The following is a 43,233-nucleotide window of genomic DNA, read 5'->3' as shown; positions in this document are numbered from 1 at the left end:
CTCGTAGCTGTCCATCGCCCAAGTATCGCGGGCAGGTGGGCAGCCAAGTATCAGTGGCACAGCAACTGAGACCACAAGATCGTGTTACGAGCTCTTAGCTATGCGACGGGGGATGTCGAGTCAAAACTTTCATTTAGTGAAAGTTTTTTGCTGTCCCCTGATCCGAAGGTAGCATATGGATATTCGCATTCAGACTTCAGGAAGTAGAGTCTCGTGGCCTCGTTGAAGGAATTCAGATGGATGGCCGTTGATTGACCCCTGAAGGTGCGCGGCATCTTCTCACAGCGGTACAGGAAACAATAAGGGAGCGCGCACCTGCGCACTCGGGGCCCCCGAGACGCCTCCCTTACACGGGCGGGGGCCTGTCACTCCCGAAAGAGCAGCCGGCCCCCTACTGGTGACGCGGTCTGCGCGCAACAGGCCGCGTCACCGGCCTCGTACGGCATCCACGACGGACGTCAGAGCGGCAAGCACCTACGCTTGCGAAAGGGCAGACGTAACAGAGGGGGAGATCACTCAGAGGTCTACCCTCTCCAATCGACCAGCCCCGTGGGGATAGGATTTCAGCCATGATACATATAACCGTAACTCAGGTAGATCCAGGCAAAGTCGAAAAACTTCGCGATTGGTTGCAGGTGGTGCAGGGCCCGCGACGGGATGAGGTCACGGCGACCTTGGTTGATGAAGGTGTGCGGCACGAACGCGCGGTCCTCGTTGAGTCCTCGGACGGACCGCTGCTGGTCTATGTTGTCGAGTGTGACAACTACGAAGCGGCGCGGGCCGCATTCGCGAAGTCCGAGCACCCGATAGATGCGGAACACAAACAGGTGATGGCCGAGGTAGGAGGCACTCCTGTGCCATTCGAAGAACTGCTGGACGTAAAACCCCCAGCGTAGTTCCCTTTGATCGTGAGGGTGCCGCTCTGGCGCCGCCACAGTCAAGCCTCACACAGGCCTGTCATCAGCGCCGACACACCCTCCAGGGGCGCGCGAGGCGGCTGCCCGGGGTCAGGTGGAGAAGCCCGCGCGGGAGACGGTCGCCGAAGTGCTCGCGGAGGTGACTCCGGAGGACCCGGCGGCTGTCGATGCACGGCTGCCGACTGCGGGCGAACGGGTGGCATCGGCGTATGCAGGGACCGAACGGCAGGTCATCGGGGTGTTGACGGTGCCGAACTGGTGGAACGCGGACGCGATCCACGTCGTCGGCCCCGGGCGGTGAGGCGCGGAAGTGGGGCGGGGGCGCGTATCAGTCGGGAAGTGTCAGTCGGAAGGCCGTGTGTTCGGGGCTGCTGGTGACGGTGATGGTTCCGCCGTGGGCGGTGATGACGGCGTGGACGATGGCGAGGCCGAGACCGGTGCTTCCTGCGCTGCGGGAGCGGGCGTGGTCGGCGCGAACGAAGCGGCCGAAGACCTCCTGCTGGAGCTCTTCGGGGATGCCTGGCCCGTTGTCGCTCACGCTCACGGAGACGCTGTTCTGATCGGTCGTGAGGGCGATGGTCACTTCGGTGCCGGGCGGGGTGTGGGTGCGGGCGTTGGCGAGGAGGTTGCCGATGGCCTGCTGGAGCCGGTGGGCGTCGCCGGTGAGGGTGACCGGGTTGTCGGGCAGGTCGAGGAGCCAGCGGTGGTCCGGGCCTGCGGCGCGGGCGTCGTCCGTTGCGTTGAGGATCAGCAGGGTCAGATCGACCGGCTCGTGTTCGAGGGGGCGTCCGGCGTCCAGACGGGCCAGAAGGAGCAGGTCGTCGACGAGGCGCGTCATGCGTTGCGACTCGCCGTCGATGCGTTCCAGGGCGTGGCGGACCTCGCCGGGAACGGGGCCGTGGTGGCGCAGGGCGAGTTCGGCGTGGCCCCGGATGTTGGCGACGGGGGTGCGCAGTTCGTGGCTGGCGTCAGCGGCGAACTGCCGGAGCCGTTCCTCGCCGGCCTGGCGCCGGATGAGAGCGTTTTCGATGTGGCCGAGCATGTGGTTGAGTGCGGTGCCGACCTGGCCGACCTCGGTGCGGGAGTCGGTGTCGGGAAGTGGCCCTGGCATGGCGACCTCGCCGCTGGCTAGCGGCAGCCCGGCTACCTCCGCTGCCCGGGCGGTGACCCGCTGGAGGGGGCGCAGGGAGATCCGCACCCATAGGGCCCCGGCGATGCCGGTGACCACGAGGGCGGCGCCGAACAGCACGGCTTCGACTGCTTCGAGGCGGTGAACGGTCTCTTCCACCGGGTGCAGGGGTAGTCCGGTGATCAGAGTGTCCTGGTCGTCGCCCCGGACAGCCGAGACGCGGTACGCCCCCAGAGCGGAGATGCGGATGCTGTGTCCTTGTCCGTCCACGGGGATCGCTACCAGGGCGCGACGATCCCCGGGGGTGAGTTGGAGGGGGCGGTCGGTCGTGTCGTCAACGACGGCTGCCTGGGTGACGGAGCCGTTCAGGAGGCGGGCGCCAAAGGTCGATTCGGCCTGGCCCCGGGTGTCGGGGCGGTTGTCGGCGTCCGGCTGGGCTTCGTGTTCCAGGCTGGCGGCGAACCTGCCGCCGGAGGCGGCCAGTTGCTCGTCCAGGCGCCCCATCAGGAATCCGCGCAGTGCCAGGGCGGTGGTGATGCCGACAGCGAGGCAGGCGAGAGCCAGCAGGGTGACGAGTCCGGCGGTGAGCTGGCCGCGCAGGGTGCGGGGCGGTAGCCGTGTCACGAGGATTCCTGTTTGAGGACATAGCCGACGCCGCGCACGGTGTGGATCATCGGGGTGCGTCCGGCGTCGATCTTTTTGCGCAGGTAGCTGATGTAGAGCTCAACGATGTGGGCGCGGCCGCCGAAGTCGTAGGCCCAGACCCGGTCGAGGATCTGGTCCTTGGAAAGTACCCGGCGCGGGTTTCGCATGAGGAAGCGCAGGAGTTCGAACTCCGTACGGGACAGGTCGACGGTGTCCCCGCCGCGCCTGACCTCCCTGGCCTCTTCGTCCATGGTGAGGTCCCCGACGGTGAGCCGGATTGCTCCCGACTCGGCCGTCATGCCGGCCCGGCGGAGCAGTCCGCGCAGGCGGGCCAGGACTTCTTCCAGGCTGTAGGGCTTGGTGACGTAGTCGTCGCCGCCTGCGGTGATGCCCGCGATGCGGTCCTCGACCGCGTCGCGGGCGGTCAGGAACAGCACGCACACGCCGGGTGCCTCGCTTCTGAGGGCGCGCAGGATCTGCAGGCCGTTCAGGTCGGGCAGCATCCAGTCCAGGACCACCGCGTCGGGCCGGAAATCACGGGCGGTCGCGAGCGCAGTCGCCCCGTCCGCGGCGGTGCGGACGTGCCAGCCCTCCCCGGTCATGACCCCGGCCAGGACGTCCGTGACGTCGGGTTCGTCGTCGACGACGAGGATCCGCACGGGTTCTCCGTCGGGACGGTGCAGGAGGGATGTCGTACGCGGTTTGTCCATGGTCCACTCAGCATCCCCCGGAGCCGGCCATGGCGGTGCGAGCGATGTCTCTGAGTTTCCTCTGAATCGGCGCTGAGGGCGGCCGACGGGGTGGTTTCAGAAGGTACGCAGAGGTTGGGCTGTGAGGCTGGCCGCCCATCGCCGGAGCGAGTCTCATCCGGAGGAGCCTCATGACCACCACATACACCACCACGGGTGCGAGCCGTGGGATGCGCCACCGGCGTCCGCGCCGCAGCGCCGTGCCCCACCTGGCGCGGCTGGTGATCTGGGCCGGCGCCGCCGGAGTGCTGGCCCTGTGGTGGAGCGACACGACCTCGGTGATCGGCCCGGCGGGCTGGCTCACCGGCGCGGGACGCATCACGGGACTGCTCGCCGGCTACGCCTGCGCGGTGCTGCTCGCCCTGATGGCCCGCGTGCCGCTCCTGGACCACACCATCGGCACCGACCGTCTCGCCCGCTGGCACGCGCTGGGCGGCCGCTGCACCGTCTCCCTCGCAATCGCCCACACCCTGCTGATCATCTGGGGCTACTCACTGACCTCCCACACGAACGTGGTCGGCCAAACCTCCACGCTTGTCCTGCGCTACCCAGACCTCCTCAAGGGCACGGCCGGCTTCGCGCTGTTCCTGGCTACCGGAATCGTCTCGGCCCGCGCGGCCCGCCGCAGGATGAGTTACGAGACCTGGCACTACCTGCACTTCGCCACTTACCTGGCGGTCTTCCTCACCTTCGGCCACCAACTGTCCAACGGAGCCGACTTCGTCGGAAACCGCCCCGCCCAGTTGGCCTGGTACACGCTGTTCCTCGGGGTCGCCGCGCTGGTCGCCTGGTACCGGTTCGCCGTGCCGCTGCGGCGCGGACTGCGCCACCGACTGCGTGTCACCGCGGTCCACCCCGAGGCACCGGGTGTGGTCTCCGTCCACCTCACCGGCGAGCACCTCGAAGAGCTGGGCGGTGAGCCGGGGCAGTTCCTGCGCTGGCGCTTCATGGCCCGCGGACTGTGGTGGACCGCCAATCCTTACTCCCTTTCCGCCCCCGCGCACCCCCGCCATCTGCGCATCACGGTCAAGACCGCCGGTGGCCACAGCGCCGCGCTCGCCCGCCTGGCACCAGGCACCCGGGTGTGGGCGGAGGGACCGTATGGCGGCTTCACGGCGCACCGCCGCACCGCCGCCAAGGTGCTGCTCCTGGCCGGCGGTGTCGGTATCACGCCCTTGCGCACGCTCTTCGAGACGCTGCCGGGACAGGTGACCCTGGTCTACCGGGCCCGCCGCGCCGAAGACCTCGCCCTGCGAGGTGAAATCGACGCCATAGCCGCCCGTCGACGGGCCACCGTGCACTACGTCGTCGACGAGCCGGCCGGATACTCCTCACCTCTCACTGCCCTGGGCCTTGCCGCTCTGGTGCCGGATCTTGCCGCGCACGACGTCTACCTGTGCGGTCCACCCGGCATGACACAAGCCGCGATCAAGGCCCTGCGCGGTGCCGGCGTCCCGGCACCGCTCATCCACCACGAGTCGTTCGCGTTCTGAGGAGAACCGCCGTGCGCCGAGCCGTCCTCGCCACCATCGGGATCAGCGCCCTGATCGTCGCGCTGCTCGCTCTCAAACCCCACCAGCTCCCCGCCCTCGCCGGAGTCGCCCCCCGTTCCCCCACGGCTCCCCCGTCCCCGCATGGCCCCGCAGGCACCTCGTCGGGTGTATCCGCCGGGACGGGCACGTTCACCGGGGACCCCATCGACACCCAGTACGGAACCGTGCAGGTCGCCGCCACCCTCACCAAGGGAAAGATCACCTCGGTCCAGGTGCTCCAGGCCCCGGACCAGAACGGCCGCGACCAGCAGATCGCCGCCTACGCCTTGCCTCGCCTCACTCAGGAGGCGATCGGCGCGCAGAGCGCGCACATCGACGCCGTCTCCGGGGCCAGCTACACCAGCCAGGGCTACATCCAGTCCCTGCAGAGCGCCCTGGACCAGGCCCATGACTGACACCGCACACGGACTGCGCCACGTCGAACACGTCATGGGCACCGTCTTCTCCTTCGATATCCGCGACAGGCCCACCCCCGCCATCCGTAGCGCCCTCACCGAGGCTGTAAGGCAACTCCACGCGGTCGATGCCGTGTTCTCCACCTACCGGCCCGACAGCGACATCAGCCGCCTCGGCCGCGGCGAGGTCCGCCCGGACGACTGCGCTCCCGAAGTCCACGAAGTACTGTCCCTCTGCGCACAGGCCGCCCACGACAGCGATGGCTGGTTCAGCGTCGTCCCGGCCGGTGTCCTCGACCCCTCGGGCCTCGTCAAGGGCTGGGCCGCCGAAGCCGCATCCCAGCTGCTTTACGAAGCCGGCGCACATCACACCTGCGTCAACGGCGGAGGCGACCTCCAACTGCGCGGCCAGGCAGCCCCCGGCACCCCGTGGCGCATCGGCATCACCCACCCGCTGCGCCCCGGCGAACTGGCCGCCGTCATCTCCGCCGGCCACGACCTCGCCGTCGCCACGTCGGGCACTGCCGAGCGCGGCGTCCACATCCTCGACCCGCACCGCGGCACACCCGCCACCGCCTTCGCCTCCCTCACCGTCATCGGGCCCCGGCTGGCCACGACCGACGCCTACGCGACCGCGGCGTTCGTCAGAGGCGAGAGCGCACGGGACTGGCTGGAAGCTCTGGACGGCTACGAGGCACTCGCCGTGCTGCCCGACGGCCGCGCGTGGCAGACATCAGGATTCAGCCGGTATGGATCATGAGGCAGGACACGGACTCGTGCCCGCGCGCAGTGAGCACCCAAAGGAGCCCCCGCTGGCCTGCCCTCCCGCGAGAGGGTCAATCGTTCCGAGCTGGCTGGCCAGGCCCCTCAGGCTACGGCGGTACTGCGCAGCAACTCCCGCTTCCTCTGTGGCTCGCGGCTCTTCCTGAGGACCACCATGCCTCGGCCAACACGACGGATTTCAAGAGGACTTCACCGGAACGAATAAGGATCGCCAACAGCGTCCTTTCTGGGACAGAGTCCATAAAGTGGAATAGAACCGTCGTTAATCGACACGGCCGCCCACTCCTCGACTACACGCGCAACCGCGCCGCGGACCGTAGCGCCATCTGCCTCACCCGGATGCCGCGAGCCGACTGGGCACCGGAGCGACCTTGTCGAGGCGTCGTCGGGTCTCTTCCGCGTCGAGGGGCCCGCCGTGGCCGGGGAGTAGGCGCTGCGGACGGCGGTCGAGTTCGGTCATGAGCGCCCTGCGCACTCCGGCGGCGTCCTCGGTGAAGAAGTGGCGCTTCGGGCTCTGGCGGCGCAGCACGCCACCGCGAACCAGGTCGCCGACGAGCGTGTCGTCGCCGACGCGGACGACGAGCGACCCGGGGGTGTGGCCGCCGAACCGCTCGGCGTGCGCGTCGACACCATAGGGACTCAGGTCGAACTTGTCCTCCACCAGGATGTCGGCTTCGACCGGCTGGGCCTTCGCGCGGAGGACCATGGGCTTCAATATCGCACCGGCTGGATGACTGATCGGGAGTACGCCGATGCGTCCGGTACGCAGGAGTTGTTCGTCACCCAGGCCGACCGCGATCGGAACGCCGGCATCCGCGAACGACGCCGCCGTGCCGCTGTGGTCGTTGTGGCCGTGGGTCAGGAGGACCAGGGCGATGTCGCGAGGCTGAAGGCCCTGCGCGGACAGCGCGTCGCGCAGGCGGTCACCGTCCTCCGGTCCGCCCGTGTCCACGAGGATCGCCTGCTCGCCACGCAGGAGATAGGCGTTGCTGTTGCCCATGGAAAGCGGGGTGACGGTCGTGGCGCTCATGCGGTGCACCGTGACCCTTCGGCGCCGGCACCGACGTTCATGCGGCTGTCGACGGTGAGTATGTGAACGAGAACGTCCATGACCATCTCCCTTCACGCTACCGATGTAACTTTACGGCCGTAAGTAGAGCATGAGAACTTACGGCTGTAAAGTCATCGTCATGGCTCCAGCGGCAGCACGCAGACGCAACCCCCGAGGTCAGGGAGGGCAACTCCGCGACGAGATCGTGACCGCAGCCCGTGAGTTGCTGGTCGAGACCGGATCGGACAGCGCGGTGACCTTGCGGGCGATCGCCCGCAAGGTCGGCATCGCGCCACCGTCGATCTACGCGCACTTCGACACGCCCGACCAGATCGTGGAGGCCGTGGTCACCGAAACCCGCTCACTGCTGGTGCGTCATCTTGAAACCGCCCGGGCGGGAGCGGACGGCGCGCGTGAACGGCTCCTGGCCGACTGTCACGCCTATCTCGCCTTCGGTGCCGAACAGCCCGAGCTCTACGCCCTTCTGTTCTCCCGCCCGCGGCCCAGGGGTAGCAGTACCACAGAAGAACGCATTGACCAGGCGGTACGCCAGCTCGCGCCCATTGTCGGCGAGCCCATCGCGAGTCAGCTCGCTCCCGCCGAAGCATTCTCGATACTTCTGCGCGACGTCGCCGATGCGATGCGCGACGGCACGTCCCGTGCGGAGGATGCGCTCGCCACGGCGACCGCTCTTTGGGCGGCTCTGCACGGCCTCATTCTGCTCCGCGCTCGCATTCCCCGATTCCCGTGGCCGCCACCCGGTCCGTTGGAGGACGAGATCATCAGTCGGCTCGCATACCTGCACGACCCTGCACCCAGATGACCGCTTGCTCGGCGCGACGCTGCCGGATCGTTAGGGTCGGATTCGAACTCTCTCCAAGAAGCTGTGGTCCTTACGATCGTGAGGGATGCGCGTCGAACGGGAGCCCCGATCGGGCGGTCGGGGGCGCTGGGCGCATACGAACAGGGGCTCTTGAACAGCTCGTTGGTGTCGAATCGCCGAGCAGCAGGAGGCCCTGGTGCACCAGCCTTGCGTGCCGATGGCGGGCAGTCCAGTGCGGTCACCTGGGAGTGCGACTGCCTGGCTCACCGGTTCGGCAACGCCGCCGACAACGGGACGCGGCAGCCTCGTCACCCGACGGACATGACGGACGGGGAGTGGGCCGTGGTCCGCCCGCTACTTCCGGTCCCGGGCTGGATGCGTGGCCGGGGCGGCCGGCCGGAAGGGTACTGCCACCGGGCCATGCTCGATGCAATCCGGTATCTCGTGGACAACGGGATCAAGTGGCGGGCAATGCCTGCCGACTTCCCACCATGGGACCGCATCTACGCATTCTTCCGCCGCTGGCGCGACAACTCCCTGGTCAAGGAGTTCCACGACCAGTTGCGCGGCCGGGTCCGCAAGGAGCTGGGGCGGGATGCGGAGCCGACGACCGGTGTGATCGACTCGCAGTCGGTCGAGGCGGACGCCGTCGTCGGAACGGCGATGACGGCTGCCGCCAGCAGGACGAGTGCCGTGTGCATGCTCAGGAAAGGCGCAGGATTGGAAGACATCGCCGAGGTTGGGGGTCTCGACGGCCGACCGGCCTCTTCAGCCGGGACACATCCTGCGCATGGACCACGCCCGCACCCTGCCCGCCCGACCTGGCCGTCGTGGCGTCATCACCGCTCGCCGACGCCGCGACGGACGGCCCCACGGTCGCTGGTGCTGCTGCCCGCGGCGGTGCCCACGGGTACAGCGGGCGGCCGCCCGGTATACGGGAGACGTCTGGGGCGGTGCGGCTCGTAGCTCGGAAACCACTCTGATTCCGGGATCGCTCAATCACGCTCGTAACTGGCCCAGCCCTCCTAGCATCGGTTTGAGCAGGTGAACAGGGGGGCTAATGGCGCTGGGGAAGCGGCTGCGGGAGTTGCGGCGCATCGCTGGGATGACGATGGAGGAGCTGGCCGAGGCGTCCGGGGTGAGCGCCCGTGCGATCAGTGACATGGAGCGGGGGCACAGTCGGGCGCCGCAGCCTCGTACGCTCACCGCGCTCGCCGCTGCGCTGAGGCTCGGTGAGGAGGAGCGCCGCCGGCTGGAGGAGGACGCCCGCGCCCTGCGCCGCCACACCGCCGCCCGGCCCGGCCTCTGCGAGCCCCCGCGTACGGTGCCCGACTTCACGGGCCGGGTGGACGAGCTGGCGCAGGTACGCCGTTTCGCGATGGGCAATGGTCCCGGCGGCCCCGCCCCGGTCGTCCTGGTGCATGGGCAGGCGGGAGTCGGCAAGACCACTTTCGTGCTGCGCGCGGCCGAGACGTTCCGCGGGGATTTTCCGGGTGGATGCCTCTACGTGGATCTGCGTGGCGTCGACCCGGCCCCTCCGTCCGCCGGTGACGTGGCGGTGCGGTTGCTGCGAGCGCTGGGAGTGCCGTCGTCCGGTGTCGCCGGCTCGGACGAGGAACGGTGCGGGCAGCTGCGTGCGCTGCTGCGGGACCGGCGCTGCCTTCTGCTGCTGGACAACGCCGCTGATGAGGCCCAGGTGCGTCCCCTGCTGCCGGGCGTGGGGGCCGGGCTGGTACTGGTGACCTGCCGGCGCATGCTCAGCGGGCTGGACGGCGTCCGGCGACTGGCCCTCGGCTCCTTGTCTCCCGAGGAGTCGGCGGCGCTGCTGCGGACGATCGCCGGTCAGGCGGCGGCGCCGTCGGCCGCGGACGACGTCGCGGAGGTATCCCGTCTCTGCGGGCACCTGCCGCTGGCGCTGCGTATCGCCGGCACCCGGCTCTCCACCCGGTCCGACTGGACGGTGCGCCACCTGGTCGACCGGCTGGCGGGCGAGGACCGGCGGCTGGCCGCGCTGCGCAGCGGCGACGTCAGCGTGGTGGCCACCTTCACGCTGTCCCATGCCCAGCTCTCCCCGGAGGCGCGCCGGGTGTTCCGGCGGCTCGCCCACCTGCCGGGGCCGGACTTCTCGGCCCCGCTCGTCACCCTGGTGACCGACGACCCTCTGCCCGACACCGAGGACGTACTCGACGAACTGGTGGAACTGGGCCTGCTCCTGCCATGCGCCGGCAACCGCTACCAACTCCACGACCTGCTCCGCCTGTTCGCCGGTGAACGGCTGCGCGGCGAGGAGCCGGACGGTGAACGGACAGCCGTCCGGCTCGATATGGCGCGGCGCTTGCTGGAGATCACCGTCACCGCGGGACGCTGGTTCGAACCCGGATACGGCGCGCCACCCGAGGAGTGGGACGGGCCGGTCCCCCTCGCCACCGCGGAGGAGGCGTCGTACTGGCTGCGAGCGGAGGCGGAGAACTGGCTGGGCGCCCTGCGGATCGCCGCCACGGCCGCCGATCACCGCCGGGTGGTGAACACCGCCGAGGCGCTGCACTGGTTCTCCGACACCGCCATCGCCTGGCGCGGTTGGTACGAGGTGTACGGACTCTCCCGCACGGCCGCCGCCGCACTGGGCGACCGCCGCCTCGAGGCGACACACCTCAACTACTTCTCCTGGGCCGCCAACGCCTGCGCCCAGCGCTATCGGGAGGCGCTGGCAGCTGCGCTGGCAGCGAGAGAGATCGCGGTGGCGGAGGACGACCGCAAGGAGGAGGCGTGGGCGCTGCAGTACGCGTCGGACGCCCTTCACTACGACGGACGTCTCGCGGAGTCGCTGGAGACCGCCTGTCTGGCGCTGCGCCCGGCCGACCTCGCCGGCGATCACGACGGATACGTCCATACGCTGGTGCGTGTGGGGTGGTTGCAGGACGCGCTCGGACGGTATGAGGAAGCCCTTGCCACCTTCCGTCGGACGCTGCGGGAACTGGCGGCGCGGCCCGTCACAGCCGGCCCCGGGGAGTCGGCGCACGCACGTGCCACGGTGTACGCCGCGCATGTACTGGCCCGCCTCGGGCGGTATCGCGAGGCGCTGGCCCAGGCGCGGGAAGCCGCACTGCTGACGGCGACGCAGGACACACGATCACTGACCTGTCGGCTCCACCTCGCCCGCGGGACAGCCCTGGCCGGACTGGGTGATCACCGGGCGGCACGCGCCGAACTGGATTGCTTCGTGCGACTGACTCAGGAAACCCCCCTGGTCAACGACGCGTTCGCCGACGAAGCACGAAGGCTCCTGGCCACGCTGAACGACTGACAGGCGGAAATCCTGCGTGTCGTTCTGCGTGGTCCGGGCGCGCGGGGCACTGCTTTCCTCGTCGTACGGCCGTACCAGGCCGTCTTCGAAGAAACCCCTGGAAGGGGCACGTCTCCTCATGTCTCCCCCCGTTGCCCGCAGAACCTTCCTGGCCGGAGCCGCCGCGGCCACCGCGGCCGCCACCGCCGTCGGCCCCGCTGCCGCGACCGGCCAACCGCCGCGGCCGAAGCCGACGATCGTGCTGGTGCACGGCGCCTTCGCCGACGCCGGCGGCTGGTCCCAGGTGATCTCCCACCTCACCCGCGAGGGCCACTTGGTCATCGCCCCGCCCAACCCCCTGCGCGGCGTCCACGCCGACTCCGCCTACCTCGCCGCCTTCCTCGACACCGTGCCCGGCCCCCTCGTACTGGTCGGGCACTCCTACGGCGGCGTGCTCATCACCAATGCCGCGCACGGCAACGAGCGGATACGGGCGCTGGTCTACGTGGCCGCCTTCGCCCCGGACGCCGGCGAGACCGTGCCCGAGCTCCAGACGAAGTTCACCGGCACCAAGCTCACCGAGGCGGCGCTGGACTTCCGCCCGTACCCGCAGGGCGTCGAAGGCTATGTGAAGCGGACGGCCTTCCGTGAGGTGTTCGCCGGTGACCTGTCCGTGCAGGAGGCCGACCTGCTGTGGGCGACGCAGCGCCCCGGCGACACCGCGACCCTGTCCGAGGCCTCCGGGGAGCCGGCCTGGAAGACGGTCCCGTCCTACTACCTCGTCGCCCGCGAGGACAACCTCATCCCGGCCGCCGCCCAGCGCTTCATGGCCCAGCGGGCCGGTGCGCACACCGTCGAGGTCCGGGCCTCGCACGTCGCCATGATCTCCGAACCCCGGACCACCGCCGCCCTCATAGGAAAGGCAGCACGATGACCTACGTGACCACGCCCGACGGCACCCGGATCTTCTACAAGGACTGGGGCACCGGACGGCCCGTCGTCCTCAGCCACGGCTGGCCGCTGAATTCCGACAGCTGGGAGGCGCAGCAGCTCTTCCTCGCCGAGCACGGCTACCGCGCCATCGCCCACGACCGCCGCGGGCACGGCAGGTCCACCCAGACCTGGCACGGCAACGAGATGGACACCTACGCCGACGACCTCGCCGCCCTCCTGGACCACCTGGACCTCCAGGAGGTCACCCTGGTCGGCTTCTCCACCGGCGGCGGCGAGATCACCCGCTACATCGGCCGCCACGGCACCGCCCGCGTCGCCCAGGCGGTCCTGGTGGCCGCGGTGCCGCCGCTGATGGTGCGCCGCGACGACAACCCCGGCGGCGTGCCGGCCGAGGTGTTCGACGGGCTGCGCTCCGGCTCGCTCGCCGACCGCTCCCAGCTCTACCAGGACCTCGCCGACGGCCCGTTCTTCAACCACCCCACCACGCCCGTCTCGCGGGGCGTCCGCGACGCCTTCTGGCTGCAGTCGATGGCCGCCGGACACCGCAACGCATACGAGTCGATCGCCGCCTTCTCCGCCACCGACTTCCGCGCCGACCTGGCCCGTTTCGACGTGCCCACCCTCGTCGTCCACGGCGACGCCGACCAGGTCGTCCCCTTCGACGTCGGCGGCAAGGCCTCGGCGGCGCTGGTCAAGGACGCCGAACTGCTCGTCTACCCGGACGCACCGCACGGCCTGACCGACACTCACAAGGAGCGGCTCGGTCAGGACCTGCTCGCCTTCCTGGAGGGGTACGGGATATGAGCACCGTCGTACTGGTCCACGGGCTGTGGGTGACGCCGCGCAGCTGGGAGCACTGGATCCCGTACCTGGAGGCCAAGGGGCACACGGTCCTCGCGCCGGCCTACCCCGGTTTCGAGGTCGAGGTGGAGGCGCTGCGGGCCGACCCCTCGCCGATCGCGTCGCTGACGGTGCCCGAGACCGTCGCCCACCTGGAGAAGGTCATCACCGGCCTGCCGGAGAAGCCGGTCCTCATCGGCCACTCCTTCGGCGGAGTGCTCACCCAGTTGCTGCTCGACCGGGGGCACGGGGCGGCCGGGGTGGTGATCGACTCGGCACCGCCGGAGGGCATCCGGGTCAACCCGCCCTCCCAGCTGCGATCCCTCTTCCCGATCTTCAACAACCCGGCCAAGCGGCACCGGGCGGCCGGCTTCACCGCCGAGCAGTTCCACTACGCCTTCACCAACACCCTCCCCGAGGAGGAGGCGAGGGCAGCGTACGACCGGTACGCCATCGCGGCGCCCGGCAGCTGGGTGTGGACCTACGGGCTGATCGCCAACCTCACCCCCGGCAAACGGGAGACCTGGGTCGACTTCCACAACCCGCGGCGAGCCCCGCTGCTCTTCATCGCCGGCGGACGGGACCACATCATGCCGCCGTCGGTCAACCGGTCCAACTTCCACCACTACAAGGCGCCGGGCACGGTCACCGACTACCACGAGTTCCCCGACCGGTCCCACTGGACGTGTGCGGAGCCGGGCTGGGAGGAGGTCGCCGACTACGCGCTGGACTGGGCGCTGCGTCACGCAGAAGCCTGAACCGGGCGGCCCACCCCACCACACGGCCGGCGCCGGGCCTTCCCACAGGCCCGGCGCCGCCCTTCCGGCACAGCTGCGCTCCTTCCCCGCTTACGAATATCCGTTTTGAGCCCTGCCGCGCAGGACGTGCTCAGCCTCGTCATCCACGGCGGAGAGGACCGGTCCAGCCCCGTGCAAAGCGAGGCACGTCAGCCGCCCGGTGAAAACGCCCGCCGCCGACCAGCACGCTGCGCACGGCAACTTCCGCGCCTGGACCCAGCTGACCGCCGACACCCGCAAGCGAGGAGGCTTGGGCCGTGGGGTGAGTGTTCCAGCGTGCTGTCGATCGCGGTGCGGTCACGGGCCGATGGTCGAAGCACTCGCGACTCGAGGACATCGCCGGGACCGCACCCAAACCGGTCGAGGAGAACTACCTTCCGCCCGCCACCGTCCGGGCCTCCTTGGGTTGGTCGCCCTGGTCAGCGCGCGTAGGACGCGGTGATCTGCGTGGTGGTCGTCCCGGATGGCGGCGGTCAAGGCGAGGAACGCCACAGGATGCGGCCGACCATGCCACCGTAGCCTATACGGCGGCAGACGCTTCTCGACTGGTCGCCGTCACGGTCGATCTGCTGGCAGCCGTGTGCGCCCACCACCTCGAGGCTGAGGCGCAGTTGCCGCCTCAAACACACCATCGCGCCCTGATGCTGTGGATCCGCGCCTTCATCGAGCCTTCGGGTTGGCGGGGTGCGACGGCGGGGCGGCATGGGTGGTCGCGCCGGCGGCGTGGCCCGAAACAGTACCGGTCAGCCGGGCACAGTAGGTGGCGACTTCGTCCTTGCCTCCCGCCGCCTGCTCCCGGTGGCGGGTGCCTGGGGGGCACAGCGTGAACTGGACCGCCCTCGAAGCGACCCTCGGGACGGCGCTGCCCTCGGACTTCCGCTCACTGGCGGAGGCGTATCCGGTCCTAGTCGTCGACGACTTCCTGACGGTGTCAGCTCCCCGGCCCGGCGCCGAGGCGTCATGGGCGGCCGCGTCCAGGGAGGACGAGATCCTTCAGTATCTGTACGAGATGGGCGACACCGAGGACTACGTTCCCTTCCCGCAGCCAGGAGGCATGATCTCCTGGGCGGCGTCCAATTCGGGGGACTCCTTCTACTGGAGGACGAGCCCAGCGGACCCAGACGCGTGGCCCGTGGTCGTCCGCGGAGACGACGGCGACTGGTCGGAGTTCCCGGTTGGCGCCGTCGAATTCTTGGCCGGCGTGTACGGGCGCACCATCCACGTGCCGGGCATGCCCCGGGACTTCCCCAGCGACTACCCGCAGGTGCTGGGCCTGAGCGACCGCATCGACTGATCGGCAGGCGCATGTGAACAGCGCTCGCCCCTGGGGATCCCGAGGGCGTCATCCATGGGGGTTGCGTCCTTGGAAGTGGTGTAGCGGGTTGGACCTGATCCGGGGGTTTGCTCCGGCGTCCGGGTTGGTGCCCGCATAGACAATCGGCCACCGGCTGATCTTCGAAGTGTCGAAGCCTCGAAGGAGATCAGCACGATGACCGCACCGGACAGTCTGCCCCTGTACGCCCTCACCGAAGAGAACCTCGCCGCGGCGATTACTTCCCGCACTGGCCGCTCGAACGGCGACGCCCTCCAGCTCGCCATCGGCGAACCGAAGATCCTCACGTTCAGGCCGCGCTGGCGGCAGGTGCGCGGCAGTGGCCGGGAGGTGTATTGATCAGACTCGTGGCCGTCGCCAGCCGGCGAATCGCGCCATTACCGGCCTGACGGCCCGCCAAGCGGTTGGGACCAGGAGGACGCCCGGTGCTCGGCGCCCTCGGGATCAGCGAGTTCGACGAGCGGGTCCATCGCGCTTAACTGGCCAAGCCGGGCAGCGCGGGAGATCGCCGAACACCTGGGCACCACACCCGGCCGGATATGGCACGCGGTGGCCCGGTTGGTGGAACTGGGCGATGCTTCGGTGCACAGCTGATTTGAGGTGTTATTGACGATTTTCTTCGCGCTGGTCTGGACGAGTCGGACCTTGGCGAGGATCTCGTCGGCGCTGACGGTCCAGGTGAACGGCTTCGCGTTCAGCGACAGTCGGCGGGTCGGGTATCACCGACTTGTCGTCCGCTGGAAGCGGCGAGGTGACGCATTCGCCGGTTTCGAGGTCGCAGTACCCCGCGACAGCGGCGGACAGCAACTCGATGGGCTCGGGCGGATCGTACTTGTCACTCATCGTTTCTCCCACGCCGTGCGGATGGCATCCGCGTATGACTGAACGGTCCCGGCACCGGGGACGCCATAACGACCCGCGAGCACCACGAACGGGACGCCTGCAGCCCCCAGCCGGAGCGCCGCCTGCTGATCGCGGCGGACTTGGGCGGCGAACTGGTCCCCAGCCAGCACGGTGCGAACCTCATTCTCGGGGAGACCCACCACGACCGCTGAGGCAGTCATGGCGGCGTGGTCGTAGGTGTCCCGGCGGCCGCTGAACAGGGCGCGCTGCAACCGGCTCATGAGCTCGTTGGCGACCCCGTGCTGCTTGGCCAGTTGGAGCAGCCGCAGCGCGTCGAAACTGCTGGCATGGATGCGCTCCATCTCGTACGGCAGCCCATCTTGATCAGCCATGGCCTTCACGCGGCGATCCATCTCGAGCGCTCGCTCCACGCTCACTCCCATCTTCTGGGCGGTGTAGCTCGCAATCTCAGCCGGCTCTTTCGGAGCTGAGGCGTCAAGTTCGAAGGTGTGCAACTCCAGTTCGATCTCGTCCTGGCGTCCCGACCGCGAGATCGCCGTCTCGAGGCGGTGCTTTCCGACGTAGCAGTACGGGCAGGCCACGTCTGCCCAGACGTCGATGTGCAATTTGTCGGTTTGTGCCACCACCAGATCTCCTTCAGTTGTGCCGGTGCTGCTGCGGTCGTGGGTTCAGGTTTGTGGGGATTGCGATGAGGTGCGGGGCGAGGGTCGGATCGATGGTTGCTGCGGTTCACGCAGGAGCGGGTGAAGGCGTTCGACTTCGCGTAGCGCCGTACGCGCTCGCGGTCCGGCCGCGAAGGGCACCGCAGGGGCCGGGCGGGGGCATTCCGGAGGTGTCGGGTCCCTGCGCTGAGCAGCTCGGGCCGAGGAACGCCGTAGCGGAAGGTCCACCGTCGGAAGAGCCGTCAACCTCGCGGAGGCTGGTGTTTCAGGTCGAGGCCTTCGTGAGCAGGCGTATGTCCTCGTCGGTGAGGGTGAGGTCCTGGACGGCGAGCAGTCCCGGGAGCTGTTCCAGGTTGCGGGCGCTGGCGATCGGGGCGACGACGGTGGGGCGGGTGAGGAGCCATGCGAGGGCGACGGTGGCGAGCTCGGCGCCGTGCGCCGCGGCGACGGTGTCCAGCGCCTCGAGCACCGCGACGCCCCGCTCTGTCGACGCGTACCCGGCCGCGCGATCCGCGCGTGCGCTGTCGACGGTGATGCCGGGACGGTACTTGCCGGTCAGGAAACCGGTGGCGAGTGAGAAGTAGGGCAGGGCGGAGAGGCCGGCGGCCTCGGCGGTGTCCTGGAGCGCGCCCTCGTAGGTGTCGCGGGAGACCAGGTTGTATTCCGGCTGGATCACCACGTACCGGGCGAGGTTCTCGCGCTCGGCGAAGTCGAGGGATGCCTGGAGCCGTTCCGCGGAGAGGTTCGAGGCGCCGACGGCGCGCACCTTGCCGGCCTTCACCAGGTCGTCCAGGGCTGTGACGATCTCCTCCACGGGCACGGACGGGTCGTCGTAGTGGGAGTAGTAGAGGTCGATGTGGTCAATGCCGAGGCGGCGCAGCGACTGCTCGGCCGCGGCCTTGATGTTGGACGCGGACAGCCCCTTGTAGTCCGGGTGCAAACCGACCTTGGTGGCCACGATGACCTTGTCGCGGTTGCCGCGCGCGGCCAGCCACTTGCCGATGACGGTCTCGGACTCACCGCCCTTGAGACCTTCGATCCAGGCCGAATAGACGTCGGCAGTGTCGAGGAAGTTGCCGCCGGCCTCGGTGTAGGCGTCGAGCACGGCGAAAGAATGCTTCTCTTCGGCCGTCCAGCCGAAGACGTTGCCACCGAGGGCGAGGGGGAAGACGGCGAGGTCGGACGTGCCAAGTTTCTGGAGTGCAGTCACGACGGGCATACCCTTTCGGCTCGTGAGGATGCGGTGTTGGCGCGGCAGGTGGGAACAGTGCCTGAGGCGGTGGGAATACGCGCGGATGCCCGGTAGCTTCCAGCCTGTGCACAAAACAGCCGCTTCGACCGCGTTGGCGACTGACGCGTAGGCCCACTGTGCCGGAGCGCGAAGAGGCTTACAAAAGGCATGTCTATGTTCCTGAGGAACATCGGAAGGGCGTCATCAGTGAGCAACCATGAGGGCCAGCCGGCCTCCACCGGCGAGGCGCGGGCGAACGTACTACGCCTCTCGGGCCCGTGCGAGCGCTGGGCGCGGGACGCGGACTTCATCCGCGAGATCCTCGACCTGGTGGGCGACAAGTGGAGCATGCTGGTCATCGGCGCCCTGGCCGACGGCGACACTCGCTACTCGGACCTCGACACCGAGATCCCCGCCATCTCCCGGCGCATGCTCACCCTCACCCTCAAGCACCTTCAGCGCAGCGGGCTGGTCGAGCGCACCGCCTACGCAGAGGTGCCGCCCCGCGTCGTCTACTCCCTCACCAGCCTCGGCGCCTCCCTGCTCTCCGCCGTCGAGCACCTGGCTGCCTGGTGCACCGAACAGCACACCGAGGTCCGGCGCCACCAGGACGCGTACGACACGAACGCCGCCACACGGAGTGAGTGACCGACGCGAGGCGGAGCGGATCCCGTACCACCGTGAGGTTTTCTCAGCGAAGATCATTTCCAGTGGTTGTCGAGCACGCGAGCGGCGCGGGCCATGTCGCCAATGCGGCTGGGGCGGAGGCTGATGTGCTCGAACGCGCGCCAGCGTTCCTTGAGTTCGGCGGCGGTGCGCTCGCCGGCTCCGATGTAGCCCTTGTCCGCCAGGGTGGGCACGCCGTCAGCGTCGGCCTTGTGCAACGCGGGCAGCGCGTGCAGGCGGGCGACGGTGATGTCCGGGGTGGGGCCCGCAGGAACTGGATGTTGCCGCCGAAGGTCTTGTGCTTCTGGGGCGGAACGACAAGTCGTTGCCGTTCTCACTGACCCTCCCGGCCGGATCGATGAGGGTGCCGTCCAGCACCACATGCGTCATGCTCTTGGCGCGGCCGCGGTCCAACACCTCATGGGGGACCGGGGCTTGGTCGGCGAGGGCTTCGATACGGTCGTGCAGAGAGCGGTCGGTAGCCGGCGGCCTGGATGATCCCGACCTCCCGGGCCAGGCAGTGGACGCAGCCGCGTTCACGGAACCAGCGCGGCACCAGCGCCGCTTGACGGAACGGGCCCGGCGCCCGCGCGCCGCGCGGGGTAAGCCCTTGGTCGATTCGGGGCACGCACGGCACGATATTACTGTTCTCTGCCCCGACCCATCATTAGGCTACTACGCTGCCCGAATAGCGCCGAAATCCGGCATAGCTGTTCGCGAGCAGTCGACACCATATGGCCGTGGCGCGCTTGCTCTTTTGGTGGAGAGAATTGCGGCCTGGACTTGTCGAAATTGCTGGCGGACCTTCTGCTCCGCAGTGAAATCGAATCGGTCGACGGTGGTCGTACCGGTCGCCTCAAGGCCGCAGAAGGGTGTACGGGGCGGGGATGGCCGCTGGAGTTGGATTGCTGTACGCCGATCCTTCTCCGAACGACAAAGCCCTGTGTCCGGACCCGCACACACGACAGCCCTAACCAAAGCGCGCTTAAAGATGGCGTTCCGGACCAGCCCTGTGAGGGGTCCCGGCTCACGCGAGCCGGGACCCCTCCGGACGGGCGTGGACTACTACTGGTTGATGCGGCTCATGTCGGCGTACCGGTCGCCGACCGGCGCCGCCACCTCGGACAGCTGCCTCAGCTGCTCGGGCGAGAGCACCAGCTCGTCCGCCACCACGTTCTGCTCCAGGTTGGCGACCCGGCGCGTGCCAGGGATGGGCGCGATGTCGTCGCCTTGGGCGAGCAGCCACGCGAGCGCAACCTGAGCGGGCGTCGCCCCGAGCTGCTTGGCGACGTCGTCCACCTGCTCCACGATCCGGATATTCACCTCCAGGTTGTCCCCCTCGAAGCGCGGGTTGGTCCGGCGCCAGTCGTCGGCGTCGAGCTGGTCGAGCGAGCGGATCGTGCCGGTGAGGAAGCCGCGGCCGAGCGGCGAGTAGGGCACGAAGCCGATGCCGAGTTCACGCAGGGTGGGGAGTACTTCGGCCTCGGGGTCGCGCGTCCACAGCGAGTACTCGGTCTGGATGGCGGTCACCGGGTGCACGGCGTGCGCACGCCGGATGGTGGCGGGCGCCGCTTCCGACAGCCCGTAGTGGCGGATCTTGCCTTCCTCGATCAGCTCGGAAAGCGTCCCGACCGTGTCCTCGATCGCCGTCTCAGGGTCTATCCGGTGCTGGTAGTAGAGGTCGATGTAGTCGGTGTTCAGGCGTCGCAGCGAGCCCTCGACCGCCCGCCGCACATTCTCGGGGGTGCCGTTCAGCCCGAGGACCGGCAGCCCGTTCTCCTCGGGCACGAGGTGGTTGATCTGACCGAACTTGGTGGCGATGACCACCTCGTCACGGTGGCCGGCGAACGCCTTGGCGAGCAGTTCCTCGTTCGTGTACGGACCGTAAATCTCGGCGGTGTCGAAATAGGTGACGCCCAGCTCCATCGCGCGGTGAATCGTGACGATCGACCCGGGGTCGTCGGTGCCGGCGCCGGTGTAGCCCCCGGACATACCCATGCAGCCGAGGCCCAGACGCGAGACCTCGAGCCCCTCGCCTCCCAGTGTGATCTTCTTCATGCGGATAACCTTTCCTACAGTCGATCTTGTATTCGATGGCGGCGAGGCTCGCCGATTCCTTGAGCCCTTGCATTGCTGGACATTTCCCGGCAGGTGAGGGTGCGGCGCTGGCGCGGCAGGAACAGTGCCGGAGGCGATGAGGCGGGGTTGCGCCGCCTGTAGTGCCCGGTGGTTTCCGCCGTGTGCGCAGAGAATGACCGCTTCGACCGGTGTGCTGACGCCCGGTGCGTAAGTCCACTGTGTAGGAGCGCAACGACGGCTGCAAAAGGTACTTTTATGTTCCTGGGGGGCACCGGAATTAGGCACCTTCGTGGATGGCGAAGACCGTGCCCCCCTGCCGAATCACTCCGTAACGCGGCGGCATCCACAGGGCAACCCACCGCCTTCGTGATCTTCCACATCCACCATCCGCCCGAGCAGGGTGGCCGGCCTCAGATGGCCCCGCGCCGAACGCCGAGTACGGTCAGCCCGGTCATTTATGGGGCCGGTGCGGGGAACAAGGGCGTCGCCCACGTTTTCGGCCGCCCGTGCGTCTTGCGTACGGATAACGCCGGGTGGAGGGCCATCCCCTGCCCTCCACCCGGCACCGGAACGCTTCCGCTCGGAGCGTGCCGGGGACAGGGGGCTCAGGACGCGCGGACCTCGACGGTGGCGACAAGGGCGCTGAGTACCTGCCTGAGCTGCGCGACGGCTTCGGTGTCATCGGCCGGGTGGGTCTCGGCGAAGCGGGTCACCGAGCTGGGTATCGCCAGCTTGGCGTCCTCCAGGATCGTGGCGCCGGCGATACGCGCGGACTTGCGGGCGTCGTCCTGGGCCCACACCCCGCCGTACTGCCCGAAGGCGGTACCGACAACAGCAGTCGGCGAACCCGCCAGGGCGCTGGAGCCGAACGGGCGGGACAGCCAGTCGATGGCGTTCTTCAGCACGGCGGGCATGGTGCCGTTGTACTCGGGGGTGACGAGCAGGAACGCGTCGGCGCGCGCGGCGCTCTCACGCAGCCGGGTGGCGGCGGCAGGACGCTGCTCGTCGGTGTCGATGTCCTCGTTGTAGAAGGGCACCTCGGCCAGGCCCTCGTAGAGGGTGACCTCGACGCCCTCGGGGGCGTGTTTGACGGCCGCCTCGGCGAGCTGAAGGTTGTGTGAGCCGGAGCGCAGGCTGCCAACGAGGGCGAGGATGTGGACGGACATGGGTACTCCATACATAAACGTGCCGACGGAACAAATGCGCACCGAGAGAGGTGGATCTCGGTCCGCGGTAGCGAGCAGCGCTACTCGCGCATGGTCAGACCGCCGTCCACCGACAGGATCTGGCCAGTGATCCAACCGGACTCCGCAGACAGCAGGAAAGCGAGCATGGAAGCGAGGTCCTCGGGCCTACCAAGCCGCGGCAGCGCGGTTTTCTCCAACAGGGCCGCGCGAACCTCGGGGGGCGTGCCGGCACGGAGGTTCTCCGTGAGGACGACCCCGGGGGCGACGGCGTTGCACCGGATGTTCTCTTGGCCCCACGCCTGGGCGGTGTGGCGGGTGAGCGCATGCAGGGCGATCTTGGATGAGGCGTACGCGGTGAGCGCCGATTCCCGCTGCCACGCCGCCAGGGAGGAGACGTTGACGATCGAGCCGCCGCCCGCGGCGACCAGCTCGGGCAGGCTTTCGCGAATCACGAGCCCGGCGCCGGTGACGTTGATCCGCATCATCTCGGCCCACACGTCGGGGTCCATGGAGTCCACGCCCTGATCGCGGGCCATGAGGTCCGCGTTGACAGCGGCGGCGACGTTGGCGACGCCGTCAAGCCGGCCGAACCGTTCCATGGTCTGGCCGACCAGACCGACGATGGAATCCTCGTCCCGAAGGTCGAACTGGACCGTGTGCAGTCGGTCGGCCGCTTCGGACGCCTGCTCGCTGATCGCCGCGAGCTTGCCGGCGTTGGTACCCGCCGCGGTCACTCGGGCGCCCTCGGCCAGCAGTCGCTGTACGGTGGCCGCGCCGATGCCCGATCCACCCCCTGTGACGATGAAGACCTTGTCCTTGAGCCCTTCCATTGCCGGGCACATCCTTTCGGCTTGCGGGGTGCGGCGCTGACGCGGCAGGTCGGAACAGCGCCGGAGGCGATGAGACGGGAATACACCTTCATGCGCGGCTGTTAGTGGTATGTGCGGGAATGACCGCTTCGACCGCGTTGGCGCCTGGCGCGTAGGGCCACTGTGCAGGAGCGCGACGAAGGTTACAAAAGGTATGTCTATGTTCCTGAGGAACATCGGAGGGGCGTCATCGGTGAGCAACCATGAGGGCCAGCCGGCCTCCACTGGCGCGTCGCGGGCGAACGTAGTGCGCCTCTCGGGCCCGTGCGAGCGCTGGGCGCGGGACGCGGACTTCATCCGCGAGATCCTCGACCTGGTGGGCGACAAGTGGAGCATGCTGGTCGTCCGCGCCCTGGCCGACGGCGACGCCCGCTACTCGGACCTCGACACCGAGATCCCGGCCATCTCCCGGCGCATGCTCACCCTCACCCTCAAGCACCTTCAGCGCAGCGGGCTGGTCGAGCGCACCGCCTACGCAGAGGTGCCGCCCCGCGTCGAGTACTCCCTCACCAGCCTCGGCGCCTCCCTGGTCTCCGCCGTCGAGCACCTGGCTGCCTGGTGCGTCGAAAAGCACACCGAGATCCGGCGCCACCAGGACGCGTACGACACGAACGCCGCCACACGGAGTGAGTGACCGGCGTGAGGCGGAGCGGATCCCGTGCCGCCGTGAGGTTTTCTCAACCCTGATCCACCGGCTTGAGGTCCGTGTGATCATTTTCCGGACTTCGGGCTGGTCGGCTGGTGGAGGCATCGCCCTCGGACTTCGCGGTGGAGCCGGAGGATGTCATGGCAGCCCTCGTTCCGGCGTTGGTGCGGGTGGGGCTTGTACCCGTGAAGGACGGACTGCCGGTTGGCCGCCTTGACCAGCAGCTCGTCAATACTGGTGGCGCGAGCGAAGCGGCGCACAGTGGAGTGGTCCAGCAGCCAGGTTGTGCACCACCCGGGTCCGGCGCTGCCCGGCTGTGTCGGCGCCGACATTGCCGCGCGCAGGTACGGGCCGCAGAACACCGCTGAGTTCCATGCCGAGCTGCTGGCGCGGCGCGGGCGGATCGAGGAGCTGCACGCGCTCGCGGCGGGCACCCGGGTGTCCGCTGCCGCTCGCCCGTACGTGACGGCCCTGGAGGACCTGGGCCGGGCCGGAGACGCGGAGGCGTACCTACACCGTCTCATCAACACCGCCCGGTATCCGACCGGGTACCACAGCGAGCTGCTCGAACTGCTGCTCTGCCAGGGCCGGTTCGACGACCTACGAGGACTTCGGAGTGGGCTCCGCCTGCATCCGTCAGGTCGCCCCAGGGCAACTCCCGGCACCTGCCGACGAGTCGGCTACCCGCCCCGCGGCCGCGACCCCGACCTTCGGGGTCCTGCGCAGTGACGCCGGCCCTGGCACTTGCTTCGCTTGCCGCACACCAACCCATGGTCTTTACAAGGATCGGCATGTAAGACTCCGACGCGCAACGGTTCCGCCGAAGGGAGCAGGTCATGAGCGGTCAAGAGCGCACGCTCGGCCGACGGAGATTTCTCGGCTACGTACTTGCGGCCGGCACGCTCACGGTGGCCGCCGAGCTTGGCGAGTCCGTGACGCCGTCGCGGGCCGAGGCGGCTGTTCCGTCGCTTCCCGAGCCGTCGGAGGTGTACGACCTCAACGACCTGTTGACCGATGCGGCCCTGCTGACGGCCAACCTGATCAGCATTCAGATCAACGCCGATGGCACCGCGTCCTTCGCGCTGCCACGCGCAGAGGTCGGCCAGGGCATCACCACCTCCAGCGCGATGCTGGTCGCCGAGGAGCTGGACCTTCCCCTGGACAGGGTGCACATCACTCTCGCCGACGCGCGACCGGAGTTGCTCTTCAACCAGCTCACCGGAGGTTCGAACACCACCATTTCCACGTACACCCCGATCCGGGTCGCGGCTGCGGTCGCCCGCGTCAGGTTGCTGGAAGCCGCGGCCGACGTCCTCGGTGAGGCCGTCTCGAACCTGACCTCGAGCGCCGGAGTCATCACCTCGCGCAGCGGGGCGAGCGTCGGTTACGGCGAGCTGGCAGTGAAGGCCGCGAGCAAGACCACGGTGGGGGTCGCGGTCACTCTCAAGGACCCGTCGACGTTCACCGTCATCGGCACTCCTCGGAGCCGGATCGATGCGCGGGACGCGGTCACCGGCCGCAAGCAGTTCGCAATGGACCTGGACATCCCCGGCGCCCTGCCGACCATGATCTGCCGCCCTCCCACCATCAACGGCACGGTCCGCTCTGTGCAGAACCTGGCCACGGTGCAGGCGATGCCGGGCATCACCGACGTAGTGGCCGTCTCCACCGGAGTGGCTGTACGCGGGCGAACCTTCGGCCAGTGCATCGACGCAGTGCGAGCCCTCCAGGTCTCCTGGGGACCGGGCACCGAGGACAGCGCGTCCGACGCCACCGTCCTCCAGGACTTGCGAGAGGCCGAACTCCCGCTCGTCGTACCCCCGTTGCCGCTGCTGACCAAGGCCGTCGACAAGCGATTCACCTTCCACTTCGCCAGCAACAGCGCACTGGAACCCAACGGTGCGGTGGCCGACGTCCGAAGCGACAGCGCGGAGATCTGGGCGGCACTGAAATCACCCGTCGTCGCCCAGGAGCAGATCGCGGCCCGGCTCGGGCTGCCCGTCGCCGCCGTCACGGTGCACGTCGTGCAGGGCGGTGGCTCTTTCGGCCGCAAGCTGTTCTTCGACGCGGCTCTCGAGGCCGCCGAGGTCTCCAAAGCGATGGGAAAACCGGTCAAGCTGATGTGGCACCGCACGGACGACTTCCGGCAGGGGCGTACGCATCCGATGGCCACCTCCCGGGTCCGGGCCACCTACAGCCTCGGCCAGGTCCTGAGCTTCGAGCAGCGGCACACCTCGGTCGCCACCGACTTCAGTCACGGACTTGGCGAGATCATCACCGCCCTGGCGGCGAAACTGCCTGTCGGCGACCTCGGCTTCTCCGAGACCATCTTCACGTTGACGCAGCAGACGCCGTACCAGTTCGGGGTCACCACGCAGTTGCTCAATGAGGTGGACAAAGGCTTCAACACCGGCAGCATGCGCAACATCTACTCGCCCAACGTCCGGTGCGCGCAGGAACTGGTCGTGGATCAGCTCGCGAAGGGCATGGGCAAGGACCCGTACCACTTCCGTCGCGACTTCCTCAAGGACGCCCGCGCTCGGGCCGTGCTGGACAAAGTCGCGGCCGTCGGATCGTGGGGGCGGTCCATGCCGGCGGGTACCGCTCAGGGCATCGCTGTCCATCCGGAGTATCACGGCTTCGTCGCCGTCCTCGCCGAGATCGACTGTCGCCCGCAGACCACCGGCCGGCAGATACCCGACGCGTACACCGGCCCTCGCGTCACCAAAATCGTATGCGCTGTGGACGTTGGGCTGGCCGTCAACCCCCGTGGCCTGGAAGCCCAGATGATGGGCGGCATCATGGACGGCATCGCCGTCACGCTCAGCTCCGGCCTGCACCTGCAGAACGGTCATTTCCTCGAAGGCAGCTGGGACAACTACTTCTACACCCGGCAGTGGAACACTCCACCGGAGTTGCATATCACCGTCATGCCGCCAACCACGGGGAAGCCCGGCGGCGCGGGAGAACTGGCCGTGGCCGGCACGATGGCCGCGGTCGCCTGCGCCTACGGACGGGCCACCGGCACTCTGCCGACCACGTTCCCCATCAACCACGACGGCCCGCTCGGCTTCGATCCGCTGCCCACCGTACCGCCCGTCCCCGCCTCCCCCACCGACGGCCTGAGCCGCGCCTACTAGGAGAACCCGTGCCCCGACACACCTTCATCCTCAATGGCCGGCCGGTCACGGCCGACGTCGAGGACGACGTACGACTGCTGTGGGTGCTGCGCGACGTCCTCGGCGTCACCGGTCCCAAATACGGCTGTGGGCTGGGCGTCTGCCAGGCATGCACCAGCCACATCAACGGCAAGGCGTTCAATCCCTGCAGCGTCCCGGTCGGCGACCTCGCGCCCACCGACGAGATCACCACCATCGAAGGCCTGCCCGCGACCGTCGGCAAGGACCTGCACCCCATGCAGGAGGCGTGGCTGGAGTACGACGTCGCCCAGTGCGGTTACTGCCAGCCGGGGCAGATCATGGCCGCCGTCGCCAAAGTGCGGCAGGCCAGGGCAGCCGGCCACGAGATCGGAGACGCGGACTTCGACGAGATCCGCAACATTTGCCGCTGCGGCACGTACCACCGCATCCGCGAGGCGATAACAGCAGCCGCGAAGAATTTCTGACCCCCGGCGCCACGCCATGGGGTCACGGAGACAAGTCCGGCAGCGCATCCGGCACCTTTGACGACGTTGTGACAGACCCGTTCGCCGTCGGCAGCGTCTCCCGTGTGGTTGAACCTCGGGGTAAGCAGGTGGTGGCCGCGTTCGACGGAGAGGGTGCCTGGACGGCCAGCTCGCTCGGCGAGGGCCCTTCGGCCGTTCCAGAGTAGAGCTGATAGGCCGGGGCAACGGGCGGTCTCGCCGGATCGCGTGACGTCACGAGCAATCGGCACCCGATAACCGGGCGGGGCCCACGTCCGTCCATGCGGTCCGGCGATGCCTGCAACGTGCTCCCGACGGGCTGTTGTCAGCTACAACCTGGAGCGTGCGGAGGTGGGCGGGTCCGCTCGTACGACCTGCGCGGCACGGACGTGGTGCGGGCGCAGACCCAGCACCAGGCCGAGGATCAGCACGGTGATACCCAGCCATACCGACGGGCTGGGCGTGCCGCTGCCCGAGATGCTGCCGACGGCCGCCGCGGCGAGCGGCGCGATGCCGGTGAGCAGTCCGGCCCGCCCGGATCCGACGGAGCGGACCGTCGAGTACCACAGGACGAAGGCGACCGCTGTCACCATCAACGCCAGATAGCCGATGGCGGCCCACTCGGTTCCGGTCAACTCCCGTACAGCCGAGGGGCCTTCGGAGGTCGCGGCGAGAACGGCCAGTAGCGCAGCGGCCATCCACATCGCGTGCACGGACACCCCCCACGGGGAGTGCCGCCGCAGGACCGGTACCGCGAGAAGGGTGAAGGCGGCCTCGCAGGCCAGGGCCAGCGCCGCCCACGCCACCCCGACGGCGTCGGTGCGACCCGTTCCCTCCACCAGTACCGCTCCCGTCACGACCACCGGGGCCGCCAACAACAGCTGCCGGCTGGGCCTGCGCCGTTCCAGCGCCGGGCCCACCACCGCGAGGACCACCGGTACGCACGCGACCGCGACGGCAACCACCGCAGGCTCGGCATGGCCGACGCCCCGGACCACGGCCACGTTGAACAGCAGCAGACCGGTGACGGCGATCCCGGCGAGCCACAGCCACTCCCGTCCTCGCGGCCACACCAGCCGTGCGCCGGCGAGTCGGGCGACGACCAGCAGGATCACCGTGGCGATCGCGTAGCGAACCGCCTGCGGGGTGAACAGCGGGGCGTCCACGAGGGTGCGCGAAACGGTGACGCTGCTGCCGACCAGCGCCATCCCGAGCATGCCGGGCACGAGTTGGGCGAGGGGAGCGGAAGGTGTGTGCATACCGCTCACGCTGCCCGCACAATGGACGTCATGGACAGGTCCACAAAGGCGTCGGTGGAGGGGTCCAAACAGACGAAGGACCCAGCGGACAAGGTGCTGGACCGCGGTACTTCACCGGGCGCGGACTTCCTGCAGCTGGAGATCGGCCGGGTACCCGCAGGCGGGCGCACCGCCTGGCTCACGGACCAACTGCGGTCCGCCATCACCGACGGCCGGCTGCATGTCGGAGCGAGGCTGCCCGCCAGCCGGGTCCTTGCGGAGGAACTGCACGTCACCAGGGGCGTGGTCACCGAGGCTTACCGGCGGCTCGCCGAGTCGGGACAGATCGCCGGTCGCGGCCGACTCGGGACGGTCGTCGTGGCGGCTCCCGCGGCTCCGCCCGGACGCGCACACGACATCCCGGGGACCGGAGCCGGATCCGGGGCCGCGATCTTCGACCCGGGCGACCGCGATGGCGTCGTCGACGTGCTGCGGGCCATGCCCTGCCGGATCGACCTGTCACCGGGTGTCCCCGACCTCGCCGCCTTCCCGCGCGCCGGGTGGCTGCGCGCCGAGCGTGCCGTCCTCGCGGACGCCGCCCCGGGCGACTTCGGCTACGGCGATCCCAGGGGCGCGCCCGCCCTGCGCCGGGCGGTCGTGGGCTGGCTGGCGCGCAACCGTGGCATCCGCGCCGACCCCGACGAGGTCGTGGTGGTCGCTGGTGTGGCACAGGCTCTGAGCCTGCTCGCGCGGCTTCTGCTGGCGGACGGCGTCCGCCGTATCGCCGTCGAGGACCCCGGATCCCTCGGGGCGCGCCAGCAGTTGGAGTACGCAGGCCACCAGGTCGTGCCCATCCGTGTGGACGCCGGTGGCCTCGACGTCGGTGCGCTGCGTGCCAGTGGCGCCCGGGCGGTGCTGCTCACCCCGGCCCACCAGTTCCCGACCGGTGTCGTCCTCGACGGGGAACGCCGCCGAGAGCTGCTGGGCTGGGCCGCCGAGGGCGGGGTGGTGATCGAGGACGACTACGACGCCGAGCACCGCTACGACCGGCCGCCGGTACCGGCGCTGCGCTCGTTGATGCCCGAGGGGGTCTGCTACGCGGGCAGCGTCTCCAAACTGCTCGCGCCCGCACTCCGCATCGGGTGGCTCCTCGTACCGCCGGACCGACTGGACGCCGTCGTGACGGCCAAACGGTATGCCGACCTGGGCAACGGCGTCCTCACTCAGCTGGTCCTCGCCCGGCTGATGGACTCCGGCGAGCTGGAACGGCATCTGCGCCATGTCCGAAGGCGCCACCGCCGACGCCGGGACGTGATGCTGAAGGCCATCGAGGAGCACCTCCCCGGTGCCCACGTGCACGGGACAGCCGCCGGCCTGCATCTCATGGTCACCTTCGGCGACCCGCCCGACGGCGCCCGCGAACCCGGGCTGCGCGACGGCGCCCTCGCCGCGGCCGCCCTCGACCGGGGTGTGAAGGTACATCCGCTCTCCTGGCACCGCATCGGCCCCGGTCCGCCCGGCCTGGTACTCGGCTACGCGGCGGGCCCCGCTCACGACATCGAGCAGGGCATCGCCACCATCGGTGCCGCCCTGCGCGGGCTTCTTCCCTGACGCCTGTGCAACTCCCGATTCGCCCCGGGTGCGTCGGTGTAGCAGTGCCCTCAGACGCTTCCGGGGAGGCGTTCACGCGCGTGCCCATGTCCGTCTCGCGGCCTGTGCGACTTCGAGTTCGTCCGTCGGGAACGCCTCCGCGATCAGGACGTAACGTCGACGACATCTCGTGAACCAGGAACCTCTTCGACCGCAGATTGATCGAGCGATAAGGTCATACGTATGCCATCCGAGTCGCAGCCCTCAAACCGTCTGTTCCCGCCACGCCTGCCCGCCGGCCGCTTGGGTGTCGCAGTCGTTGCCGAGCTCGTCGACCTCATCGTGACGGGCCAGTTGAAGGAAGGCGCGTTGCTACCCCCGGAGGGTCCGCTGAGCGAGCACTTCGGCGTGAGTCGCACGGTGCTGCGTGAATCGGTGAAGCGGCTCGAGGAGAAGGGCCTGGTGATCGTTTCCCAGGGTCGTGGCACCCAGGTGCGGGCGCCGGGGTACTGGAACATGCTCGATCCGGTGGTGCTGTCCGCGTTGATCGACAACGACGCGACGCTCGGTGTCCTCGACGAGCTGACGATCGTGCGGGCGAGCCTCGAGTCGGCGATGGCGGGCGCGGTTGCCGCTTCTCGCACCGCAGATGGGTTGAGGAGGCTGGAGAACGCGTTGACCGCGATGCGGGAAAGCGAATCCGAGACGGACTCCTTCCGGCAGGCGGATGTGGTGTTCCACTACGCGCTCATGGAGATCTCCGGCAACCGGCTGGCGGAGAACATCGCCAAGCATCTGTACAAGCGAGCCGTGGAGTCCAGCCGCTACCAGGGCATCAACCCCCCTGACGCGGTCGAGCTCACGCTGCAGGAACACGCGGCGATCTTGGATGCCATCTCCAGGAAGGACGTCGCCGCGGCCCAGAAGGCGATGCACGATCACATCCACATCTCGTGGGAGCGCCGCCGGCTGCCCGACCACGCGCCGAAGGCGCGCGGCCGGGCGCTCGATCAGGACAGCGAGTAGACGTCGGCGGCGTTGCCGCCGAACACCCGCGTCCGTTCCGAGGCGGAAAGCCCCTCCAGCAGCGTCTCCAGAGCGGACTTCCAGGGCGCCGCTCCGCCGCCGAGTTCGGCCAACGGCCAGTCGGAGCCGTAGAGCAGACGGTCGGCGCCGAAGTATCCCAGCGCGATCATCACCGGTGCGGCGAGATCGTCCCCGCGCCATGATCCGGGGGCGAGGCCCGACGTGAGTCCCGAGACCTTCGCGACGACGTTCGGCTGCCGCGCGAACTCCCGCAGCCGCGCCGCCCACATGCTTCTGTCCTGCCCGGGCCCGGGCGGACCGCCCAGGTGATCGAGCACGAAGCGGAGGCTGCTGTGGCGCGCGGCCAGACGGGTCGCCTGCGGGAGCTGCCACTCACGCACGACGAGGTCGAAGCAGAGGCCCTCCCGTTCGAGGACGGCGAGGCCCGCACCGATCTCCTCGCGCGTCATCCACTCCGGGTCCGGGTCGATGTGGACCAGATGCCGCACCCCGACGACGGGGACAGCGGCGTTCTCGCGGATCCGGTCGAGCTGAGGTCCGACCTCCGCCGCGAGGTCGACCCACGCGACGAGGCCGGCGACGGCCGGCGAGTCCAGCCCGGCCAGCCGGATGCTCTCGTCGAGGCTGTTGCTCGACTGCACGACCACGGCACGGTCGAGACCGGTCGAGTCCAGCATCCCGCTCAGATCGGGGGCGCCGAAGTCGCGGGCGATCGGCGCCATCGTCTCCGGGTCGATCCAGTCCTGCGGGTCCACGGCCCGGTTCCACAGGTGCACATGGGCGTCGATGCCCGCGCTCATGCGAGGTGCCACACTTCCTCGACGGGCTGCCACAGCGCCCCGGGATCACGCTCCTCCGCGATCCTCACCTGGCACGGATCGGTGTGCGTCCACCATTCCTGCGAAGCCGGGTCGTCGGCGATCCGCCGCATGTCGGCCTCGTGGTCGTCGCCGACGTACTCGTAGTAGGCGAACAGGATGTCCCCGAAGATGAAGATGCTGTAGTTGCGCACGTTGCATTCGGTGAGCTTGCGCTCGACGCTCGGCCAGACGGCACGGTGCAGCGCCAGGTACTCCTCGCGCTTGTCGGGCCGCACACCCACGACGAAGGCCCTGCGCTCGGGTCGACGGGTCATCGGGTTCGGCCTCCGCGGTGCGTCGGGTCGTCGATCACGTCGGGTTCGGCTACCAGCCGCAGGGCGGCGCGTTCGGGCCGGATGTGCGGGCCGGTCGCCGCGGGCCGGGGCGGAGCGGCGTCGGCCGGTGACATCCGGGACTCGTCGACGACGATCCCGATGCCCGGGCGATCGCCCAGGACGATGCCTCCGTCGTCGAACTGCTGGTCGACGTCGAGACCGACGGGGAAGTGAAGGTCCTGGACTTCGAAGGTCAGCAGGTTCGGTACGGCGGCGGCGGCGTGCGCCACCGGGTTCGCGTTGTACGCGACGGGACTCACCGGCAGGTCGTGGGCGTGCGCGAGCGTCGCGACGCGGAGGAAGTGGGTGATCCCCCACACGTTGCCGACCTGCACGATGTCCACCGCGTTGGCGTCGAGCAGAGGGCGGTACTGCTCCAGCCCGGTCAGGTTCTCGCCGCTGGCGATCGCCGCGCGCACCTTCCCGCGCAGCGAGGCCATGCCGGCCGCGTCCCATCGGCGCAGCGGTTCCTCCACCCAGGTGAGGTCCATGCGCTCTTCGATGGCCGCGACGTACCGGGCCGCCTGTGCGTGGTTCCACGACTCGTTGGCGTCGAACATGAGCGCCGGCCGGCGGGAGTTGCGGCTGAGGACGTCACGCATGATCTCCAGCCGGGGCAGGTCGCGGTCGAGGTCGCGGCCGCCCTTGAGCTTGCCGGCCTTGAACCCGCGGTCCGCGAACCGGCCGTAGAGGACGACGAGTTCCTCGTCGGTCAGGCCGTACTCGAGACCGGACGCATAGCCGGGGACGAAGCGCTCGCGGGCGCCGAGGGTCCGCCAGAGCGGCTCGTCGGCGGCCTTGGCCTTGATGTCCCAGAGGGCCATGTCGACGGCGCCGATGCTGCCGAAGGTGGATCCCGAGTGACCGGCCTTGAACACCCAGTCGAGCATGCGGTCGTAGAGCGCCATGACCGAGCGCGGGTCGTCGCCCTCGATCGCGGGGAAGACGCGGGCGATGTCGGCGTGGGCCCCGAGGCCCACTCCCTCGATTCCGCTGTCGGTCTCGATGATGAGGACGGGGACCGGCGTGGCGTGGCCGGGCTGGACACCGTTGACGTCCCCGGTGATTCTGCCCCAGTCGTGAACGGTGCTCAGACTGCGGTAACCGGTGATCTTCATCGGCGGTGGTTCTCCTTGCAGGTGCGAGTGGTCATTCCTTGGTTCCTCCAGCTGTCATGCCTGCGACCAGGAATCGCTGGGAGAACAGGAAGACGACCAGGACGGGGAGGATCGACACGATCGTCCCCAGCGCCAAGGTGGGCAGCTGGACGGAGTCGGATCCCGCGGAGCTGGGATTGAAAGCCGGGGTCGACGCCAGGAGCGAGGTGAGCCCGACCTGGATCGGATAGCCGTCGCTCGAAGGCAGCATCACGAACGGGAGGAAGAAGTTGTTCCAGTTCTGTACGAAGCTGAAGAACGCCACCAGGGCGACGATCGGAGCGGCCAGCGGAAGGGCGACCCGGGTGAAGACCTGGAACCCGGTGCAGCCGTCGATGCGCGCGGCGGCGAGGATGTCACGCGGGATGCTGGTCGAGAAGTAGATGTAGGTGAGATACACGCCGAACGGGAAGAACGACATCGGCAGGATCACCGACAGCGGGCTCCCGATCAGGCCGACACTGTTCAGTTCGAGGAAGATGGGCAGCACCAGTGCGGTGTTGGGGATCAGCATGACGACGAGCGTCAGCACCAGCAGCGCCTGCCGGAGCCTGAACTCCGTGAGCGCGAGCGCGTAGCCGGCGGGGATGCTCACGAGGAGCGTGATCACCAGAGCGCCGATCGCGTACAGCGCGGAGTTCCCGATCCAGGTCGTCACCGCACCGTCCTGGAAGTCGAACAACTGGTGCCAGTTGGCGACGAGGTCCGACCACGACCCGATCGAGAACGGGTCCGCGACGACGAGCGTCTTCGAGGACTTCGTCACCGCGAGCAGCAGCCAGAGGATCGGGACGGCGAAGAACAGGACGAAGACGACGAGCAGGACGCCTGCGATGGACCGCCCGCTCCACCCGCTGAGGCTCGGCCGGCGGCGTGCGGCGGAGAGTGCTGCCATGGTCATTCCTTCTCGAACAGGCCGCCGCGGGTCACGAACACCCAGGACAGCAGGAGTGCGACGACCAGCAGGATCAGCGAAATCGCGGCCGCGCCGTTGAAGTCGTTCTGCTGGAAGGCGTACTGGTAGGCCAGCTGGTTGAGCGAGTAGTCGTTGGGCACCACCGCGTTGCTGGCCTGGCTGAGCAACTGCGGCTCGACGAACAGCTGGGTACCGGCCGCGAGCGACATGACGCCCATGTACGCGACCCACTTGCGCAGCATCGGAAGCTGGATCCGCAGCGCGATCTGGACGGCGTTCGCACCGTCGATGCGTGCGGCCTCGATCACGTCGGTGCTGATGTTGTTGAGGGCGCCGTACATGATGAGGATCCATCCGCCGGCTCCGGTCCAGAACGCGATGATCGCGAAGATCGCCGGAAGGTGGCCGGGCTGGATCACCTGCACGAAGCTCTCGAACCCCATCGCCCTGAGCAGACCGCTGACCGGGCTGGCGGTCGGATCGAGGACGAAGAGCCACAGCAGGACGCTGGACGCGCCCGCGAGCGCGCCGGGTAGGTAGTAGACGAAGCGCAGGGTCGTCCTCACCCACCGCACGCCGATGGCGTGGACCACCAGCGCCAGGCCGACGACGAACACGACCAGCCCGAGGAGCCAGATGACGAGGTAGGTGGTCACGTGGAACACGGCCGGCCAGAACCGGAAGTCCCCGACGACCGTGGTGAAGTTGTCGAAGCCCGCGAATCCGCCGTCGGCGTTCGTGAAGGCCAGGAACAGCGCGTAGAGCGACGGCACGATCCCGAAGACGACGGTGAGCAACGCGTAGGGCGAGACGAAGAGATAGCCGATCGGACTGCGAGCGAAGGCGCGGCCGGCCGCCCGGCCGTCGCCCCGGCCCGGCCGCCGACGCCCCGAGGCGTCAGCGGCCGTCCGACCACTGGGAGGAGCCAGGGTCATGTCAGTTCACCTTGTATCCGTTGACCTTGGCCTGGTTCTCGATGGCCGTCTGCCAGTCCGGCAGCAGGTCCACGATCGACTTTCCGCCCGTGACCCCCGGGGTGATCGTCTTCGCCCAGATCGCCTCCTGGCTGAACATGGGGTAGCCCCAGCCGTCCCAGACCTGCGACGCCGCGGTCACCACCGGCTGCAGCGGGGTGGCGTAGTACTTGCTCGCCTCCTGCTTGGCGACCCACTTCTGTGCGGCGGGCGCGTAGGCCGGGTAACCCGGTGCGACATCGACCTGGTACTCGTCGGCGGTGGTGACGAACTGGGCGAACTTCTCGGCGGCCTTGAGGTTCTTCGAATGGCTGGAGACGAACCAGGTTCCGCCACCCACGTTGCCCGTCACCGCCCCGCTCTCGCCCTTCCACGGCAGCGGCGCGGCGACGCCGAGCTGCCCGGCCGGCACGTTGAGCGACTGGGGGTTGTTGAAGATCGCGCCGGCGTACCAGGCCGGACCCGGCATCATCAGCACCTTGCCCGAGTACTTCTTCAGGAACTCGGGGGTGAACACGCTGACCACCGGCACGGTCCCGTTGTCGCGGAGGGTGTCGAGCAGCGAGGCGGCCCGCTTGCACTCGGTCGAGTCGGTCTTCACGGTGAGGGACTTGGGGCCGGGCACGTCATTGGCCTGGCACTTGCTCCCCCACATGAACACCTCGGGCGTCCAGGCGTCGCCGGCCGTCCCGACGATGTAGCCGGGGTGCTCCTTGGCGACCTTCTCGCCGAGCGCCTGGTACTCCTCCCACGTGGTGGGGACGGTGTAGCCGAACTTGTCCAGCAGGGTCTTGTTGTACCAGAGCACCGCCTGGGCGAGGTCGTTGCGCAGGCAGTACACGCGGCCTTCCACCGTGCAGGGGTTGAGCGAGCCTTCGGTGAAGTTGCCAAGCGTTTCCTTCGGGACCAGGCCCTTGTCCAGCACGGCCGCGAAGGCCTGCTTGCCGCCGCTCTTCTGGCTGGCCCATGCCGCGTCGTTGTTCTGGCTGGAGAAGACGACGTCGGGCCAGCCACCGCCGGCGCGGTCGAAGAGCTGCATCTTCGTCCGGAAGGAGTTGGACCCGTTGGCCGACCCGTCGTAGGTGACGACCTTGATCTTGGTGTCCGGGTTCGCGGTCTGGAACGCCTTCGCGGCGGCCTGCCGGTCCGCGTCCACCCAGACGGTGATCGTCGAGGAGGCCTCCTGCTTGGCCTCGGGAAAGCCGTACGCGCCGTTCGCCGCGGTGCCCCCGCCGCCGCAACCGGCGAGGGTGAGGAGCGCCGTTGCGGCGCATATGACGGCGGCGGTCGACGTTTTACGGCGCGAGCGCACCGCAGTGTGGATTCCGGCCATGAGATGTCCTTGTCTTGTCGACGTCGTTGACGACTCCGCGCCAGGACTGTAGGGCATACGTATGATGTTTGTCATCACCTTGAGTGGGCCCGATGTTGTTCCGATTTTGACGGGTACGTCGAACGGCGGTCCCGCGCGGGTGGTTGCCGTCGCCCGCGGGCGTGAAGGCACGGCCCTCCGGCAGCCGGGGAACGTGAACCACCGGGCTCCCCGAGACCCTGCCGCCGCGTCGTGCGTGGTCACAGCGGTGGAGCCCAACTCGGAGACGCGGATGGGTAGTTCAGGTGCCCAGCTGTTCCGGGACACGGCCCCGGTCTCCGGACCGCGAGCGGCGGCCCACCTCGGGCAGGCGGGCCGGGGACCGGCCGGTGTCCGTCCGGGTGCACGGTCGGGGTGGGGCAGCGGGAGGCGCACTGCCCTTGGCGATGCCGGGCGTGATCCGCACAGCGGCGTCAAGTGCGGGCGCTCCCGGCGATTTTCGGCCGTGGGAGCGGGTCTGTGTGTTCCTCCGCGGCGAGGCCACTGGGTGGTCGAGGAGTTCCACGACCGGGGCGCGCGCAGCGATCCGCGCGAGCGCCGGCAGCCCCTTGGAACCACGCTCTCGCGGTGTGAGGCGTGCAACGAGTCGCCGACCGGGGGTCGCCGGCTCCGACTCGTCCTCCCCCGGGCCGCCTCGATACCGAGGCGGCCGAGGCCCATGTCAACGGTGCTGTCCTGGCACGGGTGGCGACGCCCGCGTCGCGAACCGGTCCCGTCGTACCCCGGGGCTCGGCGCGTGCCCGTCCGTCAGGCTGCCCTCATCGGCCGAGCCAGCCCCCGTCGACCGGCAGTACCGTTCCGGAGACGTAGCGTGCGGCGTCCGACGCCAAGAAGACAGCGGCTCCCGCGATGTCCTCCGCCGTTCCCCACCGCCCCGCCGGTATCCGTTCGAGGATCGCGCGGGACCGGTCGGGGTCGTCCTGCAGGGCCTGGGTGTTGTCCGTCGCGATGTAGCCCGGGGCGATGCCGTTCACCGTCACACCGTGTCCGGCCCACTCGTTCGACAGTGCCCGGATCAGCCCGGCCACGCCGGACTTGGCGGCCGCGTAGCCGGGCACGTTGATCCCGCCCTGGAACGAGAGCAGGGAGGCGGTGAAGACGATGCGTCCGTGCCGTGCCTCCAGCATCCGCCGCCCGAGAACCTGGCTGAGCACGAACGTGCTCGTGAGGTCGACTTCGAGCACTTCGTCGAACCATTCCACGGGGTGCTCGGCGGCGGGAGCGCGGCGGATGGTCCCCGCGTTGTTGACCAGGATGTCCACCGGGCGGTCGTCCGCGGCGAGTTGCTCGGCGAACCGGGTCACCTGCTGCCGGTCCGCGAAGTCGACGCGGTGTCCCGAGAACGCGCGGCCGAGCCCGCGCACGCGGTCGCCGATCGCCGATGACGCCGGATCGAGGGTGGCGGAGACTCCGACGATGTCGGCACCGGCGGCGGCCAGGGCCTCGGCGACGGCGAACCCGATGCCGCGCTTGGCCCCCGTCACGACAGCGAGGCGCCCGGTCAGGTCGAACGGGTTCATGACGCGCTCACCTCGACGAGCAGCTTCATCGCCTGCCCGGCCTCGAGGACGCCGAAGGCCGACTGGATCTCGGTCAGCGGCACGATGCCCGTGATGAGCTTCTCAGCCGGGATGGCGCCCTCGGCCAGGAGCTCGATGGCGCGCTCGAAGTCGTGGCGCTGGTAGACCCGGGCGCCGAGCAATCTCAGCTCCCGCCAGAACACGCGGTGCAGGTCGACGGGGCGCGGCTGCGGGTGGATGGCCACCACCACGAGCGTGCCACGGACCTTGGCCAGGCTGGTGGCGCCGAGCACGGCGGCGGCCGAGCCGGAGACCTCGAACACGACGTCCGCTCCGGCGCCGCCCGTCCACTTCTCCACCCAGGCGACCTGATCGACCGACGAGGGGTCCAGCGTCGTCAGCCCCATCTCCTCGGCGGCGGCCCGCCGGGTCGGGTCGATCTCGGCGACCACGACCTCGGCACCGGACGCGGCGGCGACGGTGGCGATGAGAACGCCGATCGGGCCCGCGCCGATGACGACCGCCTTGTCGCCCGTGGCCAGTTCGGAACGCCGTACATCGTGAACCGCCACCGCGACGGGCTCCACCAGCGCGGCGTCCCGCAGGGGGATCTCCGAGGGCAGCTGTACGAGTGTCGACGCCGGTACGTTCCAGAACTCCTGCAGCGCTCCGGGGCTGTCGATGCCGATGAAGTCCAGGTTCTGGCAGATGTGCTCGTTCCCCGCACGGCAGGCCGCACAAGTGCCGTCCCAGGCAAGCGGCATGACGGTCACCGCGTCACCCACCGACCAGCCCTCCACGCCGGCGCCGAGCGCGACGACCGTGCCCGACATCTCGTGTCCGATCGTCGCCGGTTTGCTGACCCGGCCGTCCATGTCCCCGTGGAACACGTGGAGATCCGTGCCACAGATGCCGACATAGGCCACGGCGACCCGGACCTCGCCCGGACCCGGCTCGGCCGGTTCCCGCTCCTCGACCGCCATTGTGCGCGCGCCTGTGTAACTTGCCGCCAACATACCGATCGGCTCCTCCTCGCTGTGTCGCGGGCCGCACCGGCCCACAGCCGGCGCAGCCTAGCAGGAAACATCATACGTATGCTCTCGTGATTTACACTCCTCCTCGTGACCAGCAATCAACCGCCACGCGACTACGCATCCACGGAACGGACACTGCCGACCCGGGGACTGCGCACCGGGCACCAGCTCACGGAGTTGGGCCTGGGCGCGGCCCAGTTCGGCAACCTGTTCACCGAGACGACCGACGACGAGTCGTGCCGCGCCTTCAGAGCGGCGGCCGAGGAAGGGATCCGCTACTTCGACACCGCCCCGCACTACGGCCTCGGGCTGTCCGAACGCCGCCTGGGGGACGCCCTCCGCACGGCCGCCCCGCGAGGTGCGGTCCTCTCCTCGAAGGCCGGGCGCCTGCTCGTGGACAGCCCGGAGACGAGTCACCGGCTCGACGACGACGGGTTCGTCGTGCCGGCCGCGAAGAGACGGGTCTGGGACTTCAGCCGCGACGGGATCCTCCGTTCCGTGGAGGAGTCGCTGGAGCGGCTCGGCACGGACCGGCTCGACATCGCCTATCTGCACGATCCGGACGACCACTGGGGGACGGCGTCGTCGACCGGGATCGCCGCCCTGGCCGAACTCCGGGACCAGGGCGTCGTCGCTGCCATCGGCGCCGGCATGAACCAGGCGGCGATGCTCGCCGAGTTCGTGCGGCGGACCGACGTCGATGTGGTGATGGTCGCGGGGCGGTTCACCCTTCTCGATCAGTCGGCGCTGGACGACCTGCTACCCGTCGCCGCCGCCCGCGGTGTCGGCGTCGTCGCCGCGGCGGTCTACAACTCCGGTCTGCTGAGCACCAGGTCCGTGGACGGCTCGGCGCCCTACGACTACGGGGCGGCGCCGCGGGCCGTCGTCGAACGTGCCGCCCGCATCGCCGCCGTCTGCGAGCGGCACGGCGTGGAGCTCCCCGCGGCCGCCCTCCAGTACCCGTTGCGCCATCCCGCCGTCGTCTCGGTGGTGACGGGGATGCGCACCGAGGAGCACGTGCGCAGCAATGCCGCGCGGTACCGGGCGGAGATCCCGGCCGCGCTGTGGGAGGAGCTGCACGTCACAGGGCTCGTCCCCGACCCGGTCCGGGCGAGCTAGCCCTCAGGAATTACAAGTCATACGTCACACGAATCTTGTCGCAAACATCATACGTATGCTAACTCTGTGTCGGGCATCAACGCCCCTATCACAGGAAGCGATCGAACATGACATCAACGTCAGACTCGACCCGCTCGATGAGCAGGCGACGGAGGCTCAGAGCCGGCGCCCTCGCGGCGCTCGGCGCCTGCGCCGTCATCGCGTCAGCGCTCATTCCCCTGCAGGCGCAAGCCGCGCCCCGGACGGTGTACTTCGCGGCCCCGGACGGCAAGGACGCCGGACACTGCAGCGAGTCGAAGCCGTGCTCACTGGAGCGGGCCCAGCATGTTGTCGGCCCGGCCGCCAAGCACGGTGACGTGACGGTTCAGCTCGCCGACGGTACCTACCGCCTCTCCGAGCCCCTCCGGTTCGGGCCCGACGACGACGGCGGCGACCACACCGTCGAGTGGACCGCCGCCCCGGGCGCCCACCCCGTCGTCACCGGCGCCTCGAAGGTCAACGGCTGGTCCAAGTCCACGGCGGGCTCAGGTATCTGGGAGGCCGACACCCCCAGCGGCCTCGACACCCGCCAGCTCTACGTCAACGGCGTGATCGCCCCTCGCGCCGCCATCCGCCTGGCCAACTCGGACGTCACTCCCACCGCGACCGGTCTCACCATCAAGAACCCGGCCCTGAGCTACCTCGCCACGCTTCCCGACCAGGGGCGCATCGAGTTCGAGTCCCTCGGCGACTTCACGAACCGCTACTCGCCGGTTCAGAGCATCAGCCCCACCGCGATCACGATGGCGCAGCCTGCGTGGGACAACAACACGTGGGGCTGGGACACCGTCCAGAACTCGTTCCTGGCCGGTCCGAGCTGGTACCTCGACAACTCGCTGAGCTTCCTGACCCAGGTCGGCCAGTGGTACATATCTCCGAGTGCCGGGAAGCTCTACTACAAGCCGGCGGACGGGGTCGACCCCAACCGGCTCGACATCGAGCTGCCCCGCATGGAGTCGCTGATCAGCATCGGCGGGACTTACGACAAGCCGGTGACCGGACTCGCCTTCAAGGGCATCCAGTTCTCCGGAACCTCCTGGCTCGGCCCGTCGACCGACGGGTACGCGGACCAGCAGAACGGCCTCTTCATCAAGGGCGCCTACGACTACCGCCCCGCCGACGCCTTCACCAACTGCTCGCGCGGCTGTGAGATGTTCGAACGAGCGCGCACCAGCTGGTACCAGGAGCCCGCCGCCGTGCAGGTGTCCGCCGCCAGCCGCATCTCGTTCACCGGCAACACGTTCACCAACCTCGGCCAGTCGGCGCTGGGCATCGGGAACGACACCAACGCCACGGTGACCGGGGTCGGGCTGGGCGCCGGCGACATCGACGTGGTCGGCAACCGGTTCACGGAGAACAGCGGCCACGGCGTCGCGGTCGGCGGCGTGCTGCCCGACGCGCACCACCCGAGCGACCCGAGGATGACCAACCACGACATCCTGATATCCGACAACACGATCAATCGCGTGGCGGTCGACTACAAGGACAACAGCGGCATCCTCAGCACCTACGTCACGGGCGCCCGCATCCTGCACAACGAGGTGTCCAACGTCCCCTACGACGGCATCGACACCGGCTACGGCTGGGGCATCAACGACGCCGGGGGCTCGAACGACTACGTCGACCGCGGCTACTACAAGTGGAACACGCAGTACACGACGCCGACGACGCTGAAGGACAACCGCGTCGAGGGCAACCTCGTGCACAACACGAAGGCGCGCTTCGCCGACGGCGGATCGGTCTACAACCTCTCCGCGAGCCCGGGAAGCGTCGTCGCCAAGAACTACCTGTTCAACATCTCGGGAGTCGGCCTCTACCTCGACGAGGGCTCCCGCTCGATGACGTATGAGAACAACGTGGTCCAGGGCGGTTCCTTCGTCTTCACCAACGCGTACAGCCTCCGCAACAACACCAGTGACAACGTCATCCAGAACAACTGGTACAACTCGGGAGGCGCCTCGACGCCGAACGCCGCGGCGCACAACAACCAGCTGATCAACAACGTGAAGGTCACCGGCGCCAACTGGCCCGCGGGCGCGCGGGACGTGATCTGCCAGGCGGGTGTCGCACCGCAGTACCGGACCTCGCTCAACGCGAACCAGTTCGGCTTCACCGGTTGCCCGTCCGGTGGACCGGTCGCACCCGGCCTCCGCACTGCCGGAGGTTCGGCCGTCAGCTCGTACTTCGGCCAGAGCGGGGGTGCGTTCGGGATCGCGGCGGCGGGCGCCGACGTGTGGGGCGCCGGCGGTCAGCACGACGACCAGTTCGGCTCGGTCTACCGGGACGACTCGTTCGGCGCCGACTCGAGCGTGTCCACCCGGGTCGTGTCGGTCAACGACGCCAACGCCTGGGCCAAGTCCGGGGTCATGGTCCGCAACGACATGACCAAGGCGGGAAGTTCGGCCGGATACGCCGTCGTCGCGGTCACCGCCCGCAACGGCGTCGTGTTCGAGTGGGACGCCAACGGTGACGGATACCTGGACACCGACGCCCGCGCCGCCGTCGACATCTACCGCCCCATCTGGGTGAAGCTCACCCGATCGGGCACCTCGTTCAGCGCCTCGTACTCTTACGACGGCGCCAACTATGTCCCGATCGGACAGCCCGTGACGTTGGCCTCGGCGGCGGCGAAGCAGGACGCGGGCATATTCTCCACGTCCCACGACGTCGCCCAGTCGGCGATCAACCAGTTCGACTCCGGCTCCTTCACGGCCGCAATGTTGCCGTAGGTGCCGCTCACGGTGGGTCGACGACAGGCCCGGTGAAGTGTTCCGGAGCACGCCGGCTGAAGGTTCACGGCCGCGTCCGGCTGCGGGCGCATGCGAGGACCAGAGCGCCGAGCGTGACCTGTCGTCGACCATCCGGCCGTGGGGGGCGGGGGGGAGGGGGGCCCCCCCCGCCCGCAGGGGGCCGGGGGGGGGGCGGGGGGCAGC

The 43,233-nt window shown here is 69.1% G+C and carries 41 protein-coding genes; 22 read left to right on the top strand and 19 right to left on the bottom strand.

Annotation, left to right across the window (positions count from 1 at the left end):
• Positions 1-569 precede the first annotated feature (569 nt).
• Both ACFWVC_RS01435 and ACFWVC_RS01430 read left to right on the top strand, forming a co-directional pair.
• Entirely contained in the window at positions 570-896 is a 327-nt protein-coding gene (locus ACFWVC_RS01435) for a DUF6176 family protein (protein ID WP_384273669.1), read from the top strand.
• A 115-nt stretch (positions 897-1,011) separates the two neighbouring features.
• Complete coding sequence (locus ACFWVC_RS01430; protein ID WP_384273666.1) at positions 1,012-1,218, top strand: hypothetical protein; 207 nt, start codon at positions 1,012-1,014, stop codon at positions 1,216-1,218.
• A gap of 27 nt (positions 1,219-1,245) precedes the next feature.
• On the opposite strand, the gene ACFWVC_RS01425 is transcribed toward ACFWVC_RS01430, so the two are convergent.
• Complete coding sequence (locus ACFWVC_RS01425) at positions 1,246-2,670, bottom strand: sensor histidine kinase (protein ID WP_384273664.1); 1,425 nt, start codon at positions 2,668-2,670, stop codon at positions 1,246-1,248.
• On the bottom strand, positions 2,667-3,401 hold the full coding sequence (locus ACFWVC_RS01420) for a response regulator transcription factor (RefSeq protein WP_384273661.1): 735 nt from the start codon (positions 3,399-3,401) through the stop codon (positions 2,667-2,669). Before ACFWVC_RS01420 ends, ACFWVC_RS01425 begins: the two co-directional genes overlap by 4 nt.
• 170 nt (positions 3,402-3,571) lie before the next feature.
• Between ACFWVC_RS01420 and ACFWVC_RS01415 the strand changes: the two genes are divergently transcribed.
• Genes ACFWVC_RS01415 through ACFWVC_RS01405 form a run of 3 tightly spaced genes read left to right on the top strand, consistent with a single transcriptional unit; the run spans position 3,572 to position 6,148 of the window.
• Complete coding sequence (locus ACFWVC_RS01415; RefSeq protein WP_384273658.1) at positions 3,572-4,933, top strand: ferric reductase-like transmembrane domain-containing protein; 1,362 nt, start codon at positions 3,572-3,574, stop codon at positions 4,931-4,933.
• 11 nt (positions 4,934-4,944) lie between these two features.
• The gene (locus ACFWVC_RS01410; protein ID WP_384273655.1) at positions 4,945-5,388 is read left to right on the top strand and encodes an FMN-binding protein; all 444 of its coding nucleotides are present in this window, start codon (positions 4,945-4,947) and stop codon (positions 5,386-5,388) included.
• Positions 5,381-6,148: an FAD:protein FMN transferase gene (locus ACFWVC_RS01405; protein WP_384273653.1), complete on the top strand. Its 768-nt coding sequence runs from the start codon at positions 5,381-5,383 to the stop codon at positions 6,146-6,148. Before ACFWVC_RS01410 ends, ACFWVC_RS01405 begins: the two co-directional genes overlap by 8 nt.
• 354 nt (positions 6,149-6,502) lie before the next feature.
• Here the strand turns inward: ACFWVC_RS01405 and ACFWVC_RS01400 are convergent, their stop codons facing one another.
• Positions 6,503-7,201: an MBL fold metallo-hydrolase gene (locus tag ACFWVC_RS01400; RefSeq protein ID WP_384273650.1), complete on the bottom strand. Its 699-nt coding sequence runs from the start codon at positions 7,199-7,201 to the stop codon at positions 6,503-6,505.
• Between the two features lie 160 nt (positions 7,202-7,361).
• Here ACFWVC_RS01400 and ACFWVC_RS01395 point away from each other — a divergent pair, with 160 nt between their 5' ends.
• The 8 genes from ACFWVC_RS01395 to ACFWVC_RS01360 all read left to right on the top strand — a co-directional run bounded on the left by ACFWVC_RS01395 (position 7,362) and on the right by ACFWVC_RS01360 (position 15,591).
• Positions 7,362-8,045, top strand: coding sequence for a TetR/AcrR family transcriptional regulator (locus ACFWVC_RS01395; protein ID WP_384273648.1), 684 nt, complete (start codon positions 7,362-7,364; stop codon positions 8,043-8,045).
• Between the two features lie 321 nt (positions 8,046-8,366).
• Positions 8,367-9,011: a transposase gene (locus tag ACFWVC_RS01390; RefSeq protein ID WP_384273645.1), complete on the top strand. Its 645-nt coding sequence runs from the start codon at positions 8,367-8,369 to the stop codon at positions 9,009-9,011.
• Positions 9,012-9,105: 94 nt separating this feature from the next.
• A complete protein-coding gene (locus ACFWVC_RS01385) occupies positions 9,106-11,349 on the top strand; it encodes a helix-turn-helix domain-containing protein (RefSeq protein WP_384273643.1) in 2,244 nt (747 codons plus the stop codon).
• 118 nt (positions 11,350-11,467) lie between these two features.
• Positions 11,468-12,262: an alpha/beta fold hydrolase gene (locus tag ACFWVC_RS01380; protein WP_384273640.1), complete on the top strand. Its 795-nt coding sequence runs from the start codon at positions 11,468-11,470 to the stop codon at positions 12,260-12,262.
• Positions 12,259-13,086: an alpha/beta fold hydrolase gene (locus ACFWVC_RS01375; protein WP_384273638.1), complete on the top strand. Its 828-nt coding sequence runs from the start codon at positions 12,259-12,261 to the stop codon at positions 13,084-13,086. The genes ACFWVC_RS01380 and ACFWVC_RS01375 overlap by 4 nt, the downstream gene beginning before the upstream one ends.
• Complete coding sequence (locus tag ACFWVC_RS01370) at positions 13,083-13,880, top strand: alpha/beta hydrolase (protein ID WP_384273635.1); 798 nt, start codon at positions 13,083-13,085, stop codon at positions 13,878-13,880. Before ACFWVC_RS01375 ends, ACFWVC_RS01370 begins: the two co-directional genes overlap by 4 nt.
• An 862-nt stretch (positions 13,881-14,742) precedes the next feature.
• On the top strand, positions 14,743-15,213 hold the full coding sequence (locus tag ACFWVC_RS01365; protein WP_384273632.1) for a hypothetical protein: 471 nt from the start codon (positions 14,743-14,745) through the stop codon (positions 15,211-15,213).
• A 195-nt stretch (positions 15,214-15,408) separates the two neighbouring features.
• Positions 15,409-15,591: a hypothetical protein gene (locus ACFWVC_RS01360; RefSeq protein ID WP_384273629.1), complete on the top strand. Its 183-nt coding sequence runs from the start codon at positions 15,409-15,411 to the stop codon at positions 15,589-15,591.
• A 264-nt stretch (positions 15,592-15,855) separates the two neighbouring features.
• On the opposite strand, the gene ACFWVC_RS01355 is transcribed toward ACFWVC_RS01360, so the two are convergent.
• The 3 genes from ACFWVC_RS01355 to ACFWVC_RS01345 all read right to left on the bottom strand — a co-directional run bounded on the left by ACFWVC_RS01355 (position 15,856) and on the right by ACFWVC_RS01345 (position 17,988).
• Complete coding sequence (locus ACFWVC_RS01355) at positions 15,856-16,095, bottom strand: hypothetical protein (protein ID WP_384273626.1); 240 nt, start codon at positions 16,093-16,095, stop codon at positions 15,856-15,858.
• Entirely contained in the window at positions 16,092-16,739 is a 648-nt protein-coding gene (locus ACFWVC_RS01350; RefSeq protein WP_384273624.1) for a DsbA family oxidoreductase, read from the bottom strand. The genes ACFWVC_RS01355 and ACFWVC_RS01350 overlap by 4 nt, the downstream gene beginning before the upstream one ends.
• A gap of 304 nt (positions 16,740-17,043) precedes the next feature.
• Positions 17,044-17,988 (bottom strand): aldo/keto reductase, encoded by a 945-nt coding sequence (locus ACFWVC_RS01345; protein WP_384273622.1) that lies wholly within the window; start codon positions 17,986-17,988, stop codon positions 17,044-17,046.
• A gap of 228 nt (positions 17,989-18,216) precedes the next feature.
• Between ACFWVC_RS01345 and ACFWVC_RS01340 the strand changes: the two genes are divergently transcribed.
• On the top strand, positions 18,217-18,657 hold the full coding sequence (locus ACFWVC_RS01340; RefSeq protein WP_384273620.1) for a winged helix-turn-helix transcriptional regulator: 441 nt from the start codon (positions 18,217-18,219) through the stop codon (positions 18,655-18,657).
• 53 nt (positions 18,658-18,710) lie between these two features.
• Here the strand turns inward: ACFWVC_RS01340 and ACFWVC_RS01335 are convergent, their stop codons facing one another.
• The 4 genes from ACFWVC_RS01335 to ACFWVC_RS01320 all read right to left on the bottom strand — a co-directional run bounded on the left by ACFWVC_RS01335 (position 18,711) and on the right by ACFWVC_RS01320 (position 22,771).
• Positions 18,711-18,869, bottom strand: coding sequence for a hypothetical protein (locus ACFWVC_RS01335; RefSeq protein WP_384273617.1), 159 nt, complete (start codon positions 18,867-18,869; stop codon positions 18,711-18,713).
• Between the two features lie 871 nt (positions 18,870-19,740).
• Positions 19,741-20,733, bottom strand: a complete 993-nt coding sequence (locus tag ACFWVC_RS01330) for an aldo/keto reductase (protein ID WP_384273614.1) — start codon at positions 20,731-20,733, stop codon at positions 19,741-19,743.
• A gap of 626 nt (positions 20,734-21,359) precedes the next feature.
• Positions 21,360-21,920 (bottom strand): NADPH-dependent FMN reductase, encoded by a 561-nt coding sequence (locus ACFWVC_RS01325; protein ID WP_384273611.1) that lies wholly within the window; start codon positions 21,918-21,920, stop codon positions 21,360-21,362.
• Positions 21,921-22,000: 80 nt separating this feature from the next.
• Positions 22,001-22,771: an SDR family NAD(P)-dependent oxidoreductase gene (locus tag ACFWVC_RS01320; protein ID WP_384273608.1), complete on the bottom strand. Its 771-nt coding sequence runs from the start codon at positions 22,769-22,771 to the stop codon at positions 22,001-22,003.
• Between the two features lie 232 nt (positions 22,772-23,003).
• On the opposite strand from ACFWVC_RS01320, the gene ACFWVC_RS01315 reads away from it, so the two are divergent.
• The 4 genes from ACFWVC_RS01315 (at position 23,004) to ACFWVC_RS01300 (ending at position 27,081) form a co-directional block, all read left to right on the top strand.
• Positions 23,004-23,444 (top strand): winged helix-turn-helix transcriptional regulator, encoded by a 441-nt coding sequence (locus ACFWVC_RS01315; RefSeq protein ID WP_384273605.1) that lies wholly within the window; start codon positions 23,004-23,006, stop codon positions 23,442-23,444.
• 249 nt (positions 23,445-23,693) lie between these two features.
• A complete protein-coding gene (locus ACFWVC_RS01310) occupies positions 23,694-24,185 on the top strand; it encodes a hypothetical protein (protein ID WP_384273602.1) in 492 nt (163 codons plus the stop codon).
• Between the two features lie 107 nt (positions 24,186-24,292).
• Positions 24,293-26,596 carry a molybdopterin cofactor-binding domain-containing protein gene (locus ACFWVC_RS01305; protein WP_384273599.1) on the top strand — a complete coding sequence of 768 codons (2,304 nt, stop codon included), beginning with the start codon at positions 24,293-24,295 and terminating at the stop codon, positions 26,594-26,596.
• 8 nt (positions 26,597-26,604) lie between these two features.
• Complete coding sequence (locus ACFWVC_RS01300; protein WP_384273595.1) at positions 26,605-27,081, top strand: (2Fe-2S)-binding protein; 477 nt, start codon at positions 26,605-26,607, stop codon at positions 27,079-27,081.
• A 347-nt stretch (positions 27,082-27,428) separates the two neighbouring features.
• Here the strand turns inward: ACFWVC_RS01300 and ACFWVC_RS01295 are convergent, their stop codons facing one another.
• A complete protein-coding gene (locus ACFWVC_RS01295) occupies positions 27,429-28,358 on the bottom strand; it encodes a DMT family transporter (RefSeq protein WP_384273592.1) in 930 nt (309 codons plus the stop codon).
• A gap of 21 nt (positions 28,359-28,379) precedes the next feature.
• Here ACFWVC_RS01295 and ACFWVC_RS01290 point away from each other — a divergent pair, with 21 nt between their 5' ends.
• Positions 28,380-29,948 carry a PLP-dependent aminotransferase family protein gene (locus tag ACFWVC_RS01290; RefSeq protein WP_384273588.1) on the top strand — a complete coding sequence of 523 codons (1,569 nt, stop codon included), beginning with the start codon at positions 28,380-28,382 and terminating at the stop codon, positions 29,946-29,948.
• 222 nt (positions 29,949-30,170) lie between these two features.
• The gene (locus tag ACFWVC_RS01285) at positions 30,171-30,953 is read left to right on the top strand and encodes a FadR/GntR family transcriptional regulator (protein ID WP_384273586.1); all 783 of its coding nucleotides are present in this window, start codon (positions 30,171-30,173) and stop codon (positions 30,951-30,953) included.
• Here the strand turns inward: ACFWVC_RS01285 and ACFWVC_RS01280 are convergent.
• The 8 genes from ACFWVC_RS01280 to ACFWVC_RS01245 form a co-directional block, all read right to left on the bottom strand.
• Positions 30,938-31,774, bottom strand: a complete 837-nt coding sequence (locus ACFWVC_RS01280) for an amidohydrolase family protein (protein ID WP_384273582.1) — start codon at positions 31,772-31,774, stop codon at positions 30,938-30,940. The genes ACFWVC_RS01285 and ACFWVC_RS01280 overlap by 16 nt on opposite strands.
• Positions 31,771-32,109 carry an L-rhamnose mutarotase gene (locus tag ACFWVC_RS01275; RefSeq protein WP_384273579.1) on the bottom strand — a complete coding sequence of 113 codons (339 nt, stop codon included), beginning with the start codon at positions 32,107-32,109 and terminating at the stop codon, positions 31,771-31,773. The genes ACFWVC_RS01280 and ACFWVC_RS01275 overlap by 4 nt, the downstream gene beginning before the upstream one ends.
• Positions 32,106-33,287 carry a mandelate racemase/muconate lactonizing enzyme family protein gene (locus ACFWVC_RS01270; RefSeq protein WP_384273576.1) on the bottom strand — a complete coding sequence of 394 codons (1,182 nt, stop codon included), beginning with the start codon at positions 33,285-33,287 and terminating at the stop codon, positions 32,106-32,108. The genes ACFWVC_RS01275 and ACFWVC_RS01270 overlap by 4 nt, the downstream gene beginning before the upstream one ends.
• 31 nt (positions 33,288-33,318) lie before the next feature.
• On the bottom strand, positions 33,319-34,221 hold the full coding sequence (locus tag ACFWVC_RS01265) for a carbohydrate ABC transporter permease (RefSeq protein WP_384273570.1): 903 nt from the start codon (positions 34,219-34,221) through the stop codon (positions 33,319-33,321).
• A 2-nt stretch (positions 34,222-34,223) separates the two neighbouring features.
• A complete protein-coding gene (locus ACFWVC_RS01260) occupies positions 34,224-35,177 on the bottom strand; it encodes a carbohydrate ABC transporter permease (protein ID WP_384273567.1) in 954 nt (317 codons plus the stop codon).
• A 1-nt stretch (position 35,178) separates the two neighbouring features.
• Positions 35,179-36,549: an ABC transporter substrate-binding protein gene (locus ACFWVC_RS01255; protein ID WP_384273562.1), complete on the bottom strand. Its 1,371-nt coding sequence runs from the start codon at positions 36,547-36,549 to the stop codon at positions 35,179-35,181.
• 797 nt (positions 36,550-37,346) lie between these two features.
• Positions 37,347-38,108 carry an SDR family oxidoreductase gene (locus ACFWVC_RS01250; RefSeq protein ID WP_384273558.1) on the bottom strand — a complete coding sequence of 254 codons (762 nt, stop codon included), beginning with the start codon at positions 38,106-38,108 and terminating at the stop codon, positions 37,347-37,349.
• Positions 38,105-39,124, bottom strand: coding sequence for a zinc-binding dehydrogenase (locus tag ACFWVC_RS01245; protein ID WP_384273551.1), 1,020 nt, complete (start codon positions 39,122-39,124; stop codon positions 38,105-38,107). The genes ACFWVC_RS01250 and ACFWVC_RS01245 overlap by 4 nt, the downstream gene beginning before the upstream one ends.
• A 153-nt stretch (positions 39,125-39,277) precedes the next feature.
• Between ACFWVC_RS01245 and ACFWVC_RS01240 the strand changes: the two genes are divergently transcribed.
• Together ACFWVC_RS01240 and ACFWVC_RS01235 are read left to right on the top strand one after the other, a co-directional pair.
• Entirely contained in the window at positions 39,278-40,261 is a 984-nt protein-coding gene (locus tag ACFWVC_RS01240) for an aldo/keto reductase (RefSeq protein ID WP_384273705.1), read from the top strand.
• A 107-nt stretch (positions 40,262-40,368) separates the two neighbouring features.
• A complete protein-coding gene (locus tag ACFWVC_RS01235) occupies positions 40,369-43,029 on the top strand; it encodes a right-handed parallel beta-helix repeat-containing protein (protein ID WP_384273543.1) in 2,661 nt (886 codons plus the stop codon).
• Positions 43,030-43,233: the final 204 nt, after the last annotated feature.

Origin of the sequence: Streptomyces sp. NPDC058691 (assembly GCF_042714775.1) — a bacterium.
GTDB lineage: Bacteria > Actinomycetota > Actinomycetes > Streptomycetales > Streptomycetaceae > Actinacidiphila.
The sequence above is the reverse complement of the archived record's forward strand: the minus strand, read 5'-3'. Positions and strand labels throughout refer to the sequence as shown.

What these genes read in the sequence shown, in the direction of transcription:
- ACFWVC_RS01295 (WP_384273592.1), bottom strand. Translation starts at nt 28,358, where the DNA reads ATGCACACACCTTCCGCTCCCCTCGCCCAACTCGTGCCCGGCATGCTC.
- ACFWVC_RS01255 (WP_384273562.1), bottom strand. Translation starts at nt 36,549, where the DNA reads ATGGCCGGAATCCACACTGCGGTGCGCTCGCGCCGTAAAACGTCGACC.
- ACFWVC_RS01405 (WP_384273653.1), top strand. Translation starts at nt 5,381, where the DNA reads ATGACTGACACCGCACACGGACTGCGCCACGTCGAACACGTCATGGGC.
- ACFWVC_RS01305 (WP_384273599.1), top strand. Translation starts at nt 24,293, where the DNA reads ATGAGCGGTCAAGAGCGCACGCTCGGCCGACGGAGATTTCTCGGCTAC.
- ACFWVC_RS01260 (WP_384273567.1), bottom strand. Translation starts at nt 35,177, where the DNA reads ATGACCCTGGCTCCTCCCAGTGGTCGGACGGCCGCTGACGCCTCGGGG.
- ACFWVC_RS01250 (WP_384273558.1), bottom strand. Translation starts at nt 38,108, where the DNA reads ATGAACCCGTTCGACCTGACCGGGCGCCTCGCTGTCGTGACGGGGGCC.
- ACFWVC_RS01375 (WP_384273638.1), top strand. Translation starts at nt 12,259, where the DNA reads ATGACCTACGTGACCACGCCCGACGGCACCCGGATCTTCTACAAGGAC.
- ACFWVC_RS01395 (WP_384273648.1), top strand. Translation starts at nt 7,362, where the DNA reads ATGGCTCCAGCGGCAGCACGCAGACGCAACCCCCGAGGTCAGGGAGGG.
- ACFWVC_RS01385 (WP_384273643.1), top strand. Translation starts at nt 9,106, where the DNA reads ATGGCGCTGGGGAAGCGGCTGCGGGAGTTGCGGCGCATCGCTGGGATG.
- ACFWVC_RS01290 (WP_384273588.1), top strand. Translation starts at nt 28,380, where the DNA reads ATGGACGTCATGGACAGGTCCACAAAGGCGTCGGTGGAGGGGTCCAAA.
- ACFWVC_RS01325 (WP_384273611.1), bottom strand. Translation starts at nt 21,920, where the DNA reads ATGTCCGTCCACATCCTCGCCCTCGTTGGCAGCCTGCGCTCCGGCTCA.
- ACFWVC_RS01265 (WP_384273570.1), bottom strand. Translation starts at nt 34,221, where the DNA reads ATGGCAGCACTCTCCGCCGCACGCCGCCGGCCGAGCCTCAGCGGGTGG.
- ACFWVC_RS01355 (WP_384273626.1), bottom strand. Translation starts at nt 16,095, where the DNA reads ATGAGTGACAAGTACGATCCGCCCGAGCCCATCGAGTTGCTGTCCGCC.
- ACFWVC_RS01400 (WP_384273650.1), bottom strand. Translation starts at nt 7,201, where the DNA reads ATGAGCGCCACGACCGTCACCCCGCTTTCCATGGGCAACAGCAACGCC.
- ACFWVC_RS01275 (WP_384273579.1), bottom strand. Translation starts at nt 32,109, where the DNA reads ATGACCCGTCGACCCGAGCGCAGGGCCTTCGTCGTGGGTGTGCGGCCC.
- ACFWVC_RS01420 (WP_384273661.1), bottom strand. Translation starts at nt 3,401, where the DNA reads ATGGACAAACCGCGTACGACATCCCTCCTGCACCGTCCCGACGGAGAA.
- ACFWVC_RS01360 (WP_384273629.1), top strand. Translation starts at nt 15,409, where the DNA reads ATGACCGCACCGGACAGTCTGCCCCTGTACGCCCTCACCGAAGAGAAC.
- ACFWVC_RS01435 (WP_384273669.1), top strand. Translation starts at nt 570, where the DNA reads ATGATACATATAACCGTAACTCAGGTAGATCCAGGCAAAGTCGAAAAA.
- ACFWVC_RS01320 (WP_384273608.1), bottom strand. Translation starts at nt 22,771, where the DNA reads ATGGAAGGGCTCAAGGACAAGGTCTTCATCGTCACAGGGGGTGGATCG.
- ACFWVC_RS01330 (WP_384273614.1), bottom strand. Translation starts at nt 20,733, where the DNA reads ATGAAGAAGATCACACTGGGAGGCGAGGGGCTCGAGGTCTCGCGTCTG.
- ACFWVC_RS01280 (WP_384273582.1), bottom strand. Translation starts at nt 31,774, where the DNA reads ATGAGCGCGGGCATCGACGCCCATGTGCACCTGTGGAACCGGGCCGTG.
- ACFWVC_RS01390 (WP_384273645.1), top strand. Translation starts at nt 8,367, where the DNA reads ATGACGGACGGGGAGTGGGCCGTGGTCCGCCCGCTACTTCCGGTCCCG.
- ACFWVC_RS01270 (WP_384273576.1), bottom strand. Translation starts at nt 33,287, where the DNA reads ATGAAGATCACCGGTTACCGCAGTCTGAGCACCGTTCACGACTGGGGC.
- ACFWVC_RS01245 (WP_384273551.1), bottom strand. Translation starts at nt 39,124, where the DNA reads ATGTTGGCGGCAAGTTACACAGGCGCGCGCACAATGGCGGTCGAGGAG.
- ACFWVC_RS01415 (WP_384273658.1), top strand. Translation starts at nt 3,572, where the DNA reads ATGACCACCACATACACCACCACGGGTGCGAGCCGTGGGATGCGCCAC.
- ACFWVC_RS01285 (WP_384273586.1), top strand. Translation starts at nt 30,171, where the DNA reads ATGCCATCCGAGTCGCAGCCCTCAAACCGTCTGTTCCCGCCACGCCTG.
- ACFWVC_RS01235 (WP_384273543.1), top strand. Translation starts at nt 40,369, where the DNA reads ATGACATCAACGTCAGACTCGACCCGCTCGATGAGCAGGCGACGGAGG.
- ACFWVC_RS01370 (WP_384273635.1), top strand. Translation starts at nt 13,083, where the DNA reads ATGAGCACCGTCGTACTGGTCCACGGGCTGTGGGTGACGCCGCGCAGC.
- ACFWVC_RS01380 (WP_384273640.1), top strand. Translation starts at nt 11,468, where the DNA reads ATGTCTCCCCCCGTTGCCCGCAGAACCTTCCTGGCCGGAGCCGCCGCG.